Origin of the sequence: Sphingomonas chungangi, assembly GCF_013778325.1 — a bacterium.
In the GTDB taxonomy this organism is placed as follows: Bacteria; Pseudomonadota; Alphaproteobacteria; order Sphingomonadales; family Sphingomonadaceae; genus Solisphingomonas; species Solisphingomonas chungangi.
Map to the genome: position 1 here is coordinate 329,862 of NZ_JACEIB010000006.1, position 57,671 is coordinate 387,532.

At 63.7% G+C, this 57,671-nt stretch carries 48 protein-coding genes (1 of these 48 only partly in view); 27 read left to right on the top strand and 21 right to left on the bottom strand.

Annotated features, from left to right (window positions below; translation table 11 throughout):
- Window positions 1–56 precede the first annotated feature (56 nt).
- The 3 genes from HZF05_RS22290 (at window position 57) to HZF05_RS09920 (ending at window position 2,130) form a co-directional block, all read left to right on the top strand.
- Entirely contained in the window at window positions 57–431 is a 375-nt protein-coding gene (locus HZF05_RS22290; protein ID WP_343046865.1) for a molybdopterin cofactor-binding domain-containing protein, read from the top strand.
- 212 nt (window positions 432–643) lie between these two features.
- Window positions 644–1,570, top strand: a complete 927-nt coding sequence (locus tag HZF05_RS09915) for an XdhC family protein (protein WP_160365900.1) — start codon at window positions 644–646, stop codon at window positions 1,568–1,570.
- Window positions 1,567–2,130 carry a nucleotidyltransferase family protein gene (locus tag HZF05_RS09920; RefSeq protein WP_160365901.1) on the top strand — a complete coding sequence of 188 codons (564 nt, stop codon included), beginning with the start codon at window positions 1,567–1,569 and terminating at the stop codon, window positions 2,128–2,130. The genes HZF05_RS09915 and HZF05_RS09920 overlap by 4 nt, the downstream gene beginning before the upstream one ends.
- 189 nt (window positions 2,131–2,319) lie before the next feature.
- Here the strand turns inward: HZF05_RS09920 and HZF05_RS09925 are convergent, their stop codons facing one another.
- Complete coding sequence (locus HZF05_RS09925; protein WP_160365902.1) at window positions 2,320–2,925, bottom strand: outer membrane protein; 606 nt, start codon at window positions 2,923–2,925, stop codon at window positions 2,320–2,322.
- Window positions 2,926–3,257: 332 nt separating this feature from the next.
- Here HZF05_RS09925 and HZF05_RS09930 point away from each other — a divergent pair, with 332 nt between their 5' ends.
- On the top strand, window positions 3,258–3,437 hold the full coding sequence (locus tag HZF05_RS09930; protein WP_160365903.1) for a hypothetical protein: 180 nt from the start codon (window positions 3,258–3,260) through the stop codon (window positions 3,435–3,437).
- Between the two features lie 371 nt (window positions 3,438–3,808).
- Here the strand turns inward: HZF05_RS09930 and HZF05_RS09935 are convergent, their stop codons facing one another.
- Window positions 3,809–3,970: a hypothetical protein gene (locus HZF05_RS09935; protein WP_160365904.1), complete on the bottom strand. Its 162-nt coding sequence runs from the start codon at window positions 3,968–3,970 to the stop codon at window positions 3,809–3,811.
- Between the two features lie 211 nt (window positions 3,971–4,181).
- On the opposite strand from HZF05_RS09935, the gene HZF05_RS09940 reads away from it, so the two are divergent.
- Window positions 4,182–5,429, top strand: coding sequence for a YihY/virulence factor BrkB family protein (locus HZF05_RS09940; protein WP_160365905.1), 1,248 nt, complete (start codon window positions 4,182–4,184; stop codon window positions 5,427–5,429).
- A 7-nt stretch (window positions 5,430–5,436) separates the two neighbouring features.
- On the opposite strand, the gene HZF05_RS09945 is transcribed toward HZF05_RS09940, so the two are convergent.
- From HZF05_RS09945 to HZF05_RS09955, 3 genes are all read right to left on the bottom strand, one after another.
- Window positions 5,437–5,754 carry a hypothetical protein gene (locus tag HZF05_RS09945; protein ID WP_160365906.1) on the bottom strand — a complete coding sequence of 106 codons (318 nt, stop codon included), beginning with the start codon at window positions 5,752–5,754 and terminating at the stop codon, window positions 5,437–5,439.
- A 3-nt stretch (window positions 5,755–5,757) separates the two neighbouring features.
- Window positions 5,758–5,934, bottom strand: a complete 177-nt coding sequence (locus tag HZF05_RS09950) for a hypervirulence associated TUDOR domain-containing protein (RefSeq protein WP_343046866.1) — start codon at window positions 5,932–5,934, stop codon at window positions 5,758–5,760.
- Window positions 5,935–6,030: 96 nt separating this feature from the next.
- On the bottom strand, window positions 6,031–7,023 hold the full coding sequence (locus HZF05_RS09955) for an ATP-dependent DNA ligase (RefSeq protein ID WP_246331853.1): 993 nt from the start codon (window positions 7,021–7,023) through the stop codon (window positions 6,031–6,033).
- A gap of 528 nt (window positions 7,024–7,551) precedes the next feature.
- Between HZF05_RS09955 and HZF05_RS09960 the strand changes: the two genes are divergently transcribed.
- The 3 genes from HZF05_RS09960 (at window position 7,552) to HZF05_RS09970 (ending at window position 9,786) form a co-directional block, all read left to right on the top strand.
- Window positions 7,552–8,511, top strand: coding sequence for an alpha/beta fold hydrolase (locus HZF05_RS09960; RefSeq protein WP_181638836.1), 960 nt, complete (start codon window positions 7,552–7,554; stop codon window positions 8,509–8,511).
- A gap of 83 nt (window positions 8,512–8,594) precedes the next feature.
- Complete coding sequence (gene ku, locus HZF05_RS09965; protein WP_160365910.1) at window positions 8,595–9,524, top strand: non-homologous end joining protein Ku; 930 nt, start codon at window positions 8,595–8,597, stop codon at window positions 9,522–9,524.
- 1 nt (window position 9,525) lies between these two features.
- The gene (locus HZF05_RS09970; protein WP_160365911.1) at window positions 9,526–9,786 is read left to right on the top strand and encodes a hypothetical protein; all 261 of its coding nucleotides are present in this window, start codon (window positions 9,526–9,528) and stop codon (window positions 9,784–9,786) included.
- 33 nt (window positions 9,787–9,819) lie between these two features.
- Here the strand turns inward: HZF05_RS09970 and HZF05_RS09975 are convergent, their stop codons facing one another.
- The gene (locus HZF05_RS09975; RefSeq protein ID WP_343046867.1) at window positions 9,820–10,233 is read right to left on the bottom strand and encodes a DUF4142 domain-containing protein; all 414 of its coding nucleotides are present in this window, start codon (window positions 10,231–10,233) and stop codon (window positions 9,820–9,822) included.
- Between the two features lie 971 nt (window positions 10,234–11,204).
- Here HZF05_RS09975 and HZF05_RS09980 point away from each other — a divergent pair.
- The 3 genes from HZF05_RS09980 to HZF05_RS09990 are packed head-to-tail and all read left to right on the top strand — an operon-like array spanning window position 11,205 to window position 15,304.
- Window positions 11,205–13,403: a hypothetical protein gene (locus HZF05_RS09980; RefSeq protein WP_160366156.1), complete on the top strand. Its 2,199-nt coding sequence runs from the start codon at window positions 11,205–11,207 to the stop codon at window positions 13,401–13,403.
- A 9-nt stretch (window positions 13,404–13,412) separates the two neighbouring features.
- The gene (locus HZF05_RS09985) at window positions 13,413–14,171 is read left to right on the top strand and encodes an SDR family oxidoreductase (protein WP_160365913.1); all 759 of its coding nucleotides are present in this window, start codon (window positions 13,413–13,415) and stop codon (window positions 14,169–14,171) included.
- Window positions 14,168–15,304 carry a glycoside hydrolase family 130 protein gene (locus HZF05_RS09990; RefSeq protein ID WP_160365914.1) on the top strand — a complete coding sequence of 379 codons (1,137 nt, stop codon included), beginning with the start codon at window positions 14,168–14,170 and terminating at the stop codon, window positions 15,302–15,304. Before HZF05_RS09985 ends, HZF05_RS09990 begins: the two co-directional genes overlap by 4 nt.
- A 68-nt stretch (window positions 15,305–15,372) precedes the next feature.
- On the opposite strand, the gene ligD is transcribed toward HZF05_RS09990, so the two are convergent.
- Window positions 15,373–17,889 (bottom strand): DNA ligase D, encoded by a 2,517-nt coding sequence (gene ligD, locus HZF05_RS09995; protein ID WP_160365915.1) that lies wholly within the window; start codon window positions 17,887–17,889, stop codon window positions 15,373–15,375.
- A gap of 53 nt (window positions 17,890–17,942) precedes the next feature.
- Window positions 17,943–18,545, bottom strand: a complete 603-nt coding sequence (locus tag HZF05_RS10000; protein WP_160365916.1) for a hypothetical protein — start codon at window positions 18,543–18,545, stop codon at window positions 17,943–17,945.
- Window positions 18,546–18,664: 119 nt separating this feature from the next.
- Here HZF05_RS10000 and HZF05_RS22295 point away from each other — a divergent pair, with 119 nt between their 5' ends.
- Window positions 18,665–18,841: a hypothetical protein gene (locus HZF05_RS22295; protein WP_343046868.1), complete on the top strand. Its 177-nt coding sequence runs from the start codon at window positions 18,665–18,667 to the stop codon at window positions 18,839–18,841.
- Window positions 18,842–19,397: 556 nt separating this feature from the next.
- Here the strand turns inward: HZF05_RS22295 and HZF05_RS10010 are convergent.
- Window positions 19,398–19,811 carry a BLUF domain-containing protein gene (locus tag HZF05_RS10010; RefSeq protein WP_160365917.1) on the bottom strand — a complete coding sequence of 138 codons (414 nt, stop codon included), beginning with the start codon at window positions 19,809–19,811 and terminating at the stop codon, window positions 19,398–19,400.
- Between the two features lie 108 nt (window positions 19,812–19,919).
- Window positions 19,920–20,834 (bottom strand): NAD(P)/FAD-dependent oxidoreductase, encoded by a 915-nt coding sequence (locus HZF05_RS10015; protein WP_160365918.1) that lies wholly within the window; start codon window positions 20,832–20,834, stop codon window positions 19,920–19,922.
- A gap of 511 nt (window positions 20,835–21,345) precedes the next feature.
- Here HZF05_RS10015 and HZF05_RS10020 point away from each other — a divergent pair.
- A complete protein-coding gene (locus tag HZF05_RS10020; RefSeq protein WP_160365919.1) occupies window positions 21,346–21,855 on the top strand; it encodes a hemerythrin domain-containing protein in 510 nt (169 codons plus the stop codon).
- A 459-nt stretch (window positions 21,856–22,314) separates the two neighbouring features.
- Here HZF05_RS10020 and HZF05_RS10025 read toward each other — a convergent pair whose 3' ends face one another.
- From HZF05_RS10025 to HZF05_RS10040, 4 genes are all read right to left on the bottom strand, one after another.
- A complete protein-coding gene (locus HZF05_RS10025; RefSeq protein ID WP_160365920.1) occupies window positions 22,315–24,543 on the bottom strand; it encodes a xanthine dehydrogenase family protein molybdopterin-binding subunit in 2,229 nt (742 codons plus the stop codon).
- Between the two features lie 2 nt (window positions 24,544–24,545).
- Window positions 24,546–25,526 carry an FAD binding domain-containing protein gene (locus HZF05_RS10030; protein WP_160365921.1) on the bottom strand — a complete coding sequence of 327 codons (981 nt, stop codon included), beginning with the start codon at window positions 25,524–25,526 and terminating at the stop codon, window positions 24,546–24,548.
- Window positions 25,523–26,074 carry a 2Fe-2S iron-sulfur cluster-binding protein gene (locus HZF05_RS10035; protein ID WP_160365922.1) on the bottom strand — a complete coding sequence of 184 codons (552 nt, stop codon included), beginning with the start codon at window positions 26,072–26,074 and terminating at the stop codon, window positions 25,523–25,525. Before HZF05_RS10035 ends, HZF05_RS10030 begins: the two co-directional genes overlap by 4 nt.
- A 674-nt stretch (window positions 26,075–26,748) precedes the next feature.
- Window positions 26,749–26,973 carry a hypothetical protein gene (locus tag HZF05_RS10040; RefSeq protein WP_160365923.1) on the bottom strand — a complete coding sequence of 75 codons (225 nt, stop codon included), beginning with the start codon at window positions 26,971–26,973 and terminating at the stop codon, window positions 26,749–26,751.
- Between the two features lie 942 nt (window positions 26,974–27,915).
- Here HZF05_RS10040 and HZF05_RS10045 point away from each other — a divergent pair.
- Entirely contained in the window at window positions 27,916–29,418 is a 1,503-nt protein-coding gene (locus tag HZF05_RS10045; protein WP_160365924.1) for an ATPase domain-containing protein, read from the top strand.
- On the top strand, window positions 29,415–31,424 hold the full coding sequence (locus tag HZF05_RS10050; protein ID WP_160365925.1) for a hybrid sensor histidine kinase/response regulator: 2,010 nt from the start codon (window positions 29,415–29,417) through the stop codon (window positions 31,422–31,424). Before HZF05_RS10045 ends, HZF05_RS10050 begins: the two co-directional genes overlap by 4 nt.
- Here the strand turns inward: HZF05_RS10050 and HZF05_RS10055 are convergent.
- Entirely contained in the window at window positions 31,413–32,045 is a 633-nt protein-coding gene (locus HZF05_RS10055; protein ID WP_343046869.1) for a tyrosine-type recombinase/integrase, read from the bottom strand. The genes HZF05_RS10050 and HZF05_RS10055 overlap by 12 nt on opposite strands.
- Before the next feature lie 504 nt (window positions 32,046–32,549).
- Between HZF05_RS10055 and glgX the strand changes: the two genes are divergently transcribed.
- From glgX to glgB, 9 genes are all read left to right on the top strand, one after another.
- Window positions 32,550–34,676 carry a glycogen debranching protein GlgX gene (gene glgX / locus HZF05_RS10060; RefSeq protein WP_160365926.1) on the top strand — a complete coding sequence of 709 codons (2,127 nt, stop codon included), beginning with the start codon at window positions 32,550–32,552 and terminating at the stop codon, window positions 34,674–34,676.
- Entirely contained in the window at window positions 34,669–36,411 is a 1,743-nt protein-coding gene (treZ, locus tag HZF05_RS10065) for a malto-oligosyltrehalose trehalohydrolase (RefSeq protein ID WP_160365927.1), read from the top strand. The genes glgX and treZ overlap by 8 nt, the downstream gene beginning before the upstream one ends.
- Window positions 36,399–38,297: a 4-alpha-glucanotransferase gene (locus HZF05_RS10070; protein ID WP_160365928.1), complete on the top strand. Its 1,899-nt coding sequence runs from the start codon at window positions 36,399–36,401 to the stop codon at window positions 38,295–38,297. Before treZ ends, HZF05_RS10070 begins: the two co-directional genes overlap by 13 nt.
- A complete protein-coding gene (gene treY / locus HZF05_RS10075; RefSeq protein WP_160365929.1) occupies window positions 38,294–40,654 on the top strand; it encodes a malto-oligosyltrehalose synthase in 2,361 nt (786 codons plus the stop codon). Before HZF05_RS10070 ends, treY begins: the two co-directional genes overlap by 4 nt.
- A 72-nt stretch (window positions 40,655–40,726) precedes the next feature.
- Entirely contained in the window at window positions 40,727–41,140 is a 414-nt protein-coding gene (locus HZF05_RS10080) for a hypothetical protein (RefSeq protein WP_160365930.1), read from the top strand.
- A gap of 120 nt (window positions 41,141–41,260) precedes the next feature.
- Complete coding sequence (locus HZF05_RS10085) at window positions 41,261–41,674, top strand: DUF2934 domain-containing protein (RefSeq protein ID WP_220129788.1); 414 nt, start codon at window positions 41,261–41,263, stop codon at window positions 41,672–41,674.
- Between the two features lie 128 nt (window positions 41,675–41,802).
- Window positions 41,803–44,718, top strand: a complete 2,916-nt coding sequence (locus HZF05_RS10090; RefSeq protein WP_220129789.1) for an alpha-1,4-glucan--maltose-1-phosphate maltosyltransferase — start codon at window positions 41,803–41,805, stop codon at window positions 44,716–44,718.
- Window positions 44,715–47,936 (top strand): maltose alpha-D-glucosyltransferase, encoded by a 3,222-nt coding sequence (treS, locus tag HZF05_RS10095; protein ID WP_160365931.1) that lies wholly within the window; start codon window positions 44,715–44,717, stop codon window positions 47,934–47,936. The genes HZF05_RS10090 and treS overlap by 4 nt, the downstream gene beginning before the upstream one ends.
- The gene (gene glgB / locus HZF05_RS10100; protein WP_160365932.1) at window positions 47,936–50,095 is read left to right on the top strand and encodes a 1,4-alpha-glucan branching protein GlgB; all 2,160 of its coding nucleotides are present in this window, start codon (window positions 47,936–47,938) and stop codon (window positions 50,093–50,095) included. Before treS ends, glgB begins: the two co-directional genes overlap by 1 nt.
- 1,323 nt (window positions 50,096–51,418) lie before the next feature.
- Here the strand turns inward: glgB and HZF05_RS10105 are convergent.
- Window positions 51,419–52,327, bottom strand: coding sequence for a diacylglycerol/lipid kinase family protein (locus HZF05_RS10105; RefSeq protein WP_160365933.1), 909 nt, complete (start codon window positions 52,325–52,327; stop codon window positions 51,419–51,421).
- A 359-nt stretch (window positions 52,328–52,686) separates the two neighbouring features.
- Here HZF05_RS10105 and HZF05_RS10110 point away from each other — a divergent pair, with 359 nt between their 5' ends.
- The 3 genes from HZF05_RS10110 to HZF05_RS10120 are packed head-to-tail and all read left to right on the top strand — an operon-like array spanning window position 52,687 to window position 55,197.
- The gene (locus HZF05_RS10110; RefSeq protein ID WP_160365934.1) at window positions 52,687–54,840 is read left to right on the top strand and encodes a catalase; all 2,154 of its coding nucleotides are present in this window, start codon (window positions 52,687–52,689) and stop codon (window positions 54,838–54,840) included.
- Window positions 54,833–55,042: a hypothetical protein gene (locus HZF05_RS10115; RefSeq protein ID WP_181638837.1), complete on the top strand. Its 210-nt coding sequence runs from the start codon at window positions 54,833–54,835 to the stop codon at window positions 55,040–55,042. Before HZF05_RS10110 ends, HZF05_RS10115 begins: the two co-directional genes overlap by 8 nt.
- Window positions 55,039–55,197, top strand: a complete 159-nt coding sequence (locus HZF05_RS10120; protein WP_160365935.1) for a hypothetical protein — start codon at window positions 55,039–55,041, stop codon at window positions 55,195–55,197. Before HZF05_RS10115 ends, HZF05_RS10120 begins: the two co-directional genes overlap by 4 nt.
- A gap of 177 nt (window positions 55,198–55,374) precedes the next feature.
- On the opposite strand, the gene HZF05_RS10125 is transcribed toward HZF05_RS10120, so the two are convergent.
- The 5 genes in view from HZF05_RS10125 to HZF05_RS10145 are tightly spaced (at most 16 nt apart) and all read right to left on the bottom strand, a layout consistent with a single transcriptional unit that may run on beyond the window.
- On the bottom strand, window positions 55,375–55,779 hold the full coding sequence (locus HZF05_RS10125; RefSeq protein ID WP_181638838.1) for a hypothetical protein: 405 nt from the start codon (window positions 55,777–55,779) through the stop codon (window positions 55,375–55,377).
- Window positions 55,780–55,795: 16 nt separating this feature from the next.
- The gene (locus tag HZF05_RS10130) at window positions 55,796–55,984 is read right to left on the bottom strand and encodes a hypothetical protein (protein WP_160365937.1); all 189 of its coding nucleotides are present in this window, start codon (window positions 55,982–55,984) and stop codon (window positions 55,796–55,798) included.
- A complete protein-coding gene (locus HZF05_RS10135; protein WP_246331856.1) occupies window positions 55,977–56,726 on the bottom strand; it encodes a Crp/Fnr family transcriptional regulator in 750 nt (249 codons plus the stop codon). The genes HZF05_RS10130 and HZF05_RS10135 overlap by 8 nt, the downstream gene beginning before the upstream one ends.
- 5 nt (window positions 56,727–56,731) lie before the next feature.
- Window positions 56,732–57,646, bottom strand: a complete 915-nt coding sequence (locus HZF05_RS10140) for a glycosyltransferase (protein WP_160365938.1) — start codon at window positions 57,644–57,646, stop codon at window positions 56,732–56,734.
- Window positions 57,631–57,671 carry the end of a class I SAM-dependent DNA methyltransferase gene (locus HZF05_RS10145; protein WP_246331858.1) on the bottom strand. 544 nt of this gene lie beyond the right edge of the window, so the window shows 41 of its 585 coding nt (coding positions 545–585); its start codon lies beyond the right edge, outside the window — the gene reads right to left on this strand; its stop codon occupies window positions 57,631–57,633. Before HZF05_RS10145 ends, HZF05_RS10140 begins: the two co-directional genes overlap by 16 nt.

Consider the following 57,671-nt stretch of genomic DNA (forward strand, 5'->3'; position numbering starts at 1 on the left):
ACTGTTCAATAGCTTGGGCCTCTACCCGAACGCGACCTTAACAGCGGTGAGGTGAAGTGCGGTCGGGCGATCAGGCGGTTCCGCTTGGGAACGTCGCCGTCGCAGGCGAACCCGTCGGCGATAACGGGATTGAGCGTGGCGATCCCGACAAACGGCATCAGCAATCGACCTTCGGTGGTCATTTTGTTGAGGTGGCGCCAGATGCCGCATCCGGCAAAATCCGCGTGCGCCGGATGCTGGCCGTCTGCGCGGCAGGGGACGTTCTCAATCCGAAATCGGCGCGTAGCACGGTCATCGGTGCGATGACGATGGAAGTTGCCGCCACGCTCATGGAAGAACTCACTGTCGACACGCGCTGCAGCGTCTTCGTCAATCACGATCTTGACGGATATGGCCGGAAAAACCGAACGATCTTCAGGACACGGAAGTAATCTTCCTTGACGAGATCGATCTGATCTCATCGCCGGTGAAGAGAGTCGGCGAGCTCGGAACATTCGTTGTACCAGCGGGTATCGCCAAGGGAGTCTACAAACCGACGGGCGTAGGCGTGCGTGCTCTCCGATCACGGTTGCCTAATATCTCGAACGGCTTGCCGACCGTCACCTGATTGCCCGGTCGTCCGCCGCAGCCTATTTCAGCAAGTATGCAGGATCACGAACCCGTTCTCACCGCCTTCAAATCCTGGCGCGGAGCCTCGATGGCTTTGGCGACCGTCGTCTCCACCTGGGGGTCGGCGCCACGCCCACGCGGCAGTCACATGCTCATGCATGCCGATGGCCGCTTCGAGGGATCGGTATCGGGCGGCTGCGTCGAGGGAGAGGTGCTGGCGCTCGCCGAGCAGGTGATGGCGACCGGCAAGGCCGAGAAGCGGCGCTATGGCGTGTCCGATGCCTCCGCCTGGGAGGTCGGGCTGCCATGTGGAGGGAGCATCGAGGTCCTGGTGCAGCCGGTCGGCGAGACCGGCTATGCGCCGGATCTCTTCGACGCCGTTGTCGCGGGACGCGAGTCGGGCAGCACTATCCATATCGCCACCGATCTTGATACAGGGCGGAGCGCTTTAGCGGCGACGGACACGTCCGATCTTTTCGTCAATCGCTACGCCCCGCCCCGGAGGTTGTTCATCGTCGGCGCGGTCCAGATCGCGCAAAGCCTGGTAGGCATCGCCCGGACGCTCGGCATCCGCCCCGTCGTCATCGATCCGCGCGGGCGCTTCCTGACCGAAGAGCGGTTTCCAGAGACCGAACTCGACGATCGGTGGCCGGACGAGGCGATCGCAGCGTGGAAGCCAGATGGCGGCAGCGCCGTCGTCACGCTCAGCCATGACCCGAAGATCGACGATCCCGCGCTGATCGCCGCGCTGAGCCGACCGACCGGTTATGTCGCGGCGCTCGGGTCGCGACGCAGCCACGCAGCCCGGCTGGAGCGTCTGGCGGCAGTGGGCGTCGCGCGTGCGGATCTCGATCGGATCGAGGGACCGGCGGGCATCGACATCGGCGCGATCGGAGCGGCCGAAAGCGCTCTGTCAGTGGCGGCAGCCATGGTCGCAACTCTGGCGCGAGACGGCGAATGAAGGTCGCGGCCGTGCTGCTCGCCGCCGGCCGCTCGGACCGGTTCACGGACGGCGACAAGCTGGCGGCGCTTCTCGGCGACCTGCCGCTCGGCCTTCATGCCGCCCGGACGCTGACTTCGCTGCCGCTGGACAGGCATATCGTCGTCACCGGCTCGGGCGGCATGGCATGGCCCGATTTCACGGTCGTGCCGAACGATCGGCGGGATGCGGGGATGGCGAAGTCCATCGCTCTCGGTGTCAGTGCCGCACGCCGAGCCGATATCGACGCCGTGCTGATCGCGCTGGCCGATATGCCCTTCGTGAGCGTGGCGCATCTCGAACGACTTGTTGCCCGCTATCGCGGGCCGGATACAATGGTCGCATCGAGCGACGGCATTTTCCGGATGCCTCCGGCGCTGTTCGGTGCCACATGGTTCGACACTCTGGAAACGCTGTCCAACGATCGGGGGGCGCGCGCGATTCTGGAGCAGGCCGAGATCGTGCTCGCCAATCCTGCCGAACTGCAGGACGTCGACCGCGTCGCGGATCTGGAGGCCGCCAAGGGCCGCTTCCCAGAGTGATTCCGCATCAGGGGCGTTCCGGCACTCCTCGATCCGACGGAGCCTGAAGGCGGGGATGGCGATTGACTGCGCGTTCGCAGAACAATTTCTCTGTGGAAAAAGTGAATAATCTTTCAAGTCATACGGCATCGCCGACAAAAAGGACGGTTCCTTACGGAACCGCCCTTTGCATGCGCCGCGGGATCCTGCTTATTTGAACCGGAACCCAATGCCGCCCATCGCATGATTATCGGCTGTATGATTGTCGAACTGCGAGCGCACATATTGAGCGCTCACGTAAAGGCCGCCGGGGACTGCCGAGAACTTGTCGTGCAGGGTGAACTCGACCCCGCCGCCATATTGATAGCCGTCAGCGTGGCCGCGACCGAACGAGGATGAGCCGTCGTCCGCTACGATCAGCCTGCGCTGCGCCTCGTTGACGTAGCCGCCCTTACCGAAGACCAGAAAATCGGGCGTGACGAGATAGCCCACCCGGATGTCTCCGCCGATCTGATCGCGTTGCTGGTGGGCGACGACCGCGCCAGGGAAAGCGGTCACGACGGTGTTCCCGCCATGGTTCTCGTGCCAATAGTTGAATTCCGGTCCGATCACGATCCGGTTGGCGATCACGCCATCGAAACCGGCGGAGCCGCCGAAGCCGAACTTGCCGTTGTGATTGCCCTCGGAATGGGCCCAGTCATAGCCGGCCTGTCCCTCGATGCGGAAGCCGCGAAAGGACGTATCCTGGGCGGATGCCGCCGTGCCACAGGCAGCCAGCGTCAGCGCCGCAATCGCGACCTTCTTTATATTGCGCATGATGATAAGCCTCTTGCGGTTGGGGTACGTGCGGCGGGAGAACGAGGGCCCGAAACGCTAGTTCCTGACAGAGGCGCTAATCTCCTGAGTGTTGCTGCACCGCAACAGCGCACTGTGCGTGTCCGACCGGCCGAGCCGTGAAGCCACAAGGCGTCAATTGCCGATCTTCACCTAGCGGATCGCTGCCCGTCTCGTCTGCCCGGTTATTTTGGCGCGGCAAGATGGTCGCCTATAGGACGTCTAGCTGCCTTCCAGCACGACAGCGCCGTAACGACGGGATCAACGGCGCCCGCCGCGCGCTTGGATCTTTCCGATAAAAGAAGGATAGCGCCATGTCGACGTCACCATCTGATCCTGATGGCGGGACCGGTCCCGAGGATAGCCTTGCCACGAAGCCCAAGAGCGGCGCGGGCGGTCACGATCACGGCGACAACGAAGGAGAAGACGAGGGCGGGGCGCCGAAGGAGGGCGACTATAGCGGTCTCAACGAAAATCAGAAGCCGGTCGATTAAGCGCCCCGCGAACCTGCATAACGGCAAGCGTGCCCGCTAATCGCTTCGACCGCACGAGCCTTCAAACGCTGTGCGCCTGGTCTGATTGGATGTGCGAGGGCCGGAGCAGATGCTTCGGCACTAAGCGTCATGCCGGCGGCATTCGCCAGACCCGTGAGCCCTCGGGACGGTCGCGCGCTCGCCGCCGTGCGATCGTTTGCCAGTCGCTTTGAACATCCGGGGGGGACCACGCCCGCGGGCAGCGTGCGAGCGCCTATGGCGGAGGCGCGTGAATCCAAGGCTCTGTCGGTCTGCTTGTCGGCACTTCGGTCGAGATGTCATGCGCTTTCGGCGATCTCCCCCGCAGGAGGCTGCGGTCATCGATCTCGTCTTCAGCCGAACGGCGTGACGACCAGCGGGCCGTCCGGGCCGTGGCGGTCGCTGCGTAGCCGCTTGAAGATCCGCCGCAGGAGCCCCGAAGGTGCCGTATCCGACGTCCACACCGACCCCGTCCTCGTGTTCGCAAGCCTCATCGTCAGCGCGCTGCGGATCATCATACGTCCTTTTTGGATATCGTCCGCATAGCGCCCCTAGCGATGTGTTGTTCCCATCCTGCGAGCCCGTGGCCGCAACCGTGCGCCGCGCGCGGCAACCGGATGGAAGTCGGTCTAAATCCAGATCAGTCGGAAGCGAAAGATGTACGCGATCAGGGAAAATGTTCCGACCGCACGCGTTACCGTTCCGCTCATAAATCGAGGGAGACGCATGGCGCATCTGCAGGACGCCGGGATTGTGGACGATCGCACCGAACGCTTCGCCGAAAGCCCCTGGGCGATCCCGGCAGAGGGCTGGAAAGCCGTCCTGCGCCGCAGCTGGACCGAGGCCAGCGAGGACAATATCGGCATCGTCGCCGCAGGCGTGTCCTTCTACGGTTTCCTGGCGCTCGTGCCGATGCTTGGCGCCGTCGTGCTCACTTATGGTCTGGTCGCCGAGCCGAAGACCGTAATCCATGATGTCCGGGCGATGACATCGGTCATGCCGGCCGATGCCGCGAAGCTGATCGGCGAGCAACTGATGCATCTCGTAAAGAGCTCGGACGGCAAGAAGGGACTCGGCGTGCTGGTCGCCCTCGCGATCGCTTTGTTCGGCGCGCGCAACGGCGCGGGATCTGTCATCACTGCCCTTAACATCGCCTATGAGGAAAAGGAGGCCCGCGGCTTCGTCCGCGTGAACCTGCTCGCGCTCGCAATGACTGGTTGCGCGGTCATGGTGGCGCTGGTCGGGACGGTAGCCATCGCGGCGCTCGGCCACCTCGAGGATCTGATCCCTTTCTCATCCGGGTTCGTCGTCGCGGGCGGAAAGGTCGCCGCCTATGTCGCGCTGACCCTCGTGGCTGCGGCGGGTGCCGCCGCCCTCTATCGCTTCGGGCCTTCCCGCCGGAAGCCTCGCTGGATCTGGCTGACGCCCGGGTCGATCCTGACCGCCGTGTTGTGGCTGCTCCTGACGCTGGGGTTCGGTCTCTACGTCGCCCGCTTTGGCAATTACGACGCGAGCTATGGATCGCTTGGCGCCGTCGTGGTCATGCTGACCTGGCTCTATCTTTCGAGCTACGTCCTCCTGTTTGGCGCAGAGCTGAACTCGGAACTTGAAAAGCAGACCGTCGTCGATACGACGGATGGGCCCGCACGACCGATGGGCGAAAGGGAGGCGTGGGCGGCCGATCACGTCGTCACGCAGGCGGCAGACCAGCCTGTCCCTCAAAAAAACGAGACGCCGCCGTCGGCCGTCGCGGCCTTTGCAACCTCTCGTGGCAGTGCACTTGGCCTTCGCGTCGTGGGCACCCGCAGGGTAGGGCTCTTGTCTTCGGCGCTCGCGACTGCTGGGCTTGCCGCCCTAGGTCGGCGTGGATCGGCACCCAAGGGTATCGCCCTGCTGGGCGCCGCCGCCGCTTTGTCGTGGATCGTGAGGACCGGCGATTCAGATGCGGTCCCGCCGGTCGATCGGAAGACCTAGTAGTAGCCTATTTGTCGAGGCTGGCCGCGTTGCGGTCGGCCCACTCCTTGCCGTCGTCGCCACCCCAGAGCAGCCAGGCGATGTAGCCGGCGGATGGATCGGAGTTCGATCCCCATTCGTGTGCCTTGCCCTGCTTGTCGACCGTGTGACGCGCGAAGTAGCTGTGCATCGACTTCACGTCGGCTTCTGATAGCTCGTGCCGATCGGCGAGCTGGCGGGCGCGCCGGACGCCGACCTCGGTACCGCCGCGGTCGAACTTGTCGCGCAGCTTCAGCCCGCGCTTGGCATTGGACGCCATCTTGAGCGTCGGCTTGAACGTGGCCATGGCTCAGTCCTTCTTCAGGGCGTCGGGTTTGTGCGCGGCGCGCTTCCCGTCGTCGGTCTCGACGATGAATTCTGGATTGTCCTTCGACGCGGCGACCTTATGCGATTTGATTCGGGTCGGACTCGTGACCTTCTTCACGACCTTGCCATGGGCCTCGCCACCCGAGCTGTCCCACTTCACCTTGTCGCCGGCTTTGGGGGGGTCATATTCGCTATTCTCCTTGCAGAGCGTCAACGCGCACTACCATCGATGGTTCGGCTCTCAGGGAAGACAGAGCTAGGTGTTAAGCTGAGACAGCCCCGCCGGGCGCAGTTCGTACTCCAGCTGTTCCATGTCGCACTGGTCGGGAGCCTTGTCGGGGCGCCAGCGCAGCAGTTTCGTTCCGTGCCGGAAGCGGTTTCCGGTAACCTGGTCATACACCACCTCGATCACCAACTCTGGTCTGAGCGGCTCCCAGGGATTCTCTTTGCCGGAGTTCCACCTGCTCGGGCCTCCGGGCGCTTTTCCGGTGAAGCCGGGCTCTTCTATGAGCGGCTCAAGCGTCGTGAGCAGATGGGCCTTCTCCTTTGCCGCGATGGCGCTTGTGAAGCCGACGTGGTTGAGTTTTCCGGCCTCGTCGTAAAGTCCGAGAAGCAGCGAGGCGACGCCCGTGCCGTCGGAAGTCCGTCGGAAGCCGCCGATCACGCAGTCGGCCGTGCGCTGCTGCTTCACCTTCCGCATCGCACGTTCGCCGGCCCGGTAGGGATCTTCCAGGCGTTTCGCCACGACGCCGTCGAGAGCGCCACCTGCGGAGGAGAGCCATCGGCGAGCCTGGGCAACATCTTCGCTTGCCGGTGATAGCAGAAGGGACGGCCCGCAGTTGCGCCGGTGGAAATCTTCCAATGCTCTCCGTCGCTCGCGCAGCGGATCGCATGCAAGTGTCAAGTTGTTCATTGCAAGACAATCGAACAGCATCAGCTGTGCTGGCGTCTCTCGCGACAGGCGTTCGATCCGGCTCGGGGCAGGATGCAGCCTTGCCTGAAGTGCATCGAAGGAAAGGATGTCCCCAATGGGAAGGATGATCTCTCCGTCGATCATGAAGCATTTCGTTTTCACGCTCTGGAGGACCTGGACTAGCTCCGGAAAGAACCTGTCGAGCCGCTTCCCCGCCCTCGACGTGATGGCGACGTCGTTGTCCTTGCGGAAGCAGATGGCGCGAAAGCCATCCCACTTCGGCTCGAACTGCCAACCAGAATCCGTGGGGAGCTCTTCGACGAGCTTCGCCTCCATGGGAGATGGTATCGTGGCCATCGCGGATGAACCGGCGCAGGCGACGGACGTTCCGCAACATCTTCGATCGCTCGCCTTACGCCACCGAGGACGATGCCCGTTCGCAGGAGAGACTGGAGACAATGATGCCGAGCAACGGACCTGATAATGTGGCCGCTGAACCGAAACGAGACGCGTCGCGAGGAGAGAGCGCCAAGGAGGTGCTGACCAACGGAGACCTGGACAAGCGCTCGGACGGAGGCGGTCCCGGCGGAGCCGCCGCTGTGGGTCCTTTGAAGTGTGCGCCAACCGGGGCGGCTCCGCACGCCGCGCAGGATGCTCGGACGCCGCATGGCGCGCCGGTCGAGACGGAGGCGCAGGTCCGCGCAGGTCGAAGCAATCCGTCCGAATCCCATTCGACGTCGCACTGAGGTGGCGACCGCAGCGAGCAGAAAATCGGGCCGTTCCGGTTCTGCAGTTCGAGCTCTTCCTCATCGGACGATAGCTCGCGCCCTAGGTTGGGCCGGCGCCGGAATGGCGTTAGCGGCGTTGGCCGGCGCGGTGTCTTCGCGATTAATCGCCGCAAGGACGCGCAAACTCGTCCCCGCTGACGGAAGGATCGTCAGGCTCGAGACGGGAACCCTGCACTACATGGAGATGGGCGATCCGCAGGCCCCGCCACTCGTCCTGATCCATGGGCTTGGTGGCCAAATACGCAACTTCAGTCATTCCTTTGTCGATAAACTGGACGGATACCGGATCATTGTTTTGGATCGTCCCGGGTCGGGCTACTCGTCATCGGCGGCAGGCAGGACCGGCTCTCTCGAACATCAGGCCGGTTTTGTTGCTGAGGCGATCGCACATCTCGGTCTCGAACGTCCTCTTCTGATCGGCCATTCGCTGGGAGGCGCGGTCTCGCTCGCGGTCGCGCTCCACCACCCATATTCGGTAGGCGGGCTCGCGCTCGTGGCACCGCTGACACGGCCGCCGGTCGTTCCCTGGCTTCTCCGGTCGAGCCTCTTCCAATCCGAACAGCTGCAGAAGGTCATGGCATCAACGTTCGCCTTGCCGATCATGGCATTGACAGCGGAGGCGAGGCGCAAGCATGTTTTCTGGCCATCGACCTCCCCCGACGATTTCGACGCTCGTGGCGGCGGCATGGCGATCCGCACCCCCAAGGCCGCAGCTGCCGCGCTCGCGGACATCGCCGGTCTGGCCCAGGAGCTGGAGCGGATGGTGTCCCGTTATCACGAGATAGACGTGCCGGTGCGGATCCTGTTCGGCCGCAATGATCGGATCCTTGACGCAACCTTCCACGGGTCCGTCGTGGAACTCATGCCCGATGCCAAGTTGGAGCTTTGTGACGGCGGCCATATGCTGCCGATATCCGACGCGACCCTGGTTGCCGCTTGGCTCCGCCGCACGCGCTCGACCGAAGCGGGCGCTAATATCGATCGAGCAATCGCTCGATGCTCGCGTCGGATCGAGCGCCGAGGCCGTTCGCACTGAATTGAGCCGCGCCCATCGCGAAGCAGGGAACGAAGCGGGCAGATCTGACTTGAATCCGCCCGAGGCGTCACAGGAGACTTACGATGGCGGCACGTCCATATTGGCAGGGTCAGATCCGGCTCGCGCTCGTCTCGATCCCCGTGCAGGTCTATTCGGCGACCAAGAGCGGCGCAACGGTCGCCTTCCACCAGATCCATGAGCCTTCGGGCAAGCGGATCAAGTATGAGAAGGTTGTGCCAGGGATAGGCCCGGTCGATCCAGACGAGATCATCAAAGGCTTCGAATATGAGAAGGGCGAGTACGTCCTGCTCGACGAGAAGGAGATCGAGGGCGTCAAGCTGGAAAGCAAGAAGACGCTCGAGTTGACCCAGTTCGTCGACAGCCATGACATCGACATGATCTACTTTGAAAAACCCTATTACGTGGTGCCTGCCGACGATCTGGCGGAGGAGGCGTTCGTCGTTCTTCGCGAGGCGCTCAAGCGCACCCGCAAGATCGGTCTCGGTCAGCTCGCCATGCGCGGGCGTGAATATGTGGTCAGCATCAAGCCGTGCGGCCGCGGCATGGTGATGGAGACACTTCGCTACGCCGACGAGGTCAACAAGGCGGCGAGCTACTTTCGCGACATCGGAGATACGAAGCCGGACGAAGACCTGCTCGATCTTGCCGAGACCCTCATCGACAAAAAGTCCGGCAATTTCGACGCCGGCGAGTTTCATGATCGCTATGTGGATGCGCTCAAGGACCTGATCGAGCGGAAGAAGAAGGGCAGGACGCTCGAGATCGACGAGGACAAGCCCGCGTCCAATCGCGGCAGCAACGTCGTCGATCTCATGTCGGCGCTCCGTAAGTCCTTGGATTCGCCGTCACGTTCGGGTGCCGCGAAGACCGGATCTTCGTCTCACGCGAAGTCGTCGTCCAGCAAGCCTGCCGGCAAGCCGGCCGCAAAGAAGACCAATGTGCGATCAACGAGTCGCACTACCAACAAGGCACCCGCTCGCAAGCGGGCCTGACATGGCGAGACCTCCGCTCCGGATCGTCGAAGGCTCGGACGACGACCCTGCATCCGTCACCGAGGGGACGGTGACCCTATGGTCGAACCTGCTCACGCTAATGGGTCAGTATCTAGTTGAGAGCGGAACGCCAAAGCCCGAGATTCTCGAAATGCTTCGACTGCTCAACGACACCAACGACGCGACCATCCGGTCGCCGCGGGTCCGCGCCCTCGCGTCGCGACGCCTGATGGCAGTCTATACGGCATTCGAGACCAGCTGAGCCGCCCGCATTGCGAACGGCCCAGGTGCCACATCACATCTTGTCGATCATGTCCTTGTGCATCTGAACGACCGGGACGATCTGCCCGGCGGCGGCCTTGAGATTGTGGGCGGTGCCGTTCGAGGCGTAGCTCTGCATGAGGCTCAGCGCGTCAGCGTGTGCTGCCTTCTGCTGCTGGATATAGAGGGCGTCCCTGGACGATCCCTTGGCGGCACGGAGCGCAGCGAGATCCTTCGCCTGCATTGCATCCAGCATGGGCGGCTTCGGCATGAGCTTGTCGGCGATCGCAGCCTGCTTCACCATCTGCGTGCTCTGGGTGTGATCGGCGATCATCTTGCTGGCAAATTGCGCGAGCGCGCTATTGGCCGACGAGGTTTCGAGCTTCGCGGACTCGATCTCGAATTTGTCGCTCGCACCCGCTTTGGCGACGAACTGGGCGGGGGTCACGGACTGAGCCGTAGCGGCCGCTGTCCAGAGTCCCGCTGCCGCAATGGCTAAAAGTGTCGGCTTCATGGTCAATCCTCCCTCTTACGATTATGGCGCAACGTCGAGGATGGGAGATTGTTCAGCAAATGTATCGAATATAACATGTATCAACTCGGCTGGACCCGCGCTGTCGCGTCTTGTCCGCTTGAAAATTCTACCCGGCGAGCATCAACGCCGGGAATCGAAAATCGTACTGCTCCAGATTAGGATCGGCGGATCGACACGCAACCTGTCGACATGCAACTTGCGTCGTTGTCGCGCTTTAGCGCCTTGTCCCAGAGAAGCAGCGGACGGTAACGCGACGATCGGCAAAGACACGGTTGGCACTTCCAATGCCAAGGAATTTGGGACCGAGGTCGGTGAAGGTGGCGGGGGTCATCAGGTGTCCGGCAGGGACGTCGATACGCGCACCACGCACCAGGTCGTCGCCATTGCCGATGGACCGAAGAGCCTAAAGGTGGCCAAGCGCGAACCACCTTGCTCGAGGATTTCATTTCCGCGAGAAGATCTTCCACTCCGATCACGAGCGACCCCGAGCGCGTCGTGCGGGCGCTCGACGACGGCGCCCACGGTCGCCTCACGCTGAGGGATAGGTTACCAAGACTACACGACTGACACATCGACGCCGCCGCTTTCCTCCGGGATGCGGGAACCTGATCATCGATAAGCAGGAAGACAATGAGGAGCTGGTCGAACGTCAGACGGATTGGTCACAACGCGGCGCAGCCGGAGACGCTTGGCCAAACTCAGATGGACCTGACCCGCAAGTTCGCTCTGGACAATCGCCTGCGGACCCAAAAGGCGGCCCGAATGTTGGGTCGGTGACGCCGGAGGACTATCCAGAAAAGGTCAGCGGCAAAAACATTTAGGAGCATCCGGGAGGCGCCGTGCAGACAGCGAAGGCAGGCACTGGGGGAACTCGCTTGAACCCCATGGAGGTTCCGGCCAGCCCCTATGTCATCGCTCTGCGCGACGCGCTTGGTGGTAGCGGCGATCCGCCTGTCGAGCGTTTCCGAGTCGGCTCGATGACGGGCGAGATCCTTTCGGCCGACAATTCGCTGTGGGTCGTCATTCGCCGCGGTCGTGATGAAGGCGGAGTGGCGCTGCGCGCCGCGTTCATTCCCATGGCCTTCACTTGGAAGGTGGTGCGGCGTAGGTCAGGAGAGACGGTCCGGCTCCGCGTGACGAGTGCGATGGGTGTGCACGAAATTGCGATCCGTGCCGGCGGCGACGGCCTGGAGCATGTTCGGATGACCGTGGCCCTTACGCCCGCGGTGCCGACCCTGATCCCGTTCATGCCGCGCGACCTCTATCCGCTGGGGAAAGATGACGATCCGCTCGCAGCGCTTGGCATCGTCGAGGCGGCGCAGCGCGGGCTCAATTGCGGGATCGTCTACTTCCATGTCGACACGCCGGCCTTTGGCAACGTGCTCTATTTCCAGAATTTGACAGCGATGAACGATTATTATCGGGCAACCCGCACGAGCCCCGATGGCGCGGTCGGCGGACGCTGGCCCGAGCTTGGTTATCTGCTGCCCGCACCGGCACAATCCGGGAGGCCGCCCGCCGATCCGCTGCCCGCAGGGGTCGAGGTGACACTCTCCGATGCCATCCTCGTGTTTCGCCACCACGTCGCGCCGCACGAGCGGGAGTCCGCGCGCCAGTTCCTGCAGATGCTTGGCGAGGCCTACAAGCTTCTTGATCTCCCCGCGACGCAATATCGTGATTGGGTCGCACGTGCCGAACGAACGCTGAGCGACCTCGACGAGGCGCCCGAGGCGACAATCCGCCATTACGGGTGCCGATACATCCACCCTTATACTGCAAGCGAATATCCCGACTCCATGGTCCAGATCTCGGTGCTCGCCGCCATCTTCGACTGGGGGCGGTGGAGGGGGGAGCCCCATCCGCTCGAAGCGGAGCTGAGGCGGGGACTACGACGCTTTTACGATCCGAAGCTCAAGGCGCTGCGTCGCTATCTGCCAAATGTCGGCAAGGACAAGGATGCCGATGCCGTCGATAGCTGGTATCTTTATCACCCCGTGCTCAATCTTGGCCGCATGGCGCTCGCCGGCGATCGCGTGTCCCGGCGCCTGTTCCTTGACAGCATCGACTTCTGCATCGAGGCCGCCCGTCATTTCGACTATCGCTGGCCGATCCAGTACAAGGTCACCGACTTCAGCGTCATCACGGCGACCGCGAACGATGATCGCGGGCAGACCGACGTTGGCGGCCTTTACGCCTATGTCATGCTCCAGGCACATGAGCTGACCGGCGAGCCGCGATTTCTCGACGAGGCCAAGGCGGCGATCAGAACGGCGATCGGCATGCGCTTCAACCTCAACTACCAAGCCAATCTTACTGCCTGGGGTGCTGCCGCCTGCATGCGGCTCTACCGTATCAGCGATGATGTCGTCTTCGCCGAGCAGAGCTATGTCTATCTGGCGAGCTTTTTCCACAATACGGAAATCTGGGAGAGCCGACTCGAGCACGCCGTCCACTACAAGAATTTCCTCGGGGCGACCTGCCTGCAGGATGCCCCCTATATGGCCGTCTACGAATGCTTCGACGCCTTCACCGCGTTCGAGGTCTATCTCGACCAGAGCGGCCCGGACCTCGATCCGGCTGTCCGGATGCTGGTCGCCGAATATTGCAAATATGCGCTCGACCGGGCCTGGTATTATTATCCCGACGCGCTGCCGGCGGAGATCCTCGCCACCGACAATCGCAACGGCCATATTGACCGCGCGCGCTCGTTCCCGCTTGAGGATCTTTATCCCGACGGCCAGTGTGCGGGCCAGGTCGGCCAAGAGATTTACGGCGCCGGGGCGGCCATGGTCTTCTCCACACGGAGCTTTCATCCGGTATCCGGCGCCCCGTTCCGGTTGTTTTGCGACCATTTCATCCGCGGGAGCGAGCGTATCGGCGACCGCTCGCTGAGCCTCGTGCTCGACGGTGGCGAAACCTGTGTCGCCACGCTGAGCGTCGTGGGTGACGCGCGGCGCAAGCTTCCGAGACTGACCGTCGTGACCGCGGGCGGCGACGCCGTGCGGGGACATCCCTGCGGCAAGGGACGCGTGGACTTTCACCCGCCGGCGAGCGGCCGTCTGATCATCAGCTGGAGCGAGTAGGAGACCGTCATGACCGAGCTATCCGACGCCCATACCGCGCGTCCCGAATTGCGAGGCCGCAAGGCCATCATCACCGGAGGTACGACCGGCATTGGCCGCGCCATCGCCGTCCTGCTCGCGAGCGAGGGCGTCGAGGTGTTCATCTGCGGTCGGACGCCCGAGCATTTCGAAGACGCGCTCACCCGGATCCGCGAGGTCGGTGCCGGCGACGGCATCAATGTGGACCTGGCCGAGCCGGACCAGCTCGACCGTTTCTTCGACGAGGCGAAGGTCAGGCTCGGCGACCCGGACATCGTGATCATCAACGCCGCTGTTCCCGCCCAGGCACTGTCGAAAATGTCGACGGACGACGTGCGCTACGCGATCGCGACCGACTTCACCGCCTATCTGCTGAGCGCGAAGGCGGCGCAGGAGATGCTGGCCGATCACGGCAATATCGTCCTGGTCGGATCGATGTCGGCGCATGTGCTGGGCCCTGGCTCGACCGTCTATGCCGGCATGAAAGCAGGCATCGCAGGGTTCGCCGAGGCGTTGCGCCGTGAACTGGGACCGCAGGGCATCACGGTCAGCCTGGTCGAGCCGGGCAAGACCGGTGCGGACTTCCAATATCCCGACATCCCGGCCGAGAAACAGCGCGCGATGATCGAGGAGGAGACGATGCTGCGGGCGGAGGATATCGCGGTCGGTGTCCACTATCTGCTGACCCAGCCCAAGAGGACGGTCATCCAGCAGCTCGTCATCGCGCCGCGCGAGCAGGACAAGGAATGACCTACGCGATCGACAGGCTGGTCCTCGTCCCCGACGACGTCGATCTCGCGCGCTCGCCACTCGCCGGGCATTTCGACGCGGAAACCTATGTGCTCGGCGCCTTCAACCCCGGCCTGACACGCCTTGCCAGCGGCAATCTGCTGATGATGGTGCGGGTTGCCGAGGCGTTGCGCGAGCCGGTGTCCGACGGGCATGTCCATGCAATCCGGTGGGTGGGAGAGGGGGCGGGCCGGTATGTGCTCGATGCGTGGCCGCTCGAGCATGTCGATACCGCCGACCCGCGGAAGTTCCGGGTGCTGGGGGGCGGCTGGAAGACGATGGCCCTGACCTCGCTGTCCTGGCTGCTTCCGGTGGAACTCTCCCCGGACGGGCTCGAGCGCGTCGCCATTCATTACGACAAGGCGATCGCGCCTCAGAACAGTCTGCAATGCTACGGGGTCGAGGATGCCCGGATCAGCCGGGTCGACGATCGCTGGCTGATGACGACTTGCTCGGTCAGCCCGGAGCGACATTCGACCACCCTATATTCGTCGGACAACGGGCTGGACTGGGTGTTCGAGGATATCGTTCTTGATCACCAGAACAAGGACATGCTGATCTTTGAGGGCCGGATCGACGGTCATTTCTGGGCACAGACGAGGCCGCTCGGCGACCTTTATTTCGCCTATCCGCCCGGCAGCGAATGGCGCCCGGGCCCGTCGATCAACTTGGCGCACTCGCCGGACGCCCTGTTCTGGAAACCGTTGGCTAGGCCCGGAATCCGGCCGCACGCCGCGACCGTGGCGACCGCACGCATGGGTGGCGGAAGCCCGCCGATCCTCGCTGAAATCGATGGGGAGCCCGGCTGGCTCACTTTGTGGCACGGCGTCGAACCCAAGGAGATCGTCGGCATCTATCGGACCTATTGGTCGCTTCTCGATCCAGACGATCCGAGCATCATTCTGAAAACCTGCCACGAACCCTTGCTTGAGGCCAATGCCGAGCTGACCCGTCCGATCGAGGACCAGATGTATGTCCGCGACGTCGTCTTCACCACTGGCATCGTCGACGGCGGCGATTACTACGTCGTCGCTTCCGGGGAGGCCGATCTTGCCTGCCGCATTACTCACATTTCTAAGTCGGCTTTCGTATGATCTTGGGGGCTTCATCAGCCGTGGCGCATCAGGTGGAGCGGACCCGTCGTCACCGTGAGCCAACGGCACTAGACGTCCGGTAGGACCTGGTCTGCGCGGCCCCAGCCAGCCAGCGCCTTCGCGGACGCTCGCTCGATCAGCTCGGATGCATCGGCGACTGTCCAGTGGGACGGCTTGTCGAGCGTGTGCAGCTCCTCCCAGGTGATCGGCGACGCCACCGTCGCGCCCGGCCGCGCGCGGACGCTGTAGGGCATTACCGCGGTCGCGCCCCGCTGGTTTCGCAGATAGTCGATGAAGATGCGCCCGCTGCGCTTCGCCTTGGAGAGCGCGGCCGTGAAGCGGTCTGGCTGGGCTTGCGCGAGCGCCGTCGCGAACCGGAGCGCGAAGTCCTTCACCATCGGCCACTCGGCCTGGGGCGTCAGCGGAGCGATCACGTGGATCCCCTTGCCCCCTGTCGTCATCGGGAATGTCTCGAGGCCGATCTCAGCCAGCATTTCGCGGACGTGAAAGGCGGCCGAGCGCACCTTGTCGAAGTCGAGGCCCTCGTCCGGATCGAGATCGAGCACCAGGCGGTCGGCCTTCTCGACGTCCTCGATACGCGATCCCCAACCGTGGAACTCGATCGTTCCCATCTGGACGCAGGTCAGAAGGCCGTCGGCGTTGTCGACGTAGAGGTAGGGCTCCTCGTGACCATCCTTCTCCGTCACGCCAACGTGGTGGACCTTGTCGCCGAAGCTGCCGGCATCGTGTTTCTGAAAAAAGCACTTCTTCGCACGCCCCTGCGGACAGCGGACGAGGCTGATCGGACGGCTGCTGGCCCAGGGCAGCATGATCGGCGCGATTTCGGCGTAATAGTCGGCGAGCCGGCCCTTGGTGACGCCGCCCTCGGGGTCGATAACGCGCTCCCGGTTCGTGATCTTCACGCTGGGCTCGGTGGATGCGGCCTTTTCGACGGCCCTTTCGGTCTCGAGGACAACGGCCTCAGGCTTCTTGTCCTCGCGCAGCCCGACGTAGCTCGGATGCCGCAGCGTGCCCTCGTCGGTCATCTCGGTGAAGGCGATCTCGGCGACGAGCGCGGGGCGGATCCAGTGGGCGCCGCGCACCGCCGCGCGGGGTGCCTCGATGGTCGCCGTCTTCCGTTCCAACGGCTTCATCAGATCGAGAAGCCGGTCGATCTCGTCGCCATCGAAGCCGGTGCCGACCTTTCCGGCGTAGCGCAAGACCCCGTCCTCGTGCACGCCGAGAAGCAGCGATCGGAATCCGCGCGTCTTGTCTGAAGGGGTCCACCCGACGATCACAAACTCCTGGCGTCGGATGCACTTCGTCTTGAGCCAGCCGCCGGTGCGCGAACCGATATATTTACTGTCAGCGCGCTTGGAGATGACCCCCTCGAGGCCGGCGGCGCAAAACTCGGTCAGAAGGCGTTCGCCCGAACCCTGGATGTGCTCCGAATAGCGTATGCGGCCCACGCCCTTGCCAACCAGCTTCTCCAGGCGGCCCTTACGCTCGAGGAGGGGGAGGGAGGTGAGATCGTCGCCGTCCAGCGCAAGCAGGTCGAATGCGACGTAGTCGATGGTGTCGGGACTGCCCTTCAGCGCGTTCTGGAGACGCTGGAAGTCACTACGACCGGCATCGTCGAAGACGACCGCCTCACCGTCGATCAGGGCGGACCGCACCGGTAGACTGGCGGCGTCCTCGACAATGCCGGCGAAGCGGTCGGTCCAGTCGAGACCCGAACGCGTATAGGCGCGGCCCTCCCCGCCGCCGACGGCGATGAGCGTCCGGTAACCGTCGAACTTCATCTCGTGCACCCAGGCGTTGCCGGATGGCACCGTGTCGACCAGCGTGGCAAGCTGAACGGAGTGGAAGGGCGGGGGCGGCAGGGTCCCACCCTTCGCCTTGTCCGCGGCCTTCGATCTTGTCGGGGAAGTTGCCTTCTTGCCCGGCCAAGGCGCGGATGCCTCTTCCGGACGAGTGGATTTCTGTCCTTCCGCGATCTCGGCCATCGTGCGGTCGCTCTCGACGCTGGTAAGATAGTGACCGACCAGATCGTCGGAGCCGCCGGCAAAGGAGTCCTGCACCTTTCGCAGGATCCAGTTCTCCGTTTTCTCGCGCCCGCGTGGCTTCAGCCTGAACATGATCCATTCGCCCCGCATCCGGCGGCCGTGAAGGGTGAAGTGGAGATGCCCTTCCTCGAGCGTCTTGCGCGGGTCCTTGCCCGGCACGGGCTCCCAGGTCCCGTTGTCCCAGAGCATGACGGTCCCGCCGCCATATTGTCCCTTCGGGATGGTGCCCTCGAAGCGGGCATAGTCTAGCGGATGATCCTCGGTGCGGATCGCGAGGCGCTTGTCGGCCGGGTCGAGACTCGGACCGCGCGTCACCGCCCAGCTCTTCAGCACGCCATCGAGTTCCAGCCGTAAGTCATAATGGAGGCGGGTCGCGGCGTGCTTCTGAACGACGAAGCCGTTCCCGGCCGTGTCCGCGCTGGCGCCGGATGGCTCCTGCGTCTTCGTGAAGTCTCGCATGCTTCGGTAGCGCGTGAGGTCCGCGCCTGCTGCAGCTTTCGTAGCGGAGCGTTTCGCCATCCTCGCCTCCCGTCGCTCAATCGTCGGGGTGGAGGAGTCGTTCCGTAGCTTTGCTACTGATCCTCGCGCCACCGGGAGAGCGCGTCGGCGTGTGCATCGCGCTCCTTCTCGACGAAGAGTTCCGCAGCCTTGCGGTCTCGCTGGTGCGCGCGCTCGAGATCGCGGCGCTCACGAGCGAGCGCGCGCTCGCGCTTGCGGAGATCGTCATCCTCCTCGCTTTGTCTGCGCAGCAGTTCGTCGAGCTTCGTCTCGGCTTTATCGAGCCGCCCGCGCGACGGCCATGGCTTGGGCTTCGCCAGTTTCTTCGTTCTCGTGGAGGGCGCGGATCCCCCTGGCTTCCCGTCCTTTGCGAGCCCATTTACTCTTGATGGCGCGTCGTCCCCATCAACAGGTGCCGATCTCTTCCGCCGGGGTCGATTGGGCGAAAGTGCAGCGAACTGCTCCTCGGCAGACCCGCGCAGCCGCTTGACCACCTTCCCAGGATTAGCGAGCGGCTCCCTTGTCAGCTCCTCGTCGGTGACAAGCTCCGCCATTCCGCGGGCGAAGAGGTTGGCATCGCTACCCCAGGCCTCGAGCGCCGCCTTCTGGCTGGACGCAGCCACGTAGGCATCGTGAAAGCCGATGGGCGTTCGGTAGACTTTGAGCTTGCGCGGCATCAAGGATCAATTCGGTCCATTGCGGCAGGTTCCTGCGATCATCGGCATGAGTGCGCCGGGAACGGCGGGACTCTCTCTCTCTCTCTCTCTGCTCGGCTTGTCCTATAAGGAGGAGGGCCATGTTCAGCGAGCAGTGCGAGCGGTGGATGCGCGAGGCGATCGGGATCGCGGCCGAGCGCGGCGATGGCCCGCGTCCGTCGTCCATCGGAGTACTCATCGTCCACGCCGGACGCGCGATCGCGATCGAGCTGAACGCACCGAGGAGCTCCGTGATGCGACGGCCCATGCGGAGATGATGGCGTTTCGCCGCGCGGGCGCCGAGAATGGCGATATGGCGCTGCGCGGCGCCGTGTTGTAAACGACCTTCCGGCCGTGCAGGATGTGTAAGATGGCATCGACCTGGTCGAAGTCGGCCGATCGTCTACGGCACCGGCCGGGACGAAGTGCACCGCATGTATTTCGAGGATTGCAGCTATGACACGATCGCTCTCGTGGGGGACGCTTATCGCGACGACCTGACGCTAGAGGGCGGTCGCCTCCGCATGGTGTGCCAAACTTTACTATGGGCCCGATGACGATGTGCCGGAGGAGGAGCAGGGCAACATCCGGCTAACTGCTTGCCGTCAGCAATGGCGCGGCTCCGCGCAAACCGCTCGTCAGCCTATGTGGTCGACGGAAACTCCGGCACGTCGATTCGATGATGCCGTGAAAACATGAAAGCCACAGAAAGCCACGCCTGCGCGCTCCTGTCGCCGTTCGCCCCCCCGGCGGCGGTCCAGAGGCGGATGGCCTCGTCCACGTCGGGTCCATGGGATGCCGCGAGATCCGCCGCCCTCGCCATGACATCGAACCTCATGCGGCAGTCTTCCGCGCGATCCGCGTGAAGCCGGAGAAAAGCGCTCGCGTGTTCGGATCCCTGACCTCCGCCACGAGGCGGTCGACGACGTCCCTCAGCGCACCCCCGTCCCGGATTTTTCCGAAGCCGCCGAACGCCATGTCCCAGCTGCCGAACTGTCGGTCAGAGATGTCCTTGCTGGAGAGGATCACCGCTGCGCGATGACGCGCATCGCGACGAATGCGATCATAGGCGGTCTCCACCAGCTTGCGCTGGCCCTCGAGAGCCTGAAGGAACCTGGTCCCGTCGCTGATCAGCAGGCCGGTGATGCCATCGCGGGCATTGTTGGCGCGCGAGGAGGTGAGGACGGCGTCGACATCCGCCTGCGTGATGCCGGGGCGTGCGGTGCTGATGTAGATGATCTGATGCATGAAACGCTCCTTCCTTGGAGCGGCTTAGGCGCAATGTGCTAACAAAACAGGTAGTTGAGCGAGATCAAAACCGCCGCGTGGCCGGTAAGCTGTCGGGCAGACGATGAGTTATCGTAGCCTCCAACTCCGGTCGGCAAGATCGTTTCGGATTGAGGTGGCGGCCAGCGCGCCTTGTCCCATCGCTCCGCTGATCTGGTCGAGTCCGAGCACCACATCGCCGGCGGCGTAGAGGCCAGGGATGCTCGTGCGAGCATGATCGTCTACGATCAGGCAACCTCCGTCGCGAGCTTCCGCTCCGAGCGCAACGGCGAGGTCGGAGTGAATCTCGGCGCCTAGCGCCGGGTAGATTGCCTCGAAAGCGCGCACGCCCAATCCGGTGGAAACTTGAAGTCTCGCTCCGTCTATAGCGAAGTCGCGCGCTGGACCGTCGATTAGCTGAATTCCGCTCGACGTCAGTTCGCTTCGTGTCGCATCTGAAAGATCGTGCGGGCCATCTGGCGCGATGAGGGTAACGGTCGCCGAATAGGAGCGCAGGAAGGTGGCCTCGCGCCCACCGTGCTCGCCGGTGCCGATGATCGCGACGTCACGGTCAAGCACCTCGAAGCCGTCGCAGATCGGGCAGTAGCGGATTAAACCGGCTGCCAGCGCGGCATCGTGCAGATCATCCTGCATGGCCGGGCGCCTGTCGGTGATGCCGGTCGCGAGCAGCACGGCGCGCGCTCGATAAGTGCGATCAGCGGTCACGGCTTCGAACCCGCTCTCGATGGCTGTAAGGCGCGTGACACGCCCCCCTTCGATTTTTGCTCCGTTCTCGATCGCCTGTCGTCGGAACCGATCAAGCAGGTCCGGACCGGGGATGCCTCCCGGATAGCCGGCATGGTTATGCGTTCTGGGTATCCGGCTCGCTCGTCCGCCGCCCGCATCAACAACGACGGTCCCGAGCAAGAAGCGCGCGCAATAGATGGCTGCTGTCAGTCCGGCCGGACCGCCGCCGATGATCAGGGAATCTATCTCGTATGGCATCGGGACAGAACGACGACGCTTGCAGACGTATCCTGCTCGGCCTCGCTATATTGACTGCCCTGGGTTAGAATCCTGCGTCGTCGTGCGCATCTCGCGCGGTGGACCGCGGTAATGTTGGGTGGATGCAAACAAATGTTAGCGTGGAACGTCGGTGAGGTCTGAGGGGCCGGAGGGGTGAATTTACTCGGTCCGCTCCTTATTCCGGCGCTCTCTTCAGGCCACCGCGCATCGGTGGCGGACGACGGAGCATTGGCTCGCGCACAGGCTTTTCCGGATGTCGTCAGCCGGGATCTGGGCGTCCGTCGCAGGTCAGCCTTACGAGTGTTCCTGCAGGCGCGTCGGAGTTCCCGATAGACTGCCGCCCAAGTCTCGATCGAATGTGCCGCAGTATCACTTCACCTTTAGGCTTCGTTGAGTAATCGAAGCCCGCGCATGAGAGAATCGCTCTCAATTGGAACAGGGTCTGGGATCGCGTCTTCTTGTGAGGCGGGTGGCAGCCGGGAGATGGACCATGGCAGATCAGTTCACAGATGCGATTGCCCTATTGAAGGCCGACCACAGAACGGTCGAGGATCTGTTCGAAAAGTTCGAGAAAGCGCGGGGCAATGAACGAAAGCGCGAAATTGCGCACCAGGTGTGTGTCGAACTCAAAATCCACACGATCATCGAGGAGGAAATCTTTTATCCCGCCTTCCGCGGTAAGATCGAGGACGACACTCTCGATGAGGCCTATGTCGAGCATGACGGTGCCAAGGTGCTGATCAACGACATCGAGGCGTCGACGCCTGACGCTGATTTCTACGACGCAAAGGTCACGGTGCTTTCGGAGGAGATCAAGCACCATGTCCACGAGGAGGAGGCGCAAAGCGAGGGCATGTTCGCGCAATGCCGCAAAACGGACGTCGATCTCGTGGCGCTTCGCGACAGGATGCTCGTCCGCAAGCAGGAACTGCTAGCGCAGGAAAAGTCGGACGGTCTGCCACCCGCGAAGCCCGCCGTGGTAAACCTCCAGCCGGCCTGACTACCTTTGCGCGCGGCGATCCTAAAATGGGATCGCCGCGTTTCGACCCGGCAAGGCTGCTTCGTTTCATCGACCATGTTCTCGTACCTCTCGCAGATACCTGCGCAACGAGGTCCGGCAAAGCGCCAGCCCACTTCGCTTCTCCCGCCACGGCGGATCAGCATCGCTGTGATTTCGCTCATGACGAGTTCCATGAATCTGCTCGCAGGTTCGATAAAATGCTTCGCAGGTGTCCGGAGAGGTTCTGCAGGACTGCGCCCCAAGCCAATTGCCGGATCGACCGGCCTTTTTCCGATGCCGGAAGATCCGATCTCCGATCGACCGCTTGTAGAGCGGCGGCGGTCTTCAGATGTTACCGATAAAGATCACACCGACGTCGCTGCGAGATGTCGTCTTCCCTTAGTTACGAGGCGTCTGATTCAGGATCGGGTCGACGCTCTCGTTTCGTGTCGAAGCTCCTCAATTCGGGTCGGGAAGTTTCGCTAACAGCTTGTCGAGAGTGATCGGGAAATCGCGGACCCGGATGCCACAGGCGTTATAGATCGCATTGGCAATGGCCGGCGCCGCGCCAGAGATGCCCAGTTCCCCGATGCCCTTGGCATGGATTGGATTGGCATGGATATCGCGTTCTCGCAGGAAGTGGACATCCAGCTGCGGGACGTCGGCATTCACCGGTATATGATATTCGGCGAGGTCGCGGTTCACGAGCTTCCCGTCTCGCCTATCGTGCACGAGCTCCTCGGTCAGCGCCGTCCCTATGCCGAAAGTCATGCCCCCCAGACATTGCGAGCGGGCCGTCTTCGCGTTGAGCACGCGTCCGGCTGCAAAAACGCCGAGCATGCGGCGCACACGAACTTCCCCGGTGACTGAATTGACTGCTACCTCAGCAAAATGCGCACCAAAGGATGCCTGGGTGGTCTCTTCTTCCTGCTTGCCCGGTTTGATCTTCCCGACGGCGGCGATCCCCTCGCCGACGAGCTCGCCAATCGGTTGCGAGCGATTGGCGGCAATCGCTTGTCCATCCTTGAGCGTCAGAGCTGATGTCTCGACGCCCATCGCCGTGGCCAGCTTTTCCCGCAATGTCTCGCAGGCGAGATAGACGGCGGACCCTGATGAGCCCGCACCCCATGATCCACCCGAGCCAGCTGCCGGCGGATCGTTGGTGTCGCCGAGCGAGAGGCTGATCTGCCATACAGGAATGCCGAGGATCTCCGAGGCGATCTGGGCAAGGATCGTATAGCTGCCGGTGCCGATATCGGTCATCGCCGAGGACACGGTCGCGCTGCCATCTGGGTGAATCTCGACCTTGGCCGACGATTCCATCAGCATGTTGCCGCGAACCGAGGAGGCCATTCCCATCCCGATCCACCATTCGCCATCGCGCCGCGATGCCGGAGCTTGTCGCCTGTCCCAGCCGAAACGCCGTGCGCCTTCGTCGAGCGCCCCGGTCAGGCAGCGCGATGAGAAGGGAACGCCCTTCTCGGGATCGATCGACGTGTCGTTGATCCGACGGAGTTCGATTGGGTCCATCCCGAGCTGCTCAGCCAGTTCGTCCATCGCGCATTCGAGACCGACCATGCCGACAGCCTCGCCAGGCGCCCGCATCGACCCTGACAGGACGAAGTTGAGGGGCACTTGTTCGTGCGTGATAAGCCGGTTTTCCGCGGCATAGATCATGTGCGTGCCGATCCCGACGGGCTCGAAGAAATCTTCGCCCGGCTGGTTGGAGACAAGGCTTTCATGCCCGATTGCTGTCAGCGTGCCGTCCGCGGTTGCGGCGAGCCGCAGGCGCTGCTCGGTATTAGAGCGGCGTACCGTCGCCTCGAACACCTGCTGACGCGCCATCACCGCCTTGACCGGCCTGCCAATCTGCTTGGCGGCAATAGCTGCTGCGACACTCTCGGGCGCGATACCGAGCTTCGATCCAAAGCCTCCGCCGATATAGCGGGAGATGATCCGGACCTTCTCGGACGGCAGTCCCAGCGCGTCGGCTAATTGCGACGCATCGGACGTCGGCATCTGATATGCCCCATAGAGGGTGAGCGAGCCGTCCTGCTCCCACACCGCGATCGATGCGTGCGGCTCCATCGCAGCACTGTTCTGGCTGGGCGTGACATAGGTCACGTCGATCGAGACGTCAGCCTCCGCCATCGCCTTCTCGATATCGCCCTGACTGGCATGGGCGGGTGTCACGCCGTCGGGTGGCGCGTTGGCCTCGTTGCGATGCGCGGCGAAGTCGAACGCGCCACCCTCCCGTTCATAGTTGACGGGCAATTGGAGCGCGGCATCGCGCGCAGCCTCGTATGTTTCGGCCACAACGATCGCGATGATCTCTCCACGCGACGTGATCGTCTTGACGCCTTGGGTCGGCGCCTCGGTTTCACCACCTTGGCCGGCGACGCGGATGAAGCGGTCAAAATCGGTGACGACATCGATCACGCCGGGGAGCGATCGTACGGCATCCGCATCGATCGAAACGACGCGGCCAGCTCCGATCCGCGAGCCGACGAGAAAGCCGTAGGCCAGATCCGGAACATCATATTCGGCGGCATAGGTCGCCTTGCCCGAAACCTTCTTCGGGCCGTCCACGCGATCGAATGGCCGGCTGATCGAGCCTTGCACGCCCGTGTCCAACAGGCTCTGCGGACAGGGCTTGTCCATGGTGAGGGAGTTGGTGAACGGATCCATGCTCAGTGCTCCGTTAGATCGCGCAGCGTCGCGATCAAAGTTCGGCGGGCGAGCGGAATCTTGAAGTCGTTCCCGCCGAAGCCTTTCGCCTCGGCGAGAAGCGCATCGGCCGCCGCCTCGAACGTATCGCGCGTCGGCGCCTTACCGATCAGCGCCAACTCGACGGCTTGGCTTCGCCAGGGCATTGGGGCCAGGCCACCGAAGGCGAACGCCGCCCGGGCGATCCGGCGTTCTTGAATGTGGATGACCGCCCCGACTGACACGAGCGCGAAGGCGTAGGACGCCCGGTCGCGGACCTTGCGATAGGCCTGCCGGCCAGATGGCGGCTTCGGCAGTTCGATGTGGGTGATCAGTTCGCCGGTATCGAGCACCGTCTCGATATGCGGCGTGTCCCCCGGCAGGCGGTAGAAGTCGTGGATCGAGATGCGCCGTCGGTCGCCGTCACGCTTTAGCGTCAGCACCGTCGCATCCAGTGCGCGCATCGCGACCGCCATGTCGCTGGGATGGGTCGCTATGCAATGCTCGCTGGTGCCGAGCACCGCGAGGATGCGATTGGCGCCGCCGATGGCGTCGCATCCGCTGCCGGGGGTGCGCTTGTTGCAGCGAGAGCCGGTGTCGTAGAAGTAATAGCAGCGGGTCCTTTGCAGCAGGTTCCCACCGGTCGAAGCCTTGTTGCGCAGCTGGCCCGAAGCGCCGGCGAGTAGTGCGCGGCTGAGAACCTCATAGCGGTCGATGACTCGGGGATCCGCTGCAAGATCGGCGTTGGGAACGAGAGCGCCGATGGTCAGACCGCCGTCCTCCCGCTCGTCTATGCTTGCAAGATCGAGCCGACTGATGTCGACCAGCTTATCCGGTGTTTCGACCTGAAGCTTCATCAGGTCGAGCAGGTTGGTGCCGCCCGCGATGAAGCGGGCGGTTTCGCCATCGAACGTTTCGACGGCCGCCTCGGGCGTAAGAGCCTTTCGATAATCGAAGGTCTTCATGCCATCACCTCGTCCGCCATCACCTTGTCCTTTTCGTCGGCGGTGCGGTCGTTCGCGGCGCTATCAGCAACTTCACGGATCGCGTCGACGACATTGGTATAGGCGGCGCAGCGACAGAGATTGCCGCTCATCCGCTCGGAAATTTCCTGATCGTCGAAGACGGGCGAGCTCAGATCGGCCGAAACATGGCTTGGCCAACCCTTTTTGATTTCGTCCAGCATGCCAATAGCCGAGCAAATCTGGCCTGGTGTGCAATATCCGCACTGGTAGGCATCGTGCCGGACGAAAGCGTGCTGCAGCGGATGCAGACCCTGGGGATCGCCGACACCTTCGATCGTGATGATCTCATCTTCCTGATGCATGACCGCTAATGTCAGACAAGAGTTCACGCGCCTGCCGTTGATCAGCATCGTGCAGGCGCCGCATTGCCCGTGATCGCAACCTTTCTTGGCGCCGGTCAGGTCAAGATGCTCGCGGCACAGGTCGAGAAGTGATGTCCGGATATCGACATCAGCTTCAAACGCGCGGCCGTTGATCGTGAACTGCATGAGCGTGCTCCTGGATCCTTGGCGGCTGAACGCCTGGCCGACCACAAGGTGTCCGCCTCGCCGTCAAAACGGCCACTCACTAATCCACGATGACGAACGATACGACCCGTCGCGGCATTCAATCGAGAAGTCCTTTTATCAGGAACGTCAGTCGCTTCGCCGCTGTAAGTGGTGGTTCATGCAACTTCGTGTCGCGAGAGGCGCTAAGCCTTCAAACTGCTTCATTGGAGACCCCATGGCAACGCAACCCGAAGAACCAATCGTCCTTCCCGTCGACGATCCGGTACCGGCTCCCAGTGATCCAACCGTGCCTTCCCCCGCCGATCCGGGTGCTCCCGACGTCCAGCCGAGCCAACCGCCCCAGACGGAGCCTGCTCCGCAAACGCCTCCAGCCGAGTTCTGAGTTCAGGACTGCTACGTAACGACGGGCCGCGCGGACAGCGTTTCGCCGGACGCCCACATTCAATCGGCTAACGTTATCCCCTCGCGCCCACCGCCGGCTTCATCACTTGCGTAGAACCGACGCCCGCAAGCGGGCTCTGAGAGCTGTCAGCGCACAGATCGGGCAAGTTTGCCGTTTCCTGGTGCATTTGGCCGCCCGCCGGGATGGCCTTGACCGCCTCATCGTCGTGGCGTCGCAGGACAACGTTGACAGAAGCGCCGGCGAGATCGGGTCAGATGTTTGCGGGCGCGATCGTCAACTCAGCGGGCCCGCCGGCTCCGCTGATCGCCGCGAGCTTGCGCCCGTCTCGCCATAGCTCAATGCGATAGGGACCAGCCTGGTCGAGAGCGCGCCCTATCGCCTCATCGTCCGACCAGGCCTCGAAGTCTTCCAGGCTGCGTATATCTCCGGTCAGGGCGTTCATGCGGAACATGCGATAGAAGACGGCTTCGGACATCCTGCTCTCTGCTCTTCAGGCATTTTCAGCGAAATAGGGCAATCGGACCGCCTTTCAAGCGGTCGCGCCCGGGAGAAAACGAGGCGCCCTGTCACGTCCAATGATCGGACGCCTCGCGAGGTCGACGATTGCTGTACGGTGCGTGAAAGGGGGAGACGATCCGCCAGCTGGTCCGGTCGACAGGGGGTGTGCCCGGACGACACGCTTGTACCCGATACGTGCCACTGCGCGCACCAACATCGATTAGTCTTGTCGAGCATAAGGGGCGCGAATGTGATGTTGCCTTATCTCGCGTGTGCGATCGGCGTCTTATTATGCTTCCGTCGCCAGTCGACTGGTTCTCGCTGAGCATGGCCGGTTAGGGGCGGACGCAGCGGTTTACAAATCTCTCCGATGGCGGCCCGCGAGGCCGTATATGCGAGATCAGGTCGTGCAGGTTGAGGTTCCCGCCGGATGCTCGAGGTTATCGTTACTGGAGTGGCGCTGGATATGCTTCGCGAAGGCACCGGCATTTCCCTGATGGTACGAGCCTCGTTTTTACCGTCTTGGCTTCATTGCCGAGATCGCGCGCCAGAAGCATGACGAAAGCGGCTGCATAGCGATGCGGATCGTTCTCGGACCAGTAGAGGTCTGCGAGGCGTGATTGACCCGTCGGCAATATGCCGGCTCGCCTGCCCGTCGCTCAGCGCATAGCAAAGATGGAGAGTGAGCTGATCACGCGCCAGTGGGTGATCGGTCAGAAGCCTCATCGAGAACGAAGGATGTCCCCCAAACCGCCGGCTCCGCCTCAAGTTGGCATAATCTCGGATAGTCCGACTTTCCCTCGTTTTTGTTTGTTTGTCGGTACATGAGCGGTAAAACCGAGGTGATTGCCAACGTGGGTGGCACGCAGGCAGCGGAATGAATGTCGGCGCCCTCGCGCCAGCCATGGAGACTTTTTGAATGGCCGAACGAACGCTCAAGGCCGCCACAGGCGTCGAAGGTCTTGATGCCATCCTTGCGGGCGGCTTGACGCGCAGTCGCGTTTTTTTGCTCGAGGGCAACCCGGGTACCGGCAAGACAACGATCGCGACGCAGTTCCTGCTCGAAGGCGCGAGCCGGGGAGAGCAATGCCTCTACATCACTCTCTCGGAAACCGAGGAGGAGCTTCGCGAGAGCATAACCTCGCACCGTTGGGAATTGCCGGACAATTTCGCCATCTTCGAGCTGATTCCGCCCGAGAGCCTGCTCGACGAGGAACAGCAGCAGAGCCTGCTCTACTCCTCGGACCTCGAGCTGGGCGAAACCACCAAGCGCATCTTCGAGGCCTACGAGCGGATCAAGCCCGACCGAGTCGTTCTCGACAGCCTTTCGGAAATCCGCCTGCTGGCACAGAGCTCGCTGCGCTACCGGCGCCAAATCCTCGCGCTGAAGCAGTATTTCGCACGGCAGGGGGCGACCGTGCTGATGCTCGACGATCTGACGGCGGAGGCGCTCGACAAGACGGTGCACAGCGTCGCGCACGGTGTCATCCGGCTGGAGGAGCTTTCGCCCGATTATGGCGCGGAGCGGCGCCGGCTGCGCGTTATCAAATATCGCGGGCAGCGCTATCGGGGCGGCTATCACGATTTCGTGATCGACACTGGCGGCGTGCGGGCTTTTCCACGTCTCGTCTCGCTCGAGCACAAGACCGATTTCGACCGCAGCATCGTGGCGACGGAAAGCTCCGAGCTGAACGCGCTGCTCGGCGGCGGCTTCGAGCGGGGTTCTAGCGCATTGATCCTCGGACCCGCCGGCACCGGAAAGTCGCTGTTCGCGCTCACCTTCATCAAGGGAGCGGTTGAACGCGGCGACAAGGCCGCGATGTTCGTCTTCGACGAGGAGCTCGGCCTTCTGTTCCGGCGGGCCATCGGGCTGGGTATCGATCTGCAGGCGATGGTCGACAGCCAAAGGCTGGTGATCGAACAGGTGGACGCGGCCGAGCTTTCGCCGGGCGAGTTCTCGGAACGCGTGCGCCGCTGCGTCGAGAAATACGGCGCACGCACCGTCGTGATCGACAGCCTGAACGGCTATCAGGCGGCGATGCCGGAGGAGAGCGCGCTCATCCTGCACATGCACGAGCTGCTCCAGTATCTGAACCGGCAGGGTGCCACGACCTTCCTGACGGTCGCCCAGCACGGCCTCGTCGGGAACATGAAGGCGCCGGTCGACGTCACCTATCTGGCGGACACGGTGGTGCTGCTGCGCTATTTCGAGGCGGCCGGGCGGGTGCGGCGCGCCATCTCGATCGTGAAGAAGCGAACCGGCGCACACGAAGACACGATCCGCGAGTTCCGGATAGACAGCCGGGGCATCACTCTGGGCGAGCCGCTGGTGAAGTTTCAGGGCGTTCTGCGCGGCGTTCCCACACTGGTTGGTTCGCCAGACCTTATGGATCTTAATCCATCCGCCCCCGGCGGCGAATGACCCGGAATCATTCCGAACGCGCGATCATCCTTGCGCCGCGAGGACGTGACGCGGCCCTCGCGGCCACCATGCTCCGCGATGGTGGCATCGAGAGTCTGATCGTCGCCGGCATCGGTGAATTGGTGCAGGCTGCGCGTGATGGGGCAGGCTTCGCGCTGGTGACCTATGAGGCTTTCCATCGCGTTGATCTGCGAAGCCTGAACCGCTTCATCGTCGAGCAGGAGGAATGGTCCGACTTCCCTTTCATCCTACTTACCGAGCGAGGTGGCAGCATCGAGCGCAATCCTGGGGCCGCGCGTCACCTTGAGCTTCTGGGCAACGTTACCTTGCTCGAAAGGCCGTTCCACCCGACGACGCTCATCAGCATCGCGACCGCCGCACTGCGCGGCCGCCGCCGCCAGTATGAGGCGCGCGCTCGACTTCAGACGATTTGGGACCGCGAGCAGCAGCTTCGGATCGCGCTATCGGCCGGACGCCTTGGCGCCTGGACGCTGGACATATCGACTATGACGTTGGATGCCTCCGACCATTGCAAAGCGAATTTCGGACGACTGTCGGACCAGCCATTTCGATATGAGGATCTGGTCTCCAGCGTCCACCCGGATGATCTCGGTGCCATGCAGGAAGCGGTCGGCCGGACGCTCGACACCGGCGTGGACTATGACGTCGAGTATCGCTGCATCTGGCCCGACGGGAGCCAGCACTGGGTTCAGGTTCGCGGTCGCCTGGAAGATGATGGCGCGAAGCGCCGGCGCTTGGTCGGCGTTAGCCAGGACATCACAGAACGGAAGGCCTCGGAGGAGACGCTGCGCAACTTCGCCGCCGAGCTCGAAAAGCGGGTGGAGCAGCGTACCCGCGAGCATGAGGCGATGACGGCGCAGCTCCACGAGGCGCAGAAGCTCGAGACGCTGGGTCAACTGACAGGCGGGGTTGCCCACGACTTCAACAACCTCCTCACTCCGATCGTCGGCACTCTGGACATGGTCCGGCGAAAGACCGACGATCCTCGCACGCAGAAGCTGCTCGACGGTGCGCTTCAGGCTTCGGAACGCGCGCGGACGCTGGTTGCCCGCCTGCTGGCCTTCGCACGAAGGCAGAATCTGGAAGCGCAGCCGGTCGACGTCACCGCCTTGGTCGATGGCATGACCGATCTCATTCAGCGGTCGATCGGGCCAACCATCAGCCTTGATGTCCGGATCGACGAGGCGCCTACGGTTGCCTTGGTCGATCCCAACCAGTTGGAGTTGGCGCTGCTCAACTTGGCGGTCAACGCGCGTGACGCCATGCCCGAAGGTGGCAAGCTGACGATTCAGACTTCGCTCGTCGACGTTGGCCCGGATCGCGGAGGTCTGGCTCCTGGGCCCTACACTCTCATCTGCGTCGCAGATACAGGCTCGGGCATGGACGCGGCGACGCTCGCACGAGCCGTCGAACCTTTCTATTCTACGAAGGGAGTCGGCAAGGGCACAGGTCTCGGACTTTCGATGGTGCACGGACTGGCCGCGCAGTCTGGCGGCACTCTCGTTCTGGAGAGCGAGCCTGGCTCCGGGACCACCGTGAAGCTGTGGCTACCCGCAGCGAGCCTTGAGGCGGTGACGGCGAGCGTTCCGTCCGAGGATTGGCAGAGCCACGGCCAGAAGCTGAGGATTCTGCTTGTCGACGACGAGGAGCTCGTTCGCGCAGGGACGGCAGAGATGCTCGCCGACATGGGACATGAGATTGTGCAGGCCGGTTCGGGCGCGACAGCCCTCGCCGTGCTCCGATCCCGGCCTTTCGACATCCTCGTGACCGACTACCTGATGCCATCCATGAGCGGTCTCGAACTCGCCCGCGAAGCGCGCAAGCTCCGCAGTGATTTGCCTGTCCTCTTGATCACAGGCTTCGCCGACTTGGCTGATGACCGGGCCACCGACGTCGCTCGGTTGGCGAAGCCGTTCCAGATGGATGAATTGGCCCGCTCGATAGAGGCGGAAGTTGCTGCATTGACGAGGACTCTATCTCCTTGACCTGGGGCGACGAGGTCTCGACGATGGTTTGGCGATTGAGATTTGTCGCTCGCGACTGATCGCACCGCGTCGATATCGGTTCGGTGTAGGCCCGACCTTAAAACAGACACCCGTCGGGTAGCATGACGGTGCGCTTCTTTCCCTCTCGCCATCAGAGCCGGAGGGGATGGAGGAGCTGCGGAGACAGCATCGCGTTGCGATCCTTGCGCCCCCCTTCGACAAGCTCAGGACAGGCTTGCCCTGCTCGACACGGATCAGCATCCGCTGGCTGTCGATGTCGTCGACCTTGAGGTGCGTCACTTCCGACGCCCGCAGGTCGGCGCCATAAGCACCGCCCAGCGCCGTCTTGTATTTAATGTTGAACGCCGCCTGGAGCGGCCTCGCGATCTCATCCGCGCTCAGCACATCGGAGGCTTTTCGCGGGTTGCGAATGATCACCAGGCGACGGGCAAGATCGGGCCGATCGAAAGTGACCGTGAACAGGAAGCGCAGTGCCGACACCGAGCTGTTGATCGTTGAGGCCGTCGCGCCGGATTCCGTCTGATGAGCCTGAAAGCGCCGCACATCGTCCCGCGTCGCTGTATCGGACGATCGTCCCAAGAAAGCCGCGAACCGGTACACATGTCGAACTTGGTCCCGCCGCGTATCCTCTCGCAGTCCAAGCCGTCATGTCGTCCAGCATCCGCTGACGCGGGGGCGTGATCGGTCGATCGATGGATAGGATGGCCATGGCAAGCTCCTCTTCTTCAGGGGAGCTTCATCGTCCGGCTACGACTCCAGACCGTCTGAACCTCAGCAGATCTGCATTTCATCACCACCATCACCAGTGCCGCGAAGCGGCTCGTGCTGTGGTCCGCAACCGGCCGCCCGGGAGGCGCCCGATTTCGGCCGTTCCGGAAATCGATCGAGCCTTGAAACTGCCGGCAGTCCGGAACGCAGGCATCAGTTTTTTGGGTTCAATGTCCCAAACCTTATGGGCATGGTGGCGCGATGAGTTCAGATGCTGGCACCGGTTCATCGCACTCGTATGGACCTGCACAGGACCCAAAGATTTTCGGAGCTTAGGCAACCCGTGCATGCTCCGGGGGTTTAGCGGCGGCGTGTATTTTTACGAGGGGGACCAGCATGGCCACGACGTTCGCATCCGGTCTGAAGGAAGGTCTGCCGTTTCCACGCGGCGCGACGTGGGACGGCGCTGGAACCAATTTCGCCCTGTTTTCGGCGCACGCGAGGCAAGTCGATCTGTGCCTGTTCGACAACGACGGGACGACCGAGCTCGAGCGGGTCACGCTTCCCGAATATACCGACCAGATCTTCCATGGCTATCTGCCCAACGTGAAGCCTGGCCAGTTCTACGGCTACCGCGTGCACGGCCCCTATGAGCCGGAGGCGGGACACCGCTTCAACCCGAACAAGCTGCTGCTCGATCCTTATGCCCGCGCGCATGCCGGCGAGCTGGAATGGAATCCCGCTTTGTTCGGTTATCAGATGGAAACGGGTGACGATCTGACCTTCGACGATCGGGACAGCGCGCTTTTCGTGCCGAAGTCGGTCGTCGTCGATCCCGATTTCGACTGGAAGGGCCAGCCGCGCCAGCGCGCCACACCCTGGGACCGCACGATCCTCTATGAAGCGCACGTCAGGGGCTTCACGATGCGCCATCCCAAGGTGCCAGAAACACTGCGTGGCACCTATGCGGGCATGGGCCATGCCGCCGTCACCGACTATATCAAGGCGCTCGGCGTCACCTCGGTCGAACTGCTTCCCGTTCATGCCTTCGTACAGGACAGCCAGCTCGTCGAGAAGGGACTCGCCAATTACTGGGGCTACAACTCGATTGGCTTTTTCGCGCCCGAGACGCGCTATGCCCATGACATCGCCAACTCGCTGCGCGAGTTTAAGGAGATGGTCGCGAAATTCCACGAGGCTGACCTCGAGGTGATCCTCGACGTGGTCTACAATCACACCGCCGAGGGAAACGAACTCGGTCCGACGCTCTCGTTCAAGGGCATCGACAACGCGACCTATTATCGTCTGCTGTCCGATCAGCCGCGTTACTACATCAACGACACCGGCACTGGAAACACCGTCAATCTCAGCCATCCGCGCGTGATCCAGATGGTCACGGATTCGCTGCGCTACTGGGCGGAGGAGATGCACGTTGACGGCTTCAGGTTTGATCTCGGCACCATCCTCGCGCGCGAGCCGCATGGCTTTGACGAGCAATCCGGCTTCCTGCGTGCGGTCGGCCAGGATCCCACGCTGGCGAGCGTCAAGCTGATCGCGGAGCCTTGGGATATCGGGCCGGGCGGCTATCAGGTCGGCTCCTTCCCGCCGGGTTGGGCTGAATGGAACGACAAGTATCGCGACACCGTGCGGGACTACTGGCGCGGCGAGGCAAGTGCCGCCGATCTGGTGCCGAGGCTGTGCGCCTCGCCCGAGCTGTTCGACCATGATGGGCGCCGCGCCTGGGCCTGCGTCAACTTCGTGACCGCGCATGACGGCTTCACGCTCAATGACGTGGTCAGCTACAACGAAAAGCATAACGAGGCGAACGGGGAGGAGGGGCGGGACGGCCATTCCGACAACCGATCCTGGAATTGCGGTGTCGAGGGCGAGACCGACGATGCCGAGGTCACCGCGCTTCGCGAGCGCCAAATTCGAAATTTCCTGGCAACTTTGCTGCTCAGCCAGGGGACGCCGATGCTGCTGGCCGGCGACGAGTTCGCCCGGACACAAGGCGGCAACAACAATGCGTATTGCCAGGATAGCGAGATCGGCTGGCTCGATTGGGACATCGGCGACAAAGGCGAGGGCCTTATCGCCTTCACGCGCAAACTCACTGATCTGCGACGGCGCTTCCCGGTGTTGCGCCGCGCGCGCTTCCTGAGCGGCGAGATCAACGAAGAGCTCGGTGTCAAGGACGTCGCTTGGATCAATCCCAACGGCCGCGAGATGGAAGAGGCCGATTGGATCGACGAGAATGCGAAATGCGTCGGCATGATGGTCGACGGGCGGGCGCGGGTGTCAGGCTTGCGCAAGCGCGGCGAGGACGAGAGCCTCCTGCTGGTCGTCAACGGCTGGCAGGACCTCGTCGAGTTCCACCTGCCGCAGGCAGTCGGCGGATCGGGCTGGCAACGCCTGGTCGACACCAATGCGCCCGATCTGCCCGAAGACGAGTTCGCGCCGGACAGCGTCTACCAGGTGACCGGCCGTTCGGTCTTGCTGTTCCGGCTCGTCCAAAATGACTGAGCCGGCGGCGGACCATCCCGCGCGCTGGGGCGCCCGCATCGTCTCGCCCGATCGCGCGCGGTTCGCGATCTGGGCGCCCGATCGCGACGAAATTCGGCTGGAGATTGAGGGGAGGGCCCCGATCGCGATGGATAGGGCGCAAGGCTGGTTCACGGTGGAGACGGATGCCGTGCCGGGCGCGCGCTACCGCTTCCGCCTGTCGGACGGCCTCGCGGTGCCCGATCCCGCGAGCCGCGCGCAAGCCGGCGACGTGCATGGCTGGAGCCTGCTCGTCGATCCTGACGCCTATGTCTGGCAATGCCCGGACTGGCGGGGGCGGCCCTGGCACGAGGCAGTGATCTATGAAGCGCATGTCGGCGTGGCCGGTGGGTTTCTGGCGCTGGCTGACCAACTGCCCGCGCTCACTGAGCTCGGAGTGACCGCGATCGAGATCATGCCGGTCGCGGCGTTTCCGGGCACGCGCAACTGGGGCTATGACGGGGTGCTGCCCTACGCCCCGGCCTCGGCCTATGGCAGCCCGGACGACCTGAAGGCGCTGGTCGATCGCGCCCATCAATGCGGCCTGATGATCTTCCTCGACGTCGTCTACAATCATTTTGGCCCCGACGGGAACTACCTCCCCGCTTATGCGCGCGACTTCTTCCATCCCGAGGTGTACACGCCGTGGGGCGCCGCCATCGCCTTCGATCGAGCCGAGGTGGCGGATTTCTTCATCGGCAATGCGCGGATGTGGATCGAGGAATATCGCTTCGACGGCCTCCGCTTCGACGCGGCCCACGCCATCGGGGATACCGACTTTCTCGATCGAATGGCGCGCGAGATCCGCGCCGGTGCCGGCGGGCGCTTCGTGCATCTCATCCTCGAAAACGAAGCCAACGATGCCGATCGGCTCGGCGAGGGACGCTTCGATGCGCAGTGGAACGACGATTTCCACAATGTCCTGCACGTACTGCTCACCGGCGAGGCGGAATCCTATTATCGCGATTTTGCCGACAAGCCCGCCGAGCGGCTCGTCCGCTGCCTCGGCGAAGGGTTCATCTACCAAGGCGAAGGCTCACCCAATCACGACGGCAAGCCGCGAGGAACCCCGAGCGGCCATCTTGCGCCGACCGCCTTCGTCAGTTTCCTGCAAAATCACGATCAGGTCGGGAACCGGGCGATGGGCGAGCGGCTCTTGCAGCTTGTGACACCGGCCAGGCTCAAAGCGGCGACGGCCCTGCTTCTGCTCTCGCCGCAGATCCCGCTGCTCTTCATGGGCGAGGAGGATGGCAGCGACAGCCCCTTCCTTTTCTTCACCGACTTTCACGACGAGCTGGCCGATGCCGTGCGCGAGGGGCGCCGCAAGGAGTTCGCGGGCCACGCGGCCTTCTCCGATCCGGATCGCCGCGCCGCGATCCCCGATCCCAACGCGCCCGACACATTCCATCGCTCGCGGCCTCAGCCCCGCCCCGAGAGAGAGGCGTGGCGGGCGTTCTACCGCGATCTGCTCGGTCTGCGCCGCGACGAGATCGTGCCGCGGCTGCCGGGCGCCGCGCCGATCGGCGCGCGGGCGATCGGCGACAAGGCCGTCATGGCCCGCTGGACGATGGGCGATGGCGCCGAACTGTGTCTCGCGCTCAATCTGGGCGAAGAGCCGGTCGCGATCGCCGCCCCTTCCGGCACGCCCTTCTTCGCGTTGGGCGAGGGCCCGGCCGGAACCCTCGCGCCCGGATCGCTGCAGGCATGGCTGGGATAAGCGACGAGACGCTGGGTGCGCTTGCCGCCAAAGCCGGGCTGCTGGCCACGTGGCAGCATGCCGATGGCAGCATGCACCACGTTACGCCCGAAACTTTGCGCGCGGCGCTTTGCACTCTCCGGCTGCCATGCGAGACCGAGCAAGACAGTCGGGAAAGCCAGAACCGTCTCAACGCGCACCAGCAGCGCAGCTTCCTGACGCTGGATGTCGGCGATCGGCTTCCGGCCGCAGGTCGCCTCGTGCTCGAGTCGGGCGAGGCGCACGATGTCGTGCCGGGCACGGCGATCGACGCGCCAGGCTATCATCGGCTGGAGACGGCAAATGGCGTCGTTCGGCTCGCTGTCGCGCCGGCCGCCGCGCCCAATGTGCATGCGCTGACCGGGTGTGCCAAGGCCTGGGGGCCGGCGGTACAGATCTACAGCCTACGAGGGGCTCGCGAGGCGGCATTCGGCGACGTCGCGGCACTCACCCGCTTTGCGAAGTCCGCCGCGCGGACGGGCGCGCATCTGGTCGCGATCAATCCCGTCCACGCCTTGTTCGTGGCCGATCCGTCGCGCTGCAGCCCGTATGCGCCGTCCACCCGCGAGACGCTGAACCCGCTTTACGCATCGTCCGATCGGGATGGCGAAGCCGATTCCGGCGATCTCATCGACTGGCCGTCCGCCGCAGCCGCCCGGATCGACGCCCTTCAGGCGGACTATCGCGCGTTCTCGGGCGATCCGGACTTCGACCGGTTCGCCCAGGATGCCGTGGTCGCGGACCACGCCTTGTTCGATGCGCTGAGTATGCATTTCACGCGGCGTGGGCTCACGGCGGACTGGTCGGGCTGGCCGGCCGCGTTCCAGCAATCCGGGACCGACGACGTCCGCCGCTTCGCTGAGGAGCATCGCGACGCCGTGCGCTTCCAGGCCTATCTGCAATGGCGCGCAAGCGAGGGTCTGCGCGGCGCGCAGGCGGCGGCCGAGGCCGCAGGGATGGCGATCGGCCTTGTCGCGGACCTCGCGGTTGGCCTGCACCCTTATGGCAGCCACAGCTGGAGCCGGCGCGCGGAATTGCTCGACGGGCTGACGCTCGGCGCTCCGCCGGATATCTTCCAGGCCGACGGGCAAGGTTGGGGCATCACAGGCTTCTCGCCGACCGCGCTTGCGGAAACCGGCTTCGAACCGTTCCTGCGGACGGTGCGCAAGGCGCTGGGCTTTGCCGGGGGCGTGCGGGTCGATCACGCACTAGGGCTGGAGCGGCTCTGGCTGATCCCGCAGGGAGCGGAGCCGCGCGACGGCGTCTATCTCAAGCAGCCTTTCGACGATCTCGTCCGCCTGCTGGTGCTGGAGGCGCATCGCCACCGCGCGCTCGTCATCGCGGAGGATCTTGGCACGGTGCCCGATGGGTTCCGCGACAAGATGCAGGCGCGCCACCTGCTCGGCATGCGACTTACCACCTTCGAGCGCGATGCCGAGGGCAACTTCGTTGATCCGGCGGAGTGGACCCCCGCGGCTGTCGCCATGACGAGCACCCACGATCTCATTCCGATCGCGGGCTGGTGGGCGGGCACCGACATCGGCTGGCGGCAGCGCCTCGGCCGGACGGGCGAGAGCGAAGCCGACCGCTCCGCCGATCGCGCTTGCTTCTGGCCCGAGCCCGACCGGCCTGCGCCCGACGAGCCCGCGCCCGTCGTCGACAAGGCGATCGCGCAGGTGGCGCGCGCCGCCTGCGAACTTGCGATCGTGCCGGTAGAGGATTTGATCGGGCAGACCGAGGCGCCGAACATGCCGGGTACGATCGACGAGCATCCCAACTGGCGCCGCCGCCTGCCGCAGGCCGACATCTTCTCCGGCGCTGCCGCAGCCCGCCGCGCCGATTTGCTGAGCAAGGAACGCCACCGATGACGCCGCGCGCCACTTATCGCGTTCAATTCCACGCAGATTTCCCTTTCAGCGCCGCGCTGCCGCTCGTCGGCTATTGGAAGCGGCTTGGCATCTCGCATCTCTACGCCTCGCCGATCGCCACCGCCCGCAAGGGCTCCAACCACGGCTACGATGTGGTGGATCCGACCCAAATCAACCTTGAGCTCGGTGGCGAGCAGGATTTCCGCAATCTCGTCGCCGCGCTCAAGGCCGAAGGGCTGGGCGTGATCGTCGATATCGTTCCCAACCATATGGCGGTGGGGCAGGGCGACAATCGCTGGTGGCTCGACATGCTCGCCGAAGGCCCGACGAACGATAATGCTCATATCTTCGATGTCGACTGGGACGTCCATGACGGCAGGATCCTGCTGCCCTTCCTCGGTACTGGCTATCAAGAGGCACTCCGCTCGGGCGCGCTGGCGCTGCAACGTGTCGAGGGCCGCTGGGCCGTCATCGCCTATGACAGCCACGTCTTTCCCGTGCGGCCGGAAGACCAGGCGGACGCCGCCGCCGTCCGCGACGAGGCCGGGCTCGACGCGCTGATCGCGCGGCAGCATTGGCGGCTCGCCTGGTGGCGGACCGCCGGCGACGCGATCAACTGGCGCCGCTTCTTCGACATCACCGAGCTGGCCGGCATCCGGGCCGAGGACGAGCGCGTTTTCGATCTGGTCCACGCGCTCCCGTTGCGCCTCTATCGGGAGGGCCTGATCGACGGGGTGCGGGTCGATCATGTCGACGGCCTGTCCGATCCTGCCGGCTATTGCCGGCGCCTTCGCCGTGCGTTCGGCGACGAGGCCTATATCGTTGTCGAGAAGATCCTGGCGCACGGCGAACCGCTGCCTGCAGATTGGGGCGTCGACGGCACTAGCGGCTATGACTTCATGAACGCCGTTTCCGCACTTCTCCACGATCCGGCCGCGGCCAAGTCGCTCGGCGACCTGTGGCACGACCTGAGCGGGCGCCCCGCCGACTTCGCGGACGAGGAGGCGAACGCGCGTCACGAGCTGCTCGATCGCAACTTCGCCGCCCAGCTCGACGGCTGCGCCAACGCTTTTCAACGCCTCGCCGCGTCCAGTCCCGCGACCGATGGCATGCCCATGCCGGCGCTCCGGCGCGCCTGCCGCTGGCTGATCGAAGCCTTTCCGACCTATCGAACCTATGGCGCGCCGAGCGCCTTTTTAAACGAGGCAATGGCCAGGGCGCGCGCGGTGGCGGGGCCGGTCGAGGCCGATCTGGTCGATCGTGTTGGCGCGTGGCTGGCGGGCGAGGGGCCGGGGGATACCGGATTGCGCGCCGATGCCCAGCGGCGCTTATTCCAGCTCGCCGCGCCGATCGCCGCCAAAGCGGTGGAGGACACCGCTTTCTATCGCTACGGCCGCCTGCTCTCGCGCAACGACGTCGGTTGCGATCCCGGGCGGCTCGGCGAAGGTGCTACCGCGTTTTTAGCCGATGCGGCGGCGCGGCCGCCGCGCGCGATGCTGACCACCGCGACCCATGATCACAAGCGAGGCGAGGACGTGCGCATGCGCCTCGCGGTGCTGAGTGAGATACCCGATCGCTGGGCGTCGCTGGCCCGGCGGTGGGCGAGCGATGTTCCGCAAGACATCGACCGCGGGGACGCGGCGATGCTCCACCAGATGATCGTGGGCGCCTGGCCGGTCGAGCTCGCGGCAGACGATGCGAATGCAAGCGCCGCGTTCGCCGAGCGTCTGCGAGGCTGGCAGGTGAAGGCGCTGCGCGAGGCCAAGCTGCGCTCCTCCTGGGCGGTGCCCGACGAGGATTACGAGGCGCGCTGCGCCGATTATCTGCGCACGCAGCTCGGCGGAAGCCGTGCGGCGGAGCTGCGCGACTTCGCGATGGAGATTGCGCCGGCCGGTTTTGCCAAGTCGCTGGTGCAGACGGGCCTGCGCTGCACGCTTCCGGGCGTTCCTGATCTTTTCCAGGGCCGCGAAGGTTGGGACTTGAGCCTGGTCGATCCCGACAATCGCCGGCCGGTCCCGTATGACGAACTCGCGGCGATGCTGGATAAGCCGGAGGTCGACTGGACCGATGGCTCCTCCAAGCAGCGGTTAGTCGCTGAACTACTAAACATGCGGCCTGCCGGTCCGCTCGAGCCCCTGGCCTTAAGCGGAAGGCGAGCACAAGACGCGCTCGCTTTCCGTCGCGGCCGGCTGATCGTCGTCGCAGCGCTGCGTTCATCCGACGCCTGCATCGAGCGAGGCTCGCCCGAGCCCGGCGAAGCGTGGTGGGACGACACGTCTGTCGGCCTGCGCGGTTCACGCGTCCCTGCTGTCGATATCACAGGGGGACGGAGCTTCGGAGTTCGCACAGCGGACTAGCGGGCGCCACATGTGGCGATGCGTCCATGCACCTTAACCGATAGTCCCGCGTTCTCCTCTAGAGGAGTGTACGTGGCGAGCGATCACGAAATCGAGGTGCTCAAAGGCTTGATCGCAGCAATGACGTCTCATGCTGCAGTCGTCAGGTCGTCCGCCGGAGACGAGGATGCGCGCAGACATGAGCTACGCGCGTTGAACGGTAGGATTCAAGGCTTGGAAGCGCAGATCGTTGCTTTGGGCGGGGGGGTGAACAGTGCGGCCATCGACAATGTTGGCGGGGCTGCCATTGTCCGCAACCCACCCGGCCGCGGTGAAGCGGGAGCTGCCGCCCCTACCAGGGTGGCCCTGGCTATCGCTTTCCAAAGTGCCCTCGAAGACGGGAGAATCGGGGCATCGACCCGCGCGGCGATCAATACGGCATGGTCGTTTCTTGAAGCCGCGTTCTGCGACGCGACTTCCCCTGACAACGCCGCGATGACGACCTAGCCTTGGCGTGAACGACGACCGGATATCTGCCACGCTTGGTAACCGTCGATCGAATAAGTCGTTTTTCCTTTCGGGAACGTCGAGCGGCCATCGGCATTGTGTGCTTATCGCGGCTTTAGCGTGCGGCTGATCGCCGTCCGTGCAGGTCCGATACGAACAGGTCGGGGACGGATGATGATCAAAGACAAACTCGAGCGAATTCGCGACCGTGCTTACGCTCTTTGGCAGAAAGCCGGAGGCGGCCACGGCGACGACGAGGCGCACTGGCACCAGGCAAGCCGGGAGATTGACGACGAGGATGCCAAGCCTGCCGCGCGGTCCAAGCGGACGAAAGTGACCGGGAAGCCGACGGCCGCGGCCAAGGCCGCCGCGAAGCCCAAGGTTTCGAAGTCTGCGGCGGCTGCGCCCGCCGCCAGGCAGGCCAAGCCGAAGCCGGCACCCACCAAGGCGGCGAAATCTCCGGCCGCCGCAGAGCGGAAGCCGGCAGCGACCGCGAAGCCCAAGGCGCCCGCCAAGCGCACTACCAAAACCTGACGATCGGCCTGTCGTGCCCGAGGGGCCGACCATAGCAATATCGAGCCCCCCGGGAACGATCGCCCGACGGAAAAGATTGGGTTTCCAACGCCCTGGCGACGGACATCGCCCTCAAGCGGAGCAGGACCTTGGCCCCGATCCCCACATTACTGCTGAGCGGAACGGCATCTGACAACGTCGATGCGTCCGATCCCGACCGGCGCGACGCAGGTCCGATGTTCATCCGCTGGGATGCCACGGAGTTCCCGCTCGACACCGATCTCGTCCGCGAGAATCCGTCATGTTTTGCAGTCCGGCTGGATGTCCCGGAACAGGGCGTCGTCGATCCGCGGCGACTTTCGGTAGACGCCGGTCGGGCTCGAGTGAGGACGGATGGGCCAAACAGCTGGAATCTCGCTTCCGCCTCGATTCAGCAACTTCTCGCCGGCTTTGCCGCGCGGCGTGTCGGCGGGATCATCCTCTGCGCGGCGGACATGCTGGGCGTGTCTTTCCTGACCGATCTGGCCGGGGCCGTTCGGGCAGCCGGTCTGTCGCTCCTCGTCGAGGCCGAGGGCCTCGACGACGCGCAGATATTGGCCGTGCGCGACAGGGCCGACGCGTTTCTGCTGCCGATGGGCGTATCGGCCGAGGATTTGCTCGCCGCCGATGAACGATTGAGAACGATCGCGCCGCTTTACCTCAACGTGGCGGGCGAAGCGATCACGCCGGAGCGGATCGCACTGGCCGATGGTGTCGTTGTGGGCGACCCGGACGGTCAGACGATCACCACGATCCGAAGCCTGCTCGATCCGCTTTCCGGCGCGCAGGGCGACCGGCGGACGCTCTCGGCGCCGGCCGCTCCGGTGGCCGCGATCGTGCGCACCGGATCTCCGGATCTCCGCCTGGCGGACGCTGCGCTGTTGATCCTCGTCAACCGGACGGGGCAGTCGGCCGCGGCCGATCCCGATCTCGCGCTGCGCTCGGCGGGCTTGCCCTTCGAGATCACCGACGGCGAACCGTCCGGGGTTGCTCACCCGCTCGACCCCGGTGCCTTCCGTATCCACCGGCTGCGCCGCAAGGCGGTCGTCGCCATCGGCGCGGAACATCATGGGCAGCCGGCTGACGCCGCCGCGACGCCGCGCCTCGTCCTCGAAGGCATATCCCCGAGCGTCGAGGGCGGCTTCCCCGCCAAGCGCGTCGTCGGCGATGACGTGATCATCGAGGCATTGCTCTACGGTGATGGGCACGAACAGCTCGCCGCCGAGCTGCAGTGGCGCGCGCTCGACGAGGACGACTGGCGGGTTGCCCGCATGACGCAACTCCCCAATGACACATGGCGCGCGACACTGCCGCTCGACCGGCTTGGGCGGTACGAGTTCGCGGTCGAGGGCTGGCTCGATCGCTATGGCGGCTACCGCCGCGATTTTGGCAAGAAGCGCGACGCCGGGGTCGCCGAAACCATCGACTATGCAGAAGGGCGCCTGCTGGTGGAGCAGGCGATGGCGCGCGCCGACCGGGCGACGGCGGAGGTGATCACGGCCTGGCTGGCACGATACGACACAGCGCCGGACGACGACGCCCGCGCGTCTCTGTTGCTGGCCACCGACATCGCCGAGCTGATAGACGCCGCTGACGAGCGCCTGCACCGCATCCGCAGCGAACCGGGCTGGATCGATGCCGAGCGGATCGAGGCACGCTTCTCCAGCTGGTATGAACTGTTCCCGCGCTCGATCACCGAAGACAAAGTTCGCCACGGCACGTTCGCCGACGTGATCGGACGCCTTCCGGCGATCCGAGCGATGGGGTTCGACACCCTATATTTCCCGCCCATACACCCGATCGGCCAATCCAACCGCAAGGGACCGAACAACACGCTGACCCCCGGCCCCAACGATGTCGGCAGCCCCTATGCGATCGGCAGCGCCGAGGGCGGCCACGATGCGGTGCATCCCGCGCTCGGTACCATGGACGATTTCGACCGTCTCGTGGCGGCAGCGGCCGATCACGGGCTGGAGATCGCGCTCGATTTCGCCATCCAATGCTCGCCCGACCATCCCTGGCTCGCCGAGCATCCCGGCTGGTTCGCCTGGCGGCCGGACGGATCGATGAAATATGCCGAGAATCCGCCGAAAAAGTATCAGGATATCGTCAATGTCGATTTCTACGGACCGGATGCCGTGCCCGCGCTCTGGATCGCGCTGCGCGATATCGTTCTTCTGTGGATTTCACACGGCGTGAAGGTCTTTCGGGTCGACAATCCCCACACCAAGCCCTTGCCGTTCTGGGAGTGGATGATTGGCGACGTGCGGGCGAGGCATCCCGACGCCATCTTCCTGGCCGAGGCGTTCACCCGGCCGAACATGATGTACCGGCTCGCCAAGATCGGCTTCTCGCAGAGCTATACCTATTTTACGTGGCGCAACGACAAGCAGGAACTGACCGACTATATCACCGAACTGACGACGACCGCGCCGCGCGACTTCTATCGTCCGCATTTCTTCGTCAACACGCCCGACATCAATCCGCTTTATCTCCAGGCGTCGGGCCGGCCGGGCTTCCGCATCCGCGCCGTGTTGGCGGCAACGCTGTCTGGCCTGTTCGGCGTCTATTCGGGCTTCGAACTGTGCGAATCCGCCCCGGTGCCGGGCAAGGAGGAGTATCTCGATTCCGAGAAGTACGAGATCCGCCCGCGCGACTGGCAGGCGCCCGGCAACATCATCGCCGACATCCGCCTGCTCAACAATTTGCGGCGCACCCACAAGGCTCTGCAGACTCACCTGAACACGCGCTTCTACGTCGCGCGCAACGACACCATCCTCTATTACGGCAAACGGTCGCCGGACGGCAGCGAGATGATCCTGGTGATGGTCAATCTCGATCCGCACCATCCGCAGGAAGCCCATTTCGAGGTGCCGCTGTGGGAGTTCGGACTTCCCGACAATGGCAGCGTCTCGGTCGAGGATTGCGCGCAGGGCCATCGCTTCGACTGGCGCGGCAAGGACCAGTGGATTCGATTGGATCCGCAGGAACCCTATCGAATCTGGCGTATCTGGAGCGCTTCATGACCGACGACAGCTTCTTCGAGCAGGATCCGCTCTGGTACAAGGACACGGTCATCTACCAGCTCCACATCAAGTCCTTCTTCGATGCCAACAACGATGGCATCGGAGATTTCGCCGGCCTGCTGGAGAAGCTGGACTATATCGCCGATCTCGGCGTCACCGCGATCTGGCTCCTGCCGTTCTACCCGAGCCCGCGCCGCGACGACGGATATGACATTGCCGAATATCGCGAGATCAGCGCCGACTATGGCTCGATGGACGAGGTGCGCGCCTTCATCGCCGCGGCGCACGACCGCGGGATGCGCGTCATCACGGAGCTCGTCATCAACCACACGTCGGATCAGCACCCCTGGTTCCAGGCCGCCCGGCGCGCGCCGCCCGGCAGCCCCGAACGGGAATTCTATGTGTGGTCGGACAACGACCAGCTCTATTCCGGCACGCGCATCATCTTCCTCGACACCGAGAAATCGAACTGGACGTGGGATGAGGAAGCGCAGGCCTATTTCTGGCACCGTTTCTATTCGCACCAGCCCGACCTCAATTTCGACAACCCCGCGGTGCTTGCCGAGGTCCTGTCGATCATGGACTTCTGGTGCGAGGCGGGCGTCGACGGGCTGCGGCTCGACGCCATCCCCTATCTGGTCGAACGCGACGGCACCTCGAACGAGAACCTCCCCGAGACGCACGCCGTGCTCAAGAAGATCCGCACGCATCTCAATACATATTGGCCGAGAAAGATGCTGCTCGCCGAGGCGAATATGTGGCCGGAGGACACGCAGCAATATTTCGGCGAGATCGATGCCGAGGGCCGGGGCGACGAATGCCACATGGCTTTCCACTTCCCGCTGATGCCCCGCATGTACATGGCGGTCGCGCAGGAGGATCGCTTCCCCATCACCGACATCATGCGCCAGACGCCCGAGATCCCGGCCGACTGCCAGTGGGCGATTTTCCTGCGCAACCATGACGAGCTGACGCTCGAAATGGTCACCGACGCCGAGCGCGACTATTTGTGGGACACCTATGCGTCGGACCGGCGCGCGCGCATCAATCTCGGTATCCGCCGCCGCCTCTCGCCCTTGATGGAGCATGACCGTCGCCGCATCGAACTGATGAAGGCGCTGCTTCTCACGATGCCGGGCACGCCGGTGCTTTACTATGGCGACGAGATCGGCATGGGCGACAATATCTTTCTCGGCGACCGCGACGGCGTGCGGACGCCGATGCAATGGTCGCCCGACCGCAACGGCGGCTTCTCGAAGGCCGACCCCGCCGCGCTGACATTGCCGCCGATCATGGACCCGCTCTACGGCTTCCAGGCCGTCAACGTCGAGGCACAGCAACGCGATCGTCATTCGCTACTGAACACGATCAAACGTATGCTGGCGGTGCGCCGCCAATATCAGGCGTTCGGGCGGGGTGGGCAACGCTTCCTGCGACCGGCCAATCGCAAGATCATCGCCTATCTGCGCGAGTTTGAGGCCGAGACGGTGCTATGCGTGGCTAACCTGTCGCGCACCGCGCAGGCGGTCGAGCTCGATCTTCACGAGTTTGAGGGCCGAACCCCAATCGAACTGTCGGGCGGCAGCGCCTTTCCGGCGATCGGCCAGCTTCCCTATCTGTTGACGCTGCCGCCCTACGGCTTCTTGTGGTTCAATCTTTCGTCCGAGCAGGCGCCGCCCGATTGGTCCTCGGGCGCACCCGAAATGGAGGTGGAGCGTCACACCTTCGTGCTTCAGGGCGGCCTCGAAAGTCTTGGCGACGCGCATCACCGCGGGGTGCTCGAACAGCAACTGCTGCCAGAATATATACCAGCGCGGCGCTGGTTCGGGAGCAAGGATGCCGCATTTGGCGGCGCGCGCATCATCCGCGCGGCGCCACTGCCCAACGCCGCAGATCTCTGGCTCACCCAAATCGAGGTCGCCACCGATCGCGAGACGGCGCTCTACAACCTGCCATTCGGCATTGCGTGGGAGGGCGCCGAGCAAGGGCCGTTCGCCTCCAATCTGGCGCTTGCACGGGTTCGGCGCGGCCGTACCGTCGGCCTGTTGACCGACGGCTTTGCGCTGGCGAGCTTCCCCTGCGCGATCCTGACCGCGCTGCAGGAGAACAGCATTCTGCCGTTCGGCAACGGCGAGCTCCGCTTCGCCGCTCATGCCGACCTCGACGTGCAGCCCGGCGCGACGCCCGAGTGGCTCTCTGCCGAGCAATCCAATTCCAGTGTGCTGCTGGAGCAGCAGGCGGTGCTTAAGCTGCTCCGCAAGATCCAGCCTGGCGTGCATCCCGACGTTGAGATGGTCCGCTATTTAACCGATCACGGCTTCGCCAACGTGCCCCCGATCTTGGGCGAGGTCACCCAATGGGAGGAGGGCGTCTCCAGCGTCGTGATGTTGGTTCAGCGCTTCGTCTACAATCAGGGCGACGGCTGGCAGTGGACACTCGGCGTGCTCGAGCGGCTCGCGACCTCCGAGAAGTTCACGTTCTCGAACTATGAGAATTTTGCCGCAAAGCTCGGCGCGCGTCTTGCCGAGATGCATGCCGTTCTCGCTCGCTCGACCGATGACGAGGCGTTCGCGCCCGAGGCGGTGGACGCGGGCTATGCCGACGCGCTGGCCCGGCGCGTGACCGACGGCGTCGATCGTGCCGCGGCGCTGATCCAGGCGCGCGAGGATGCGCAATTGATCGATAAGGCGTCGGTCCTGCTGGAGCATCGCGACGCGCTGGCGGCGCGGCTGCGCGAGGTGGCGCATGCCGCGATCGGTCGGGTGAGCACCCGCATCCACGGCGATCTCCACCTCGGGCAGCTGCTGGTGACCGGCAATGATGTGGTGTTCATCGATTTCGAAGGCGAGCCGGCCAGATCGATGGACGAGCGCCGCGCCAAGGACCTCGCCATCCGCGACGTCGCCGGCATCCTGCGCTCGTTCGACTACGCGGCCGCCGTCGCCGAGGCGGCGCGCCCGGCAGCAGCCGACTCCGAGGGCATGCGCACGACCGAGCGCTACGCCCGTTTCCGCGATGCCGCCGCGGCAGCCTTCCTCGATGCTTATGCGGCCGGGAGGGAGGCGATGGATGGTCCGCTGCTCGACCTGTTCCTCATCGACAAGGCCGCCTACGAGGTCGCCTATGAAGCCGCCAACCGACCGGACTGGCTGAACGTGCCGGTCTCCGGATTGATTCGGGCCGCCACCCGCCTGCTGGGCATGGGGGAGGAGGCCTGATGACCGATCTCGATGATTTCGCGCGGTCGATCGCCGAGGGGCGTTCGGATGATCCATTCGCCTGGCTCGGCCCGCACGACGGCGAGGTACGCTGCGTACTGCCGGGTGCCGAAGCGGTAGAGCTCGTCGCACCGGGGGGCGGCGACATCTTGGCACCGATGACTCCAATCGGAGACGGGCTGTTCGTCGGCCCGCTCGCGACCGGTTCGCCCTATCGCCTGCGCGTCCGCTGGCCGAGCGGCTTCGTCCAGATCGCCGATGATCCCTATCGCTTTGGCGTGCAGCTCAGCGACCTCGACCTCTATCTGTTCAGCGAGGGGAGGCATTGGGATCTTCCTCGCGTTTTTGGCGCGCACCTGGCAACCTGTGATGGCATTGACGGCGTGTGCTTTTCCGTGTGGGCACCCAATGCGCGACGCGTCTCGGTGGTCGGCGCCTTTTCGGGCTGGGACGGGCGTCGGCTGCCGATGCGACGGCGGGAAGGCGCGGGCATGTGGGAGCTGTTCGTGCCCGGCATCAGCGTCGGCGAGCTCTACAAGTTCGAGGTGCTGGGCGCTGACGGCAGCATCGTCCAAAAGGCCGATCCGCTCGCCCGCGCGACCGAACTTCCGCCCGGGACTGCATCTATCGTAGCCGCGCCCGCCGCCTATGACTGGAGCGACGCGGACTGGATGAAGGGCCGCGCGCAGCGCCAGGCGCCCGATGCGCCGATCTCCATCTACGAGGTGCATGCCGGCTCCTGGATGCGCGACGAAGCCGGCGACACACTCGACTGGGCGGGGCTGACGAAGCGCCTGATCCCCTATGTCGCGCAGATGGGCTTCACCCATGTCGAGCTCTTGCCGATCATGGAACATCCGTTCGGAGGGTCGTGGGGCTATCAGCCGCTCTCGCAATTCGCTCCCTCGGCGCGTTTCGGCGCGCCGGAGGCGTTTGCGCGCTTCGTCGACGAGTGTCACCGCCACGGCATCGGCGTGATCCTGGACTGGGTGCCGGCCCACTTCCCGACCGATGCGCACGGGCTCGCGCATTTCGATGGCACGCACCTCTATGAGCATGCCGATCCGCGCGAGGGCTTCCATCAAGACTGGAACACGCTGATCTACAATCTCGGCCGTCGCGAGGTGGCAGGCACCCTGCTGGCCTCCGCTTTGTGGTGGCTGGAAGCCTTTCATATCGACGGCCTGCGTGTCGATGCGGTCGCCTCGATGCTCTATCGCGACTATAGCCGCAACGCCGGCGAATGGGTGCCCAACGTCCATGGCGGGCGCGAGAACCTGGAGTCGGTGGCGTTCCTCCAGCGCCTCAACGAGCTTGTCGGCGAGCGTTGCCCCAGCGCGATCACCATCGCCGAGGAATCGACCGCCTGGCCCGGCGTCTCCGCGCCTGTCGCGGAGGGCGGCCTCGGCTTCAGCTACAAATGGAACATGGGGTGGATGCACGACACCCTACATTATGTCGAGCGCGATCCACTTTATCGCAGCTGGCACCATAACGAGATGACCTTCGGGCTGGTCTACGCCTTCTCGGAGCACTTCGTTTTGCCGATCAGCCATGACGAGGTGGTCCACGGCAAGGGCTCGCTGATCGGCAAGATGCCTGGCGACGCCTGGCAGAAGCGGGCAACGTTGCGCGCCTATCTAAGCTTTATGTGGACGCATCCGGGCAAGAAGCTGCTGTTCATGGGCTGCGAGATCGGGCAGCCGGCCGAATGGAACCACGACGACCAGGTCGCTTGGGGCTTACTCGACGATCCAGACCACGGTGGAATCCAGCGCCTCGTCCGCGCGTTGAACCGGGTCTATATCGCCGAGCCTGCTTTGCATCGGAGCGACTGCGAGCCAAGCGGTTTTGAATGGATCGTGGGCGACGACAGCGTCAACATGGTCTTCGGCTATGCGCGCCGCGATCGAAGCGGTGCTCCCGATCTCGTCGTGCTGCTCAACATGGGCACGCAACCACAGATCGATTACCGGGTCTTGATGCCCCGTCCGGGACGATGGACGGAAATCCTGAACAGCGACGCGTCGATCTTCGGCGGCTCGAACGTCGGCAATGCCGGCTTCATTCAGGCGGAGCCGTCGACCGGACCTGATCGGCGCGGCTCGGCGTGCGTGACGCTTCCGCCGCTGGGGGCGCTGATCCTTCGATATGGCTAGGATCATTGTCATCGAAGCATAGATCGCGTGAATTGAACCGCTGCCGGGGACACGCGTTCATCTGACTGAGAGGTGAACGAGATGCCCTATCGGGCCAAGATAAAGCATTCGGGCAGAGATCGAACGGAACGGCGGTCGGATCCGCGACGATCGCTGGATCCAAGGATGCGGGCTTTGCTGGAACAGCTTGATGCCATCCCCTACGAGCGGAGAGTCCGTGCGTCTTCGAATTCGGAAGGTGTGCCCGACGCGAGCTTGGCCCGGATCAGATCGGCAAGCTCGTGATCGCCGTCGGTCTCGCACGATTCTTGGATGCGCCTGAGATTGTTCGCGTTGATGCGCTCAAGCATCTCGTCGATTGGAGACATAACGTTCCTTTCCGCGCTTGATCGGTGACTTTGCGGCCGAGCGTCTGAACCGGAGATGACACTATCCGAGCTTCGTCAAAGCGAGCTCGGAACACGAGGAGCGCTTTGCGGGCGACATGTGGGACTGGCGCCGAGCATCGGTTTGAGTAGCCCTAGTTTTTAAGGCGCCTTGAGGCATCAAAGCCTGCTGCTGGAGTTTGGTGCCGAACTCTCGCGCGGGAGCTTCTACCATCCCTGGCCGCCTTGGTATTGGCCTTCTTAGCGGTCTCGCTGCCATGTCCCTTCTCTTCGCCCGTCATGATCTGCTTTCTGACATGTGGTCTGGATCTGGTCACTCGACGCACTGATACACCAACGCCTGCTGGCGAAGACGATCCAGCTCACTGGGCCGCTCACCACCTGCTGTGCGACGATCGAGGCAACGCCCATGAAATCGAGGCGTCGATCACCATTCAGGACGAGGGTTTCGAAAACCTCCTACGAGGGTCTTCCAGTCTCGCTCGAGGATGTGCTGCGGCGCGCGCCCGAAAATTGGTGTGTCGAGGCCTCGAGGCGTTTGCGCTCGGGCTGATCGAAGGAGTGCTGTGATCGGGGACGATTGACCGAACCGCTCGCTTCGTCGGCAATGGTCACCGCTTTCTCTCCTCCCGAAAAAATTAAACCCAGACCTTTCGTTTTTTTCACGTTCCTCCTTGGCGCCACTTTCTGGACCTCGTTCCTGGCAGGCGAAGCGGCGCGGTCGGCGCGGGGCCGAACCGTCCATGCTATCGACCTCGATCGGGCAATGGAAAGCCTCCGGAGCGACGCGCTCGGCCTTCGCTGCTATGGCGGCGGGATATCTGGCTCGACACGCAAGACTTGGTGCCGGTCCTACCCAAGCCGTTCGATGCAGCAGGACACCGGTGGCAAGGCACCGATGGTTCGAACTTGTCCAACCGCCTGCCAAATATCGCCTTTAGCGTCCGCGATCATCGGAGACCGGCGCCGCCACCATGAGCGCCCGCGGCCGCGCGCGGATCGCGACAGGTGTCTTGGCGAGGACTTCGCCGTCGATCGAGATCGGTAGAGCGGGGTGCGTCGAAAGCGTCAGCGTCGCAGCTTCGAACTGGCGAACTTGCCGCCAGCGCGCGTTCGATCCAACAAGATGCGCAGCCCAATTGAGGAGCAAATCGCGCCGACGTTCGCCAGTGATCACCTGAACGACGATCTGACCGCTGTCGAGGGTCGCGGAGTCGACCAGCTCGACTCCGCCGTGGAAGGGACCGTTGGCGATCCGAACCTCGACACCGTTCATATCGTGGCGCTGCCCACCGACGGTAACGCAAATGCGAAACGGCTTAAAACGCGCGAGCTGACCGGCCGCCCAAATCATGTAGCCAGGCCTGCCGGCCCACGCCTTGAGGCCGCGCGGCACGCTTTCAGCAATTTGGGGCGCAAGCCCCATCGATGCACAGCCGGCATAGATTTTGCCGTCGATCTCGCCCAAGTCGACGCAGCGGGCATTACCCGCGGCAATGACAGCGACCGCTCCTTCAAGATCGAGCGGCAATCGCAAAGCCCGCGCGAAGCTGTTCGCCGTCCCCAGTGGCAAGACGCCGAGCACGGTCTTCGTACCCACGAAGCGGTCTACGCAGGCCAGTAGCGTGCCGTCACCGCCGCCGACGATGACCATCGGCACACCGCTCCTGATCGCGGCGCCGACCGCCTCGCCCAGCGCCTTTGGCCGATCGATGCCTCGAACGATGGTCAATTGAACACCGCATTCGCGCAGCAATCGGCGTGCCGCCGCGAGCTCCTTGCGCCCCTTGCGCGAGTGCACGTTGACGATGAGGGCAGCGCGCTGAGGGGGGCGGGCAGAAAGCATGCGAGGATTACTCATGATTGTCTGGCCCAAGCCTAACTCTCGCCGCGCACGTCAACGTTAACCGATATTAGCGCTGCCCTCCTATGCGGGCCGCCCGAATGTCTGTGGATGCTAAACGACAGGCCATTCGTCATCAACGAGCCGCCAATAGGTGAGAACATTGTGCATCGCGCCGGCTCTCTCACATCCACCGTGAACGGCGTCGATACGGCCACGCAATGATCGAACGTAACGGCCCGACCGTTCGTTCGCCCGCTTTGACGGAAATCGTACTGCTTCAAGTTAATTCGCTGAATCAGGGCGCAACCCGGGGCTGGATCCGATCGCTTGGACGGTTTGCATCGTCAGGGAGCGGAATCATGAGCACCATCGGCAAGGACAAGGGCGCGTCATCCCAAGCCCAGGTATTCGAAACGGAGATCGGTGAGGGCGGTGAGCTCCATCAGGTCGTTGGCAAGGATGTCGATACGCTGACTACGCAGCAGGGTGTTCCAGTCGCTGACGATCAGAATAGCCTCAAGGTCGGCCCGCGCGGACCAACCTTGCTCGAGGACTTCCATTTCCGCGAGAAAATTTTCCATTTCGATCATGAGCGTATTCCGGAGCGAGTCGTGCATGCGCGCGGCTACGGCGTCCACGGGCGGTTCGTGCTGAACGAGAGCCTCGCCGATTATACCACCGCCAAGGTTTTGACAGAGGTCGGCGAGGAGACGCCGATGTTCGTCCGCTTCTCGACGGTTGCCGGTAACAGGGGCTCGTCTGACCTAGCCCGTGACGTGCGCGGCTTCGCCGCCAAATTCTACACCAAGGAAGGCAATTGGGACATTGTCGGCAACAACATCCCGGTCTTCTTCATTCAGGATGCCATCAAATTCCCCGATCTCATCCATGCCGCCAAGCAGGAGCCCGATCGCGGCTTCCCGCAAGCGCAGACCGCGCACGACAATTTCTGGGATTTCATCAGCCTGACACCGGAATCGATGCACATGATCATGTGGATCATGTCTGATCGCACCATCCCGCGTTCGTTCCGTTTCATGGAAGGGTTCGGCGTTCACAGCTTCCGGTTGATCAACGCCGAAGGCAAATCGACTTACGTCAAGTTCCACTTCAAGCCCAAGCTCGGCCTGCAGTCGGTTGCCTGGAATGAGGCGGTCAAGATCAACGGCGCAGACCCGGATTTCCATCGTCGCGACCTCTGGGACGCGATCGACCTCGGCAGCCCGCCCGAATGGGATCTGGGCGTCCAGTTGTTCGACGACGACTTCGCCAACAGTTTCGAATTCGACATTCTCGATGCCACCAAGATCATCCCGGAGGAACAGGTACCGGTGAAGATCATCGGGAGCTTCGTCCTGGATGGCCTGGTCGACAACTTCTTCGCGGAGACCGAGCAAGTCGCCTTCTGCACGCAAAATGTCGTCCCGGGTATCGGCTTCACCAATGATCCGCTGCTCCAGGGCCGCAACTTTTCCTATCTCGACACCCAGCTGAAGCGCCTGGGATCGCCCAATTTCACCCATATCCCGATTAACCAGCCGCGCGGGTGCCCCGTCCATAATTTCCAGCAGGATGGCCATATGGCGATGCGCAATCCGAAGGGCCGCGTTAATTACGAGCCGAACAGTTGGGGTGGTCCCCGCGAGAATCCGGCGACCGGCTATCGCCATTTCGGCGCCGAGGAAAATGGGCGCAAGGCGCAGGTCCGCTCCGAGAGCTTCGCCGATCATTATAGCCAGGCCCGCCAGTTTTTCGTGAGCCAGGAGCCTATCGAGCAAAAGCATATCGGCGACGCCCTGGTCTTCGAGCTGTCGAAGTGTGAGCGGATCGACATCCGCGAGAAGATGGTCGGACATCTGCTCAACATCGATGCAGGGCTGGCCAAGACAGTGGCGGCCGGCCTCGGCATCGAGACCTTGCCAGAGCCCGCCGAGACCCTGTTCGAAACACGCACTGACCTGCCGCCATCTGCGGCGCTGAGCATCGTGCGCAACGGTCCGCAGAGCTTCAGCGGCCGCAAGCTCGGTATCCTCGTCACCGACGGCGCGGAGGCGGCGATCGTCAAGGCGCTGGTCGATGGGCTCAAGGCGATCGATGCCGTGTATGAAATCATCACCCCGAAGATCGCCGGCGCGACGCTCGACGATGGCACCAAGGTCGAAGGCAAGCAGAAGATCGATGGAGGTCCCTCAATCCTGTATGACGCGGTCGCGCTTGTGCTCTCGCCTGACGGCGCGGCGCTGCTCGCAAAGGACAAAACAGCGAAGGACTTCGTCGCCGACGCGTTCGGGCATGCGAAGTTCATCGGCTATGTGCCGGACGCTCTGCCGCTGATCGACAAGGCCGGCATTGCGGAAGACGACATGGACGAAGGGCTGATCGAACTTGGCTCGGCGAAATCCGTGACCGGATTCCTCGAAACATGCGGTCAGCTTCGCCTCTGGGATCGTGAGCTTAGGACCGATCTCGATGCTGCCGCCTTCCTCGAATTCGCCGAGATGCCTCATGCCTGAAGAAACCAGGCCCGGCATCGACGAGACGCAAAAAGGCAGGCCCCAACACGGGCCTGCCGGCGATGCTCGACCCAATCCGGATGGTGCCGATCCGCGCGCGAGGCCGGGCCAGAAGCCCGAAAAGGTCGAAGACAGGCCCACCGTCAGCCAAGTGAAGCCCGAGGACTATCCCGACAAAGCGAGTGGAAAGGATCTGTTATGACCGGTGATCGCGACACAGAAGGAGCCGACCCTTCGGAGCAGGACAAGCGGTCGAGCGAGACTACGGAGGCCGACAAGGTCGCGCCCGACGATCGCCATAAGACCGAAAAGCTCGCGCGTCATGACGGGGTCGATCCGAACGCAGGACAGGAATGATCGTCGACCGAACGCACGATAGGCCAAGCGATACACCGAAACCATCCAAAGATCGAAGCGGGGAGGATGAGGGAAGCGTCCCGGTCGAGGGCAATGACGAGGGCCCGAAAGAGGATCAGAAGCCGATCGATCGATAGTACAGTCCAAGGTCGACCAGGGAGGCGATCGCAACCCGCGTCATGGCGTCTGTTGCGTTCGTTTTGAGCTCAGGCGGCGGTGATTGGCGACGACGGCGCGGTGGATCGGCCGGTGCGACCGGCCGGGCATCCGGCAGGCGATTTCGATCATTGACGTCCAATCCGACCACATTTGTGTTGGATTCCTGGACAGCGGTCGAAAGGCGAGCGTCATCGCATCGCGCTGAAGGGAGACGGCCGCCTTGCTCCAGGCTACCATCTTTTCGCCGACCATCCTCCGGAGTTCGGCATGGTCGGCCGACCATGGATCGCTGATCGCATCTTGGATGGCCGGTAGCCGCCCCTGAACGACAAGCGGCGCAAACGTCATTGTTTCGACCATTCGCACACCCGCGTCCGCACACGCGACTGGTATCGTCCAGAGCCTCGCCCAGGCGGCGATCATGCCCCCCGCGGAGCCCTCAACCACGGGCCGTGCTCTGCGCGCGAGCGGTGCGTGCGGCTTCGAGAAGGCTGCTGCCCGTCTCTTCGGCCGCATCGGCCGTCATCGAGATCGCTATCCCGTCCGGTCCGTCGAGCAGCACAATACCTTGCTCGGCGACCGCCTGGCCGCCTTTTTCGAAGGGGGCGGGCGTACGCGCTTCATCCATGGCTGGTCTCCATTGTCGCGGCCTGTGACCCGGGCACACCCGCTTTGACATACAGATAGGTCGGATCGAACTGGGCGATCCGTTCGAGCCGTTCGAGATCCGCGATCTCGACTCGCGAGGATCTGAATGTGCAGATGCGTTCCTCGCGCATCATGCGCAGCACGCGGTTGACGTGAATGCTGGTCAGCCCGGTGATCTCGGACAGGTCGGTCTGGGTGATCGGGAGATCGAAACCCGATCCGTCGCTTCGCCCGATGGCCCCCAATCGGACGTTGGTCTCGGCCAGGAAGTGGGCGACACGTCCGCCGGCATCCAGGCGGCCAAGGCGAAAGAGCCACTCGCGGTGCATGGCGGCATCGAGTAGCGTCGATGCCCAGAGCTTGCGGGCAAATTCCGCATCCCTGTCGGTAAGTTGCTTTAGCGCGCTATGCGGAACGTTGGCGATCTCCACCTCGGTTAATGTTGCGATCGAGTGGTCGAGCACCTCGAGCGGGTAGCCGTGAAGGTCGACAAAATCGCCGGGCACATGGAATGCGACGACCTGCCGCCGGCCCTCCAGGTCATCGATATACCGGATCATGAACCCGTTGATGAGCATGGTACTCTGGCGAAGCGCATCGCCGCGCTCGAGCAGCGTCGATCGTGCCGGCAGGCGACGCCGCTCCGTAACCGCCCGTTCCAGCATCGCGCGCTCGTCCTCGCTCAGCTGGGCGATGGTGCGGTTGCGCAGGAAAAGCTCCATGCTCCTCATGTCTTACCAACGATCGCCAGGGCACCATGATCCTTTCGGACGTTTCGCTGAGTGTCGCCCGAACGAGCGAGCCGAGATGCGGCGATCTCGTCAACGGTAGGCATGCGGAGTAGCCCGAGCCGATCCCCCGTCCAGTCAACGAGACCCATGTCGGCAAAGGATGTGAGCCAGCCCTCCATCGGCCAGCATCCCCAACGTTTATAGAAGAGGCTCGCATTCGCGACGATGTCCGCGAGGTGCTGGACCGGCGGGTCGAAGCTTTCATGATGCTGGTGGCAGGCAATCGCGCCGCCCACGAATACGAGCGGCAACCCGGCCGCGTTGGCTCGAAAGCCGAAATCGGTATCCTCCGCTCCATAGCCGCGAAAGCCTTCGTCGAAACCGCCGAGCGCCTCGAACGTCCCCGCGCGGATCGCGAACGCCAGCGACCAGAAGAGGCCGGGATTGGTCTCGCGCCGCGTGCCGGACATGGGGAAGTCGCGGACCGGATGCCGTGTTCCCGTCTTGAGAAGATCCGCTTCCCGCCAGTCGCCTCTCGCATCCTCGGGGCCAAGATAGCGGATATCGGCGCACAGCAGCGCATCGTCGGCGGCGAGCGTGTCATCGAGCCGATCAAGGCAAGCCGACATCGGGATGCAATCGACGTCGAGGAAAACGAGATGGGTCTGGCGTGCGATATGCGCGGCGCGGTTACGGGCCTCGGCCAGCGGAAGGCCGGTGGTTTCGAACCGATCTATCCAGATCGGGAAAGGAGCGTCATCGATCGTAACAGGCGTATCGCTCATATCGACGACAATCAGTTCGTCGGGCTGACGGGCGCTGCGGCGCAGCCCTTCGACGAGCTGGCCAAGATGGCCCTCGCGGTTGCGGACGAGAGTGCAGACCGAGAGCCCCATCAGCGACGGCGCCACAGATCGAGCCGGTAGCCGTCATTGC

What these genes read in the sequence shown, in the direction of transcription:
- HZF05_RS10135 (WP_246331856.1), bottom strand. Translation starts at nt 56,726, where the DNA reads ATGGAGCTTTTCCTGCGCAACCGCACCATCGCCCAGCTGAGCGAGGAC.
- HZF05_RS10040 (WP_160365923.1), bottom strand. Translation starts at nt 26,973, where the DNA reads ATGTCCGAAGCCGTCTTCTATCGCATGTTCCGCATGAACGCCCTGACC.
- HZF05_RS09955 (WP_246331853.1), bottom strand. Translation starts at nt 7,023, where the DNA reads ATGGAGGCGAAGCTCGTCGAAGAGCTCCCCACGGATTCTGGTTGGCAG.
- HZF05_RS10015 (WP_160365918.1), bottom strand. Translation starts at nt 20,834, where the DNA reads ATGCCATACGAGATAGATTCCCTGATCATCGGCGGCGGTCCGGCCGGA.
- HZF05_RS09985 (WP_160365913.1), top strand. Translation starts at nt 13,413, where the DNA reads ATGACCGAGCTATCCGACGCCCATACCGCGCGTCCCGAATTGCGAGGC.
- HZF05_RS09990 (WP_160365914.1), top strand. Translation starts at nt 14,168, where the DNA reads ATGACCTACGCGATCGACAGGCTGGTCCTCGTCCCCGACGACGTCGAT.
- HZF05_RS10120 (WP_160365935.1), top strand. Translation starts at nt 55,039, where the DNA reads ATGACCGGTGATCGCGACACAGAAGGAGCCGACCCTTCGGAGCAGGAC.
- ku (WP_160365910.1), top strand. Translation starts at nt 8,595, where the DNA reads ATGGCGGCACGTCCATATTGGCAGGGTCAGATCCGGCTCGCGCTCGTC.
- treY (WP_160365929.1), top strand. Translation starts at nt 38,294, where the DNA reads ATGACGCCGCGCGCCACTTATCGCGTTCAATTCCACGCAGATTTCCCT.
- HZF05_RS10050 (WP_160365925.1), top strand. Translation starts at nt 29,415, where the DNA reads ATGACCCGGAATCATTCCGAACGCGCGATCATCCTTGCGCCGCGAGGA.
- glgB (WP_160365932.1), top strand. Translation starts at nt 47,936, where the DNA reads ATGACCGATCTCGATGATTTCGCGCGGTCGATCGCCGAGGGGCGTTCG.
- HZF05_RS10025 (WP_160365920.1), bottom strand. Translation starts at nt 24,543, where the DNA reads ATGGATCCGTTCACCAACTCCCTCACCATGGACAAGCCCTGTCCGCAG.
- HZF05_RS10010 (WP_160365917.1), bottom strand. Translation starts at nt 19,811, where the DNA reads ATGCATCAGATCATCTACATCAGCACCGCACGCCCCGGCATCACGCAG.
- ligD (WP_160365915.1), bottom strand. Translation starts at nt 17,889, where the DNA reads ATGGCGAAACGCTCCGCTACGAAAGCTGCAGCAGGCGCGGACCTCACG.
- HZF05_RS10125 (WP_181638838.1), bottom strand. Translation starts at nt 55,779, where the DNA reads ATGATCGCCGCCTGGGCGAGGCTCTGGACGATACCAGTCGCGTGTGCG.
- HZF05_RS10130 (WP_160365937.1), bottom strand. Translation starts at nt 55,984, where the DNA reads ATGGATGAAGCGCGTACGCCCGCCCCCTTCGAAAAAGGCGGCCAGGCG.
- HZF05_RS10105 (WP_160365933.1), bottom strand. Translation starts at nt 52,327, where the DNA reads ATGCTTTCTGCCCGCCCCCCTCAGCGCGCTGCCCTCATCGTCAACGTG.
- glgX (WP_160365926.1), top strand. Translation starts at nt 32,550, where the DNA reads ATGGCCACGACGTTCGCATCCGGTCTGAAGGAAGGTCTGCCGTTTCCA.
- HZF05_RS09930 (WP_160365903.1), top strand. Translation starts at nt 3,258, where the DNA reads ATGTCGACGTCACCATCTGATCCTGATGGCGGGACCGGTCCCGAGGAT.
- HZF05_RS09915 (WP_160365900.1), top strand. Translation starts at nt 644, where the DNA reads ATGCAGGATCACGAACCCGTTCTCACCGCCTTCAAATCCTGGCGCGGA.
- HZF05_RS09920 (WP_160365901.1), top strand. Translation starts at nt 1,567, where the DNA reads ATGAAGGTCGCGGCCGTGCTGCTCGCCGCCGGCCGCTCGGACCGGTTC.
- HZF05_RS10000 (WP_160365916.1), bottom strand. Translation starts at nt 18,545, where the DNA reads ATGCCGCGCAAGCTCAAAGTCTACCGAACGCCCATCGGCTTTCACGAT.
- HZF05_RS09970 (WP_160365911.1), top strand. Translation starts at nt 9,526, where the DNA reads ATGGCGAGACCTCCGCTCCGGATCGTCGAAGGCTCGGACGACGACCCT.
- HZF05_RS10020 (WP_160365919.1), top strand. Translation starts at nt 21,346, where the DNA reads ATGGCAGATCAGTTCACAGATGCGATTGCCCTATTGAAGGCCGACCAC.
- HZF05_RS22295 (WP_343046868.1), top strand. Translation starts at nt 18,665, where the DNA reads ATGTTCAGCGAGCAGTGCGAGCGGTGGATGCGCGAGGCGATCGGGATC.
- HZF05_RS10115 (WP_181638837.1), top strand. Translation starts at nt 54,833, where the DNA reads ATGCCTGAAGAAACCAGGCCCGGCATCGACGAGACGCAAAAAGGCAGG.
- HZF05_RS09945 (WP_160365906.1), bottom strand. Translation starts at nt 5,754, where the DNA reads ATGGCCACGTTCAAGCCGACGCTCAAGATGGCGTCCAATGCCAAGCGC.
- HZF05_RS10030 (WP_160365921.1), bottom strand. Translation starts at nt 25,526, where the DNA reads ATGAAGACCTTCGATTATCGAAAGGCTCTTACGCCCGAGGCGGCCGTC.
- HZF05_RS10045 (WP_160365924.1), top strand. Translation starts at nt 27,916, where the DNA reads ATGGCCGAACGAACGCTCAAGGCCGCCACAGGCGTCGAAGGTCTTGAT.
- HZF05_RS10070 (WP_160365928.1), top strand. Translation starts at nt 36,399, where the DNA reads ATGGCTGGGATAAGCGACGAGACGCTGGGTGCGCTTGCCGCCAAAGCC.
- treS (WP_160365931.1), top strand. Translation starts at nt 44,715, where the DNA reads ATGACCGACGACAGCTTCTTCGAGCAGGATCCGCTCTGGTACAAGGAC.
- HZF05_RS10110 (WP_160365934.1), top strand. Translation starts at nt 52,687, where the DNA reads ATGAGCACCATCGGCAAGGACAAGGGCGCGTCATCCCAAGCCCAGGTA.
- HZF05_RS09940 (WP_160365905.1), top strand. Translation starts at nt 4,182, where the DNA reads ATGGCGCATCTGCAGGACGCCGGGATTGTGGACGATCGCACCGAACGC.
- HZF05_RS09935 (WP_160365904.1), bottom strand. Translation starts at nt 3,970, where the DNA reads ATGATCCGCAGCGCGCTGACGATGAGGCTTGCGAACACGAGGACGGGG.
- HZF05_RS09980 (WP_160366156.1), top strand. Translation starts at nt 11,205, where the DNA reads ATGGAGGTTCCGGCCAGCCCCTATGTCATCGCTCTGCGCGACGCGCTT.
- HZF05_RS10035 (WP_160365922.1), bottom strand. Translation starts at nt 26,074, where the DNA reads ATGCAGTTCACGATCAACGGCCGCGCGTTTGAAGCTGATGTCGATATC.
- HZF05_RS09925 (WP_160365902.1), bottom strand. Translation starts at nt 2,925, where the DNA reads ATGCGCAATATAAAGAAGGTCGCGATTGCGGCGCTGACGCTGGCTGCC.
- treZ (WP_160365927.1), top strand. Translation starts at nt 34,669, where the DNA reads ATGACTGAGCCGGCGGCGGACCATCCCGCGCGCTGGGGCGCCCGCATC.